This window comes from Collinsella sp. AF11-11, assembly GCF_003465485.1.
Taxonomy (GTDB): Bacteria; Actinomycetota; Coriobacteriia; order Coriobacteriales; family Coriobacteriaceae; genus Collinsella.
In genome coordinates this window covers 2,914-45,699 of the sequence record NZ_QSAS01000013.1, presented here as the reverse complement: position 1 = coordinate 45,699, position 42,786 = coordinate 2,914, and the positions used below count along the sequence as shown (strand labels likewise).

Here is a 42,786-nt window from a genome sequence, read left to right as displayed (position 1 = left end):
GCAGCAGGGGCTCTCAATGTTTTATGTCCTGCTCATATCGTCTCTGCTGGCAGCTTGGAACAGTCCTTAAAGCCCGCATCAATCAACTGCGGAAAGCGCATCCCAGAATGAGCGTCCAACATGGGACATAGTTTCCCTTGAGGGCCTCAACCGGAAAATGCATCCCGGAATGTTGCCGGAAAGTGGAACGTAGTTTCCCAAACGGGCCGCTAACGGAAAGTGCATCCCGCTATTGAGCTCCAAAATGGGATGCGCTTTCCGTGTCGGCAGTTCCTGGCAGCCTGGGGCTACTCATTTAAGTCTGTCCCCAATGAGTGCAATGAGTGCCCAATGACTAGTAGTAGGCCCACATGGCTTCGATTTCGTTGAGGACTTCTACGACACCCCAGCGACGGGCGCTGCGGCTGGCCGAGTTGGGGTCGTAGACTCCCACTTGATCGGCATCGTCGATGCCCCAGAGCACGATATAGTGTCCAACACTGGTAAAGGTGCCGGGACGAACCGATGCGATAATGGGCGCACCCGAGCGCAGCGCCTGGGTGATAGAGCTGCGATCGATATGGAGCTCCGTTGCGTTAAGTCCCAACTGCCACGCACCGCTCGTCATAAACGACCATTCGGTTGCACCGGTGGGGGCGTAATTGCCTGCCTCGGAAAGCGCGCACATATCGACGGGAGTCATATCGGTGCGTCCCGTCTTAAAGATATAGACCATGGTGAGGCACGTAGGCCCGCAAGCATTTTGGCGGATGGTACCGCCGGCGTAAGGCAGCTCCGACCATGCAGGGTCGATCTGATAGATATGGGGCATCGTGCCGGCTTGCCATTGCGAGCGCGGGGTCGAAAAGGCGAAAGAATAACCGGGCGCGACGGGGGCCTTGAGCAGCTTGTCCTCGGCGGTGGGCTCGAGACCGGCCGAGCCGTGGGACATACAGGAGCTCATAAGCACAAAGACCAGACAGATGAGGATAGAGCACAGTGCGAGGCAAAGCCGACGAGCCGGCAGGGCAGGGGCATTCACGTACGATGTCGAGCGGTAGGGCTTGCCGTCGCGTCCGCCTTGGGGATGCGAAAAGAAGCGGTTGATATGGCTACCGGGCTGACGTGCGCCGTTGCGGCGCAGTTGCGGAACCTCGGCTTGGCGCTGTCGAGTGCGCGCGCCCAAGCGGCTATCTTGCTGTGCGCTTGTGCCCGTGCTCGGACGGCCACTCTGCCGTGTTCTGTTTGTCTGCTGCCGAGACGAAGGCCTGGGTTGCTCTTGAGGGCGTTGCGGATTGCTGCTCGTGGCACTTCTGGGCGTCGGCGTGGTGCGGCCAGCAAGGCGAACGCTTTGTCGCCGTTGATCACCGTCGTTGTATCCGTATGCCATTCGTACCGCCTTGTCTCATGTATAACCTGTCTATCCTACAAAAAAGATGTGCAACAAATGGGTCCGCGCGTCAAAAGCTCGGTAAACGGTACGAAAGGCGCAAAACACACGGCCTCAAAAACATCTCTCTATGCGTCCGATGAGCGTACGCCCGTCGGACGGGCGACAACAATGAGCGGCAAACCGTGCCGTTCGTCCCAAAAACGGCGCCGCTCGTTTTGCAGTTCTGCCTTCGGTCGAGCCACAAGCGGCGCTGCTGTGCCAAGGCCGTATTGTAAAGCCACGAAATAAAAGCGCGCGGCAAAACAGACCGCGCAAGGGGTGACGCCAAAGAGGCGTCAATAAGGAAAGGAGGGGAACAATGGCGGACAAGAACGCAGAAGTTGCAGTCGAAGGTAACGGTGGCATGAAGAAAACGCTCTCGCTCTGGAACTTCTTCACCATCGGTTTCGGTGCCATCATCGGTACCGGTTGGGTTCTGCAGGTCGGCGACTGGATGGTCGTGGGCGGCGGTCCCGTTCCCGCTATGATCGCATTCCTCTTGGGTGCAATCTTTCTCGTGCCCGTCGGAGCTGTTTTCGGTGAGCTCACGGCTGCTATCCCCATCTCGGGCGGCATCGTCGAGTATGTCGATCGTAGCTTTGGCCGTACGATGAGCTACATCACCGGCTGGCTCCTGGCCCTGGGCAACGGCATCCTGTGCCCGTGGGAGGCCATCGCCATCTCGACCCTCGTGTCCGAGATGTTCGGCAGCCTGCCCGGCCTTGAGTGGCTGCGCGCCGTCAAGCTCTACACCATCCTGGGCGCCGACGTTTACCTGTTCCCGACGCTGATCGCGCTCGGCTTTGCAACCTACGTCATCTTCCTCAACTTCCGCGGTGCCAGCTCGGCCGCCAAGCTGCAGGCCTTCCTGACCAAGGCCCTGCTCTGCGGCATGCTGCTCGCCATGGGCGTCTCGCTGTTCACCGGCTCGCCTGACAACGCCATGCCCGTGTTCTCCCAGGTCACCGGTGCTGGCGGCGGCAAGCCTGCTACCGAGGGCACCAGCCTGTTCGCCGGTATCGTTTCGGTCCTGGTTCTGACCCCGTTCTTCTACGCCGGCTTCGACACCATTCCTCAGCAGGCTGAGGAAGCAGCCGAGGGCCTCAACTGGAACAAGTTCGGTAAGATCATCTCCCTGGCCCTGCTGGCCGCCGGCGGCTTCTACATGGTCTGCATCTACTCGTTCGGCACCATCCTCGACTGGCATGAGTTTGTTAAGAGCCCGGTTCCCGCGCTTGCCTGCCTCAAGGGCATCAACATGCTCCTGTACCTGGCCATGCTCGTCATCGCCACGCTTGGACCCATGGGCCCGATGAACTCCTTCTACGGTGCCACGAGCCGCATCATGCTCGCCATGGGCCGAAAGGGCCAGCTGCCCGAGAAGTTCGCCGAGGTCGATCCCAAGTCCGGCGCTCCCAAGCTCGCCTGCGTCGTTCTGGGCGTCATCACCGTCGTCGGTCCGTTCCTGGGCAAGAACATGCTCATCCCTCTGACCAACGTGTCGGCTCTCGCCTTCATCTTCTCCTGCGGCATGGTCGCCCTCGCTTGCCTGCGCATGCGCTTCACCGAGCCCGACCTGCCTCGTCCCTACGAGGTGCCCGGCGGCAAGTTTGGCATCAGCCTCGCTATCGTTGCCTGCGGCACCATCATTGGCCTGCTCGTGATCCCGTTCTCTCCCGCCTCCCTCAACATGGTGGAGTGGAGCATCGTGATCGGCTGGCTGGCTGTTGGTCTGGCCCTCATGGCCTTCACCAATTCCCGCAAAAAATAACGCCGAGCCGGGGCGGATCGGGTGCGCGGAGCCCTCTCTTCCGCGCACCGAACCCGGCGCCACTTGGGTAGTTTTGTGAGGCCTTAACCCAACGCGGCCTCGCCCACTATATGGATCCATAAGGAGGAACCATGTCCACTAAGTATGCAATCGTTGGCGGCAAGCTCATCGACGGTACCGGTGCCGAGCCGGTCGAGAACTCCCTCGTTCTCGTCGACGACAATGGCAAGATCGAGTACGCCGGCACTATGCAGGACCTTCCCGAGGGCGTTGAGGTTATCGACGCCGCCGGCAAGACCGTCCTTCCCGGCCTGATCGACACCCACCTGCATTTCTCGGGCAACCTGACCGACGATGACACCGACTGGGTCATGCAGCCGCTCCTCGAGAAGCAGGCCGTCGCCGTCAAGCAGGCCTACGACTGCCTCACCCACGGTCTCACCACCGTCTGCGAGATCGGCCGCTTTGGTATCCAGATCCGCGACTGCATCGACAAGGGCGTCTTCAAGGGCCCGCGCGTTCTGGCCACTGGCCTCGGCTTCTGCCGCGTTGCCGGCCACGGTGACTCCCACCACTGCAGCCAGCAGCTCAACAAGGAATCGCACCCCTGGGGCGACCAGGTCGACGGTCCTTGGGATCTGCGTAAGGCCGTCCGTCGTCGCCTGCGCGAGAACCCCGATGCCATCAAGATCTGGGCTACCGGTGGCGGCATCTGGCGCTGGGATTCCGGTCGCGACCAGCACTATTGCTCCGAGGAGATCCAGGCCGTGGTCGAAGAGGCAAAGATGGTCGGCATCCCCGTGTGGAGTCACTGCTACAACAACCACGCCGCCGCCTACGACTCCGTTCGCTTTGGCTGCGAGCAGCTGATTCACGGCTTCGATATCGATGAGCGCACCATGGACCTCATGGCCGAGCAGGGCACCTTCTTCACCCCGACGATCGCCTTCCTGCCCACCTGGTACGCCACCTATCCGCCCGTCTACGTCCCCGAGCTGCACGACAAGTACGAGGGCACCCTGGTCGAGAAGGAGCTGCAGCGCAACTACGACTGCCTGCGCGAGGCCAAGAAGCGCGGCGTCGTCATGACGATCGGCTCCGACTCCTTCTCCTTCGTCACCCCGTACGGCACCTGCTCCATCGAGGAGATGTACGAGTTCGTCGACAAGATCGGCTTCACTCCGGTCGAGACCATCACCTGCGCCACCCTCAACGGTGCCAAGATGTGCCACATCGAGGACGAGACCGGTTCCATCGAGGCCGGCAAGTGCGCCGACCTGCTGGTTGTCAACGGTGACGTCGCCGCCGACATCCACGTGCTCAACACCGACAACATGGACGTCATCATGAAGGACGGCTGGATTGTCGAGGCTGGCACCTTCGGCGAGGCAAACAAGTACGGCGCCTAAGCTACCGTTCATCGATGGCTTGATGTAAAACACAGTATTTGATTGCATAATGCAATAAAGAGGGTCGCTTGCGGCCCTCTTTATTGCTATGGGGTGCGTCAGTAAGAAGGAGATGACGGTGGATCTCAATAGGCTGATTCTGGGCAAGAGCTACAACTCTACCAAGGTCTTTCGTACCGCTCAGCATGTGGTTCAAGCCATCTTGCTCGGTATTGTCGTTCCGCTGCTTATCCTGCTGCTCATCTGGGATCTAACCGATAATCCCAATCCCGTTCCGGCCGTTGTCGTCATTGCCGGCTTGGTCATGCTGTGCTTCTTCTTCTCGTACGTCTTTGTCGTTCCCGACGACCTCACATCGAGCGCTACCGACCGTACGCTCGCCATCGCGTCGAAAATATTCGCCTACACGTCGCGCGGCCTTACGCCCGAAGCTGCCCTGGGCGCCTCTAAGATCATCCTGTCCGAAACCATCGCCTCTGCCATCTGCTTTACCGACGGCAAGCAGGTGTTGGCAAGCTGGGGCGAGGACTCGGCAAAATGCCCCGCGGGCACCCCGGTGGTGCTGCGGACCACGCTCAATGTGATCAACAGCGGTGAGCAAAGCGTGTTCTCGCGCGATGCCTCGACCGAGACGGGTGGCTACTTTCCGCGCCTGCGCGCCGGTATTGTCGCACCGCTTACCGTGCGCGGGCATTGCGTGGGCACGCTCGAGCTGTATTATCCCCGTCTGAGCAGCATCGATATGCGCCAGACGGCGCTTGCCTCGGGCTTTGCCGACCTCATTTCCACGCAGCTTGCGAGCTTTGAGCTCGAGCGTCAGGACGAGCTTACGGCCCGCGTGGAGCTGCGCGCCTTGCAATCGCAGGTCGATCCTCATTTTCTGTTTAACACCATCAGCACCATTGTGTCGCTCGTACGTACCGAGCCGGACAAGGCCAGGTCGCTGCTCATCGACTTTTCCAATTACTACCGTCAGACGCTTTCTGATTCCGATACCCTCACAACGCTCGAGCACGAGGTGGAACAGGGCACTCGCTATATCAATCTTATGCAGGCTCGTTATGGCGACGGCCGTCTGCGCGTCTCGGTCGATATCGACTTTGAGGTGCGCGACAGCCTGGTGCCGCCGTTTATCTTGCAGCCGCTGTTCGAAAACTGCATCAAGCATGCGCAGCGCGAGACCGAGCCGCTTTCTATTCATGTTAGGGCTTTCGAGACCGATGACGGTTTGGAGATCATCGTCGAGGACGACGGCATCGGTATGAGCGAAGAGGTCTGCGCGCATCTGTTTGAGCAACATCGCCGAGAGGAGCCCGAGAGCATTACCGCCGACGGCTCCGTCAAGCGAGGTTGCGGCCTGGCGCTCTTCAACGTGCTTCAGCGCATCCATTTCTTTTACGGAGAAGATTCCGGCATGCGCGTGAAGTCCCAGGAGGGCGTGGGAACGCAGGTCATCGTCGAGCTGAACGGCGAGCCGCATGAGCCCGCGCCGTTGACGGCGTAGCACGCGGTTGGATTGAGAGAAAAAGAGGGGAAGCACATATGTCCGAAGGCTGGAACATCTTGGTGGTTGATGACGAGCCCCCAATTAGGGCTGAGCTACGCTATCTATTGGAAAAGGATACGCGTGTGGGTCATATTGCCGAGGCGGGCAATGTCACCGAAGCCGTGGAGTCGATTCTGTCGAACAAGCCCGACGTGTTGTTTTTAGACATTACCATGCCCGGTCGCTCGGGAATTGAGCTTGCCGAGACGCTGCAGAACCTAAAGACGCCGCCGGTCGTGGTGTTTGTGACGGCATTTGCCGAGTATGCGGCCGATGCCTATAACCTCGATGCCGTCGATTATGTCGTCAAGCCGGTTGAGGACGCACGCCTGTCAAAGGCACTCGACAAGATCGAGGCGGCCTTGGGCGTCCGTCGTGTTATCCACGCTCCGCGCCAGCCTTTGCGTCTGACGGTGGACCGCGGGGGCAAAAAGGTGTTCATTCCCGCCGCAGACGTTTGCTACTTTGAGGCGCGCGCCGATTTTTGCAACGCCATCTGCGCCGAGGGAACGTACCTGATCAATGAGTCGATCTCTTCGCTCGAGCGTCGCTTGGACTCCGAGGGCTTTATTCGCGTTCATCGCAGCTACCTGGTCAATTTGGAAGACGTGCACAATGTTGAGATTGGCTCCACGGGGTTGATGGAGCTCAGGCTCGACCGCGTGAACTCGACGGTACCGGTGTCCCGTCGTCGTGCCGCCGAGGTCAAGTCGCACCTGGGGCTTGCGTAAGAGGCTTGCGTGCTGTCGTTTACCATCGCAGGTTTGGCATGGGCGCGCGGTGGGCATAATGGGTGGCATCGAATGAAATCGAAAGGATCATTATGCCCGCGCTTATCACCCATCATCTGTTTGGCGAGGAAAGCATCGACCGTCTTCCGCAGGGCGTCATAACGTCCGATGAAGAGCGCATTGCCTTTATCTTGGGCAACCAAGGCCCCGACCCGTTTTTCTTTCACATTCTGACACCGCGTGTTTCCGACTGCACGCTGCTGGCGCAGGTCGTGCATCGGTCGCGCATGTCTCGCCAGTTCGCGTGCCTGCGCGACGGCGTGTCGCATCTGCTGCCGCGCGACGCCAGCTTGGGTCGCGCCTTTGCGCTGGGCCTGCTGTCTCATTACGTGCTCGACCGCAACGCCCATCCCTTTGTCTATGAGCAACAGTTTGGCATCGTGGAGTCCGATTCAGAGCTTGAGGATTCGAGCAGTCAGGTCCATGCCGTGATCGAGAGCGACCTGGATGTACTGATGCTGCAGCTTAAACGCGATGGCGCTACGGTCGACGATTACCCGCCGGCGGGCGAGATCGTCACCACCGATCGCATCAATCGCGTGGCCGGCGTGCTGATGAGCTATGTTGCCGGACGCGTGTACGGCATTGACATTCCGGCGGGGGAGTACGGTGCCGCCGTTGCCAATATGCAGCGACTTTACCGCGCGATTGAGCCGGCTGGCTCCGTAAAGACGCGCGCGATCTCGTTGGTTGAGGGCTTGGTGCACGACTACTCGCTGCTCGACGGCCTTGCCCATCGCGTGACGACGGAGCTGCCCGAGCGCACCGGTAACCTGGGCCACTTGGCATGGAAGAACCCCTTTACCGATGAAGTCTCGACCGAGAGCTTCCCCGAGGTCTTTGACCGCGCGCTGCTCGATTACGAGTGCACGGTTGCCCGCTTTATCGAGACCGGCGATATGGAAGCCGTGACCAACCATGTCAATTACAGCGGTCGCGTGCTCAATGCCGATGAGGAGTTCGACCGCGAGGAATAGGGCTCATGCGTGCCCCTTTGCCGAATCCTTACCGGCGGTTCTGGACAATTGGGGTACGATGAACTAACTGCATATCGGGCGAATACGAAGGGTCCCTGTCCATGAAATACACCAAGCTCGAGCGTAACTGGGTTATGTATGATGTGGGCAATTCGGCCCTCGTGCTGCTCAATACCTCGGTGGTGCCCATTTACTTTAACGCCATCAATACCGGCGCTTCCTCGGCCGACCTGGTGGTCGCCTGGGGCAATGCGCAGACGATCGCCTCGCTGGTCATCGCCATGCTCATGCCCATTCTGGGCGCGCTTGCCGACTACGCCGGCAACAAGATCAAGTTCTTCTTGGGCTTCTTCCTCACGGGCCTGGTGCTTTGCCTGGCGCAGGCTATCCCAATGTCCGCCATGGCATTTTTGACCGTGTACGTGCTGTGCACCATCGGCCTTAACTCTTCTATGACGTTCTACGACGCCATGCTGCCCGACATTACCACCGACGAGCGCATGGACGCCGTGTCCAGCTCGGGCTATGCCTGGGGCTACATCGGTTCCACCGTGCCGTTCGTCATCTGCCTTGCGCTCATCATGGGTGGCCCCGCTCTTGGCGTCCCCACCATGCTGGCAACGCGTCTGTCGTTTATCATCACTGGTGCCTGGTGGCTCATCTTTACCCTGCCGCTCATTCGCACCTATAAGCAAAAGTACGGTCGCGAGCGCGGTCCCGAGGACACCATCGGCCACATCGTGGGCGGTGTGTTCTCCGAGGTCGGACACACCATGCGCGAGATCGCCCACAACAAGACCGTGCTGGTCTACATGATCGCGTTCTTCTTCTATATCGACGGTGTGCACACGGTCATTTCTATGGCCACCAGTTACGGATCGGCCTTGGGCATCGATTCGACGCAGCTGGTCCTGGCGCTGCTCGTCACGCAGTTTGTTGCTTTTCCGTCTGCCATCATTTACGGCAAGCTCGCCGGCCGCGTGGGCACGCTCAACATGATCTTGGTGGCAGTCGCCGCCTATATGGGCATCGTGCTCTTTGCCGCGTTCTTCCTCAAGACCGCCTTTGAATTCTGGGTGCTTGCCATTTTGGTCGGCCTGTTCCAGGGCGGCGTGCAGGCGCTCAGCCGTAGCTACTTTGGCCGCATTATTCCCAAGGAAAAGTCCAACGAGTACTACGGCTTCTTTGACATCTTTGGTCGTTATGCAAGCGTTATGGGCACCTTCCTGGTGTCGGTCGTCACCTCGCTGACCGGCAACCCGTCGCTGGGCGTCCTTTCCATTGGTGTGCTGCTGGTCGTTGGCTTTATGCTGCTGGTCCGCCTGTCCCGCATGACTCGGGCGGCAGAGCATGCCGCATAGGAGCGAGCGGCTATTGTGCCTGTCCACGGTACTCTTTTGGGGTTATCCGCAATAAACATTGCGACTTGCGAGCAATGATTTGCCCAAGTGGGTATGATGGAATCAGCTAGGTCGCGGGGCGTCGCCTGTGTTTGGCGGCGTCCCGTTTTTGTGTTGCAGGGAGGGTAAGGCATGAACGCCACGGTCGTGATTCCAACGTATTGGGCGGGCGATGACGCTTGCGCAAACGCCCCTGGCACCTATGACCATTCGACGCGACTCAACGCCGACAATCCCGAACTCGACCGCTGCCTGGCCTCGCTTGAGCAGGTACGTGACATCCCGCGCATCATCCTTTTGGTGGTCTGTCCCGTTTCTGCCACAGCCGATGTGTCGCTGCGCGTGCACGAGATTGTCGACGCGCATCCCACGCTCAAGGTCACCGTTGTCACCAACACCCAGGCCTCGCGCATCGCAGACCGGGTTGCTCAGATCGCGCCCAAGGGTTCGGGCGAGTGCGTGAGCCTGCGAGGCTACGGTGCCATCCGCAACATGGGGCTAGCTTGTGCCGCTGTGCTGGGGCATGACGCGGTTATCTTTTTGGATGACGATGAGACTGTCATCGATGCCGACTTTATGAAGCGCGCGACCTACGCGCTGGGTCAGCAGACGCGTCAGGGCCTGCCGATCTTGGTCAAGAGCGGCTATTTCTACGATCGCGACGGCTCGCCGCTGGCTCCCACGGACAAGGCGGGCATCTGCCATCGTTGGTGGACCAAGCGCATCGAGTTCAACCGTTGGATGAAAAAGGCGCTCTCGGGCACCCGCATCTCGCGCTCCAACTACGTGTGCGGCGGCCTGATGGCCCTGCACGCCCGCGCCTTTACGCGTGTGGCCTTTGACCCGTTTATCACCCGCGGCGAGGACTTGGATTACCTCTTTAACATGCGTATGTTTGGCTACGACGTGTGGTTTGATAACGAGTGGACCGTGCGCCATCTGCCTCCGGAGTCCGAAAAGCGCTCACCGCGCTTTATGCAGGATGTATACCGTTGGTACTACGAACGGGCCAAGTTGACGTTCGCCGCGCATCAAAAGGAGCTCATCCCCGTTACGGCGGCATCGCTCATGCCCTACCCGGGCCCGTGGATTTCGCGCGAGCTCGACGACCGCGTGCGCAAGACCGCTATGGTCCGCAGCGTGTTTACCCGCGAGCATGAGGGCTACCTGCGCATCTGGCGCCATGGTATCGACGAGGCAAAGGCCTATGCGCGCCAAAACGCTGCAAGCTATCTGCGTTTCCAGAGCTTTTGGCCCAAGATCATGGACGGGCTTTGGCGTGACGCACAACTGATCAGTATCCTGGAGGGGGCCGAATGATCGACCGCCGCGCCCAGCGCGATAGTTCAATATCAATCTTTCGCATCATTGCCGTTGCCTGCGCCATTTGCGTGCTGGTGTACTTTATTTTTGCCTTGGTGACCGGTATCGAGCCGATCGCCACGGTGATTGCCTGCGCGCTGCTGTGCATCTTTCTGTGCATCTTTATCTTTTTGACGCTCAATCCCGATTCGGTGCGCTCCCAGTACACCGAGGAGACGCTCTCGGTGGCCTCGGCCATGCTCGAGGACATTAAGGGCGGTCTGACGCAGGAGTCGGCGCGTTTGGTGTGCCGGCGCATTTTGCCCGAGACGCGCGCCATGACGGTGGCCATCACCGACGAGGACAACGTGCTTGCCTGCGCGGGCGAGTTTGAGGAAAAACTGCTGCCCGATACTCCCATCCACACGCTTGCCACGCGCTACGTTATCGAACATGGCATCGTGCAGTCGTTCAACCGTATGGTGGATGTCGTGGGTTCGGACGGCTCGCACAACCAAGTCCCCGCCGGCATTATCGCTCCCATCAAGGTGGGCGATCGTACCGTCGGCACGCTCAAGTTCTACTACAAGACCCCGCGCGCCGTCGACCGTACCCAGTACGCGCTTGCCTCGGGCTTTGCCGAGATCTTGTCCACGCAGCTCGCCATCCACGAGCTCGAGGTGCAAAAGGAACTCACGGCGCGCGCTGAGGTGCGTGCGCTGCAGGCGCAGATTAACCCGCACTTCCTGTTCAACACGCTGAACACCATTGCATCGTTTACGCGCACCGACCCGTTGCGGGCCCGCGAACTGCTTCGTGAGTTCTCATCGTTCTATCGTGCCACGCTCGACAACTCGGGATCGCTTATTCCGGTCTCGCGCGAGGTCGCACAGACCAAGCGCTACCTTACCTTTGAGAAGGCCCGCTTTGGCGAGGACCGCGTGCTTGCGACGTTCGATGTGTCCGAGGACGTGGAAGATACGCTGGTGCCGGCGTTCGTGATCCAGCCGATTGTCGAGAACGCCGTACGTCATGGTATGGGCGATGACGACGCCCTGAGGATCGACGTGACCGTTCACCAAGACGGCGAGGATGCAATCTTGATTGCCGTGGCCGATAATGGCGTGGGCATGGATGAGGGTACCGCCGCCAGACTGTTTGACGAGCGCTCTGCCCGTCCCGACGCCAGCTCTCCCCAGGGTGGCGGCGCCGGTGTGGCCATGCACAATATTTCGGAGCGCATCCATCGCTTTTATGGGCCGCACTCCTATACGCGTGTCGAATCGGCGCCGGGCAAGGGCACCAAAGTGCTCCTTCATCTTGATTTGTCAGAGAGCATCTTTGACATTCAAGAGTAAAATAAAAGGCTACGGGCTCAACGTCATGCGACGGATGCCCGGCGTAGTTAGTTGACGAAAGGTTTTATCCCTATGCTGCGTGCGATGATTGTGGATGATGAGGCGCCGGCTCGCTCGGAGCTTCGCTTCCTGCTCGAGCAAACGGGCAAGATCGGCACGATCACGGAGGCGTCGAGCGTCCGCTCCGCCATCGAGATGCTTATGGAAAGTCGCGTGGATGTCGTGTTTCTCGATATCTCGATGCCCGGTGCCTCGGGCCTGCAACTTGCCGAGGCGCTGCATAAGCTCAAAAATCCGCCGGCGATCGTGTTTGTGACTGCGTATAGCGACCATGCGGTCGAGGCATTCGACGTGGATGCCGTCGATTATCTGATGAAGCCGGTCGAGGAAGCTCGCTTGGATCGCGCGATCGAGAAGGTCATGCAACGCGCCAAGCCGGTTACGGACAGCAAGGTGACCATCGAGCGTATCCCGGTGGAAAAGGGCGGCCGCAAGGTGCTCATTCCCGTGGACGACATTCGCTTTATCATGGCCAAGGACGATTACTCCTGCATCTATACCGTCGATGATCGCTTTTTGTCGACGACCTCGCTGGCGCAGTTTGAGGCCAAGCTCTGCGATTTTGGCTTCTTCCGTGTTCACCGCCGCTATATCGTCAACTTGGCGTGCGTTACGGACGTCGAGACGGTGCCCTCGGGCGCCATCCAGCTGGGCATTACGGGCGTCGACGAACGCGTGCCGGTTTCGCGCCGCCGCGTCGTGCCGCTCAAGAAGGCCCTGAGTCTCTAGCACACTGGCCCCGCAGCCCTGTAGACCCATCGTCTGCGGAGCCGTGGGGCCTTTTTTGTATGTATCTGCCGAATCGTTTTTTGCGGAAGGGATCCCATGAACAGTGCAAGCGCCAAGCGCATCGACATCATCTCGGACACCCACGGCTATCTTTCGCCCGCGCTTCTGGACGAGCTCAAGGGCGCAGATCTGATCATCCACGCCGGAGACCTCACCTCAGAGATGGATTACGAGCATCTATGCACCATCGCCCCCGTGCGAGCGGTCCTAGGAAACAACGACTACTACCGCGACTACGGCCCGGATGTAGACCGTCTGGCCCTCTTCACCTACGAAGGCCTCAAATTCGCCGTAGCCCACTACCGTGAAGACCTGCCTGTGGGATCCGTAGACGTAGCCATCAACGGTCACACCCACGTAACCAAAGAAGCCCAAGTAGGCCGCTGCTTGGTACTCAACCCAGGCAGCGCCAGCTACCCCAGAGGCAGCCGAGGCCCCACCATGGCCAGAATGCTCGTAAAAGACGGCAAGATCCTGGGCACCAAATTTATTGACTTGGAGTAACCGCAACAAAAACGGGGGATGCAGATTGCGTCTCCCGTTTTTCTTTGAGCCAAAGGCCGAAGTTCAACAAGATCCATCAGACCAACCCCGCCGCGGAGCACGCGGGCTAGCCGCACAGCGGCGCACGCCCGCAAAACTGGTTGAACAATGTGACGGCAGGGAGGGTCTCCGGGGCCGGCTGGCGCGGGTTAAGTTTGTCGTGAGTTCCGCACGCAAAGGAAAGCACTTAATGTGCTTTCCGTCTTGCGCAGGACTGTAGAGCAGCAAACTTAGCCCGCGCCAGCCGGCCCCGGAGACCCTCCCGGAGGGCCCAAAAAATATTTTCAAAAAAGTTGTTGCGCACCGGACAGACTTCTGTGTATACTAATCCCCGCAGCGCACGCGAGCGGAAACAAACGCGAACGACTGCCTGGGGAGTTAGCTCAGTTTGGTTAGAGCGCCGGCCTGTCACGTCGGAGGTCGCGGGTTCGAGCCCCGTACTTCCCGCCAACGCAATTAAAGCCACGTCTTCGGACGTGGCTTTTTGCGTTTGATGCACTTTGTTTCGATAGAACGATCGCCCTGGCGCATCTTCGCCCAGAATCCCCGCGCCTTCGGGAACGCAAGTAAAATCTAATAAGTATATTTGTCTGAACAACAGCTTTGTTGCGCAACACCTGTTCAACGAGACAGGGGGTTAGGCTATACTAAATTGCACTGTAGGCCGCATCTGATGCATTTCGCTCCGAGCGCGGCGTTCAGTGGATATCCGATTTACCATTTGGATGTCCTGCGGTCATTTAGCGTCTCGACACAAGCTCGGCCCCGGAGCTCGTTCGAGCTGTTCGTATTCCTTGAAAGGGGAAAAATGGACATATCGAGGAAGACTGATTACGCCCTTCGTATGTTGGCGATGCTTGCCGAGGATCCGGAGCGTTTGCTTTCTGTTCGCACCGCTGCCGAAGAGGTCAATGTCCCGTATTCGTTTGCCCGCTCGATTCAGCACGGTTTGGTCCAGGCCGGTATTGTGGAGAGCCTGCGTGGCGTCCACGGTGGCATGCGTCTCAAGGTCAGTCCGGACGACGTTACCATTCGTCAGGTCGTCGAGGCCGTTCAGGGCCCTATGGTTATGAATGATTGCACCGCACCCGATGGCGACTGTGCGCGCATGGGCACGTGCTGCTATCATTCCCTGTGGGCCGGAGCTCAAGCATTGATGCGCGACTACCTCGATTCCGTTTCGCTCGGCGACATCGTCGCTCACCGCCAGTTCCCGGCCGTCGATCCCAAGTTCGCCGACCGCGAAGCGTTTCCCGAGTATGCCACCTGTGCGTATACATGCCGGGAGGAATAGCGCCGCATAAGGAGCATAGATATGATTCAGGACCCCTTTCGTTCGATGATTCGTTCGGAAGGGGTCCTGCGTTATCGCGACCTTCCGTGGCGCCGCACGCGCGATCCGTACATCATTTGGCTTTCCGAGGTCATGTTGCAGCAAACACAGGTGCCACGCGTGGAGACGCGTATGCCGGCGTGGCTCGATCGCTTTCCGACCGTGCAGGCGCTTGCCCAAGCCGCGCCTTCCGATGTTTTGGACGCTTGGCAGGGCATGGGCTACAACCGACGCGCTCTGGCGCTCCACAAGGCCGCTCAGCGCGTTGTGGAGGACTGGGACGGTGAGTTTCCGCGTGAGACGCGTGACTTGGTCGCTCTGCCTGGTATTGGCCCGGCAACGGCGCAAGGTATCCGGTCGTTCGCGTTTGACCTTCCAGGCGTGTATCTGGAGACCAACGTGCGCACGGTCTTTCTGCATCACTTCTTTCCCGATGTACCGGCTGTTCCCGACCGCGAGCTGGTGCCGCTGATTCAGGCGGCCTGTCCGGCGGTCCCCGGTGCGGCGACCGACGAGATCGCTCCCTTTGCCGTGCCGCTCGATGATGCCGACACGCCGCGCGCGTGGTATTACGCGTTGCTGGACTACGGCGCATATCTAAAAAAGACGTTGCCCAATCCGTCCAGGCGCTCGGCGGGCTATAGCCGTCAATCAAAGTTTGAGGGCTCACGTCGCCAAAAGCGCGCGCATATCGTGCGCATGTTGCTGGCAGCGCGCGATGGCCAACCGGCGGGGATTACGCTTGCTGATGCCGTGGTGGGCGTTAACGATATGGAAGCGGCGGCTGGGCGCGGGCCGGTCGAGCGCGAGCTTGTCGCGGGCATTCTGGCCGACCTGGAGCGTGAGGGCTTTTGCCGAGCCGAGGGCGATCGCTGGCTGAGCATTTAGCCCGTGGAAATCTGAAGAACAGGATTGTAAGGTTTAGATTTCCGACATGAGGGCATCCTAAAGACGAGGCCGCTCGAAGCCTACGGGCGGCATGCGTTGAAGGGAAGTACACCTATGGATTTTGAGAATTCCCAAACCAAGAAGAACCTCGAGACCGCTTTTGCCGGTGAGTCCCAGGCACACACCAAGTATCGCTACTATGCCTCCAAGGCAAAGAAGGACGGCTACGTTCAGATCTCGAACATCTTTGCCGAGACGGCTGGCAACGAGTCCGAGCACGCCAAACTGTGGTTTAAGTATCTGCACGATGGCGCCGTCCCCGATACCCTGGACAATCTGCGCGATGCCGCCGCGGGTGAGAACTACGAGTGGACCACGATGTACGACGAGTTTGCCAAGACCGCCGAGGAAGAGGGCTTTGCCGAGATTGCCGCAAAGTTCCGTGGTGTCGCCGCCGTCGAGAAGGCCCACGAGGAGCGCTACAACAAGCTCGTCGAGCGCATTGAGTCGGGCGAGGTGTTTGAGCGCGAGGGCGTAAAGGTGTGGAAGTGCCTGAACTGCGGACATCTGCACGTTGGTGCCGAGGCACCTGAGGTGTGCCCGGTGTGTAACCACCCCAAGGCGTACTTTGAGGAGCAGGTGGTGAACTACTAGCGCTTGGCGCTGGCTGCTGCGGAGCGCAGGGCGGGGAAATACCTTTCCCTCTCGCTCACGGCTTCGCAGAGTCGCGCGAGGCAAAGGTATTTCCCCGCCTTGCGCTCCGGCGTTGGGTCGTCGCGTGCTCGATACAGAAAAGCTGATAAAAAAGGTTGTGTGCCGCCCCTTTTTGGGGCGGCACGTTTTTGTGGGGTCCCGGTCTCCACAATTTTCGTCAAGCTATTGGTTAGATTTTGGTCAGTTGGCGTGAGGGTGGAAGGCCAAAAGATTGTTGGCGAAAAAAGCTCAGAGAAAGTGCTGGTAGGGGAGTTGTTGAGCTTTTCGACAGCTTTTGAGCAAAAGAAACTTTGTGGCTATTGCCGGCGATTGCGTTGTCGCGGTCATGGCGGTGCGGGATGCTGGTCGTAAGCGTCGAATGCTCCGATTTTGGAGGCCAGCATGGATCTGTTTCTTGAGACTCCGCAGCAACAAGCTGAGCGCATGCTGCGTCAGCAGCAACGACTCATGGAGATGCAAATACAAGGGGTTGCCAACCAGGCGCCCGTGCAAAACGTCGTGCCCGCTGCTGTACCTGCAGCTGTGCCCGGGTGTGAATCGGCGCCAGAGGCCTATTCCGTACAGCAAGATTCATATGCGCAGGAGCTCGCGTTCGACAAGCATCGTGCGCGTCGCCGTCGCTGGGCCCAGCGCCTGCGTACGTTGGCGATGATCGTGCTCATCCCGTTGGGGCTTGCGGCCATCTTTCTGGCGTCGTATGCCCTCACGTGCATCCTCAACGGTGCATCGCCCAACGAGGTGCTCCAACATCTAGCGGCCCTGGGCCAGCGCCTAGATGACGTCATAACAACCATCCGCGCCGGCTGGGAGAGCTAGCGTTTTAGCGTCCGCGGCTCTAAGAGAAATTTGTCTGCAAGGCAGTGAGTGATCCGTGTGTGTGGCGGGGTAAGATTGATCGCGGTTTTGATTGATGATCGATTGGGTTTGTTGGGCGGAGTTTATGTCTGCAATTGATATTGCACTTATTGTGATTGCTTTGGTGGCGGTGGGGGTCGCTGCGGCCTGTGCCCTGCAGCTCAAGGGCCTTCGTGCCGAGTTGCGAGAGCGTGGCGGCAACGAAGCGGAAACGCTCGCGGCACTCGAGCAGGCCAACAGCGCGCTCGATGCCCTCAACGTCGCGCTGACAGAAACCCGCCGCACGGCAAACGCCATCGCGCAGCAGCAGACGACCGATGCGGCCGTGGAGCAGCAACGCTACCTGACCATCGCGCGAGAGTTCTCGCAGGCCGGCGACCGTATGGATGACCTGCGCCGCGAGACGGCCCAACAGCTCGGCGCCAACCGCGAGGGCATCGAGCATCGCCTGGACAAGGTGCGCGAGACGGTCGATGCCCAGCTGGGCGCCATCCGCAAAGACAACAACGTGCAGCTCGATCAGATGCGTGCGACGGTGGACGAGAAGCTCTCTCGCACGCTCAACGACCGACTGTCGGCATCGTTTAAGCAGGTGAGCGACCAGCTCGAGGCCGTGTACAAGGGTCTGGGCGATATGCAATCTATCGCCACCGGCGTGGGCGACCTTAAGCGCGTGCTGGGCAACGTCAAGGCGCGTGGCATTTTGGGCGAGGTGCAGCTGGGTGCAATCCTGGCGGACATCCTCACACCCGACCAGTATCTGGAAAACGTCGCCACCAAGCCCGGCGCCTCGGAGCGCGTTGAGTTTGCCGTCAAGCTGCCGGTGGACGAGGGCGATCCCGTGCTGCTGCCGATCGACTCCAAGTTTCCGGGCGACGCGTACGAGCACCTGCTCGACGCGCAGGAGTCGGGCGATGCGGAGGCCGTGGCGGCTGCGCGCAAGACGCTCGACACCATGGTCAAGCGCGAGGCTAAAGACATCTGCGAAAAGTACCTGAGTGTGCCGACAACGACCAACTTTGGCATCATGTTCGTGCCGTTTGAGGGACTGTACGCCGAGGTCGTCAGCCGCCCCGGGCTTATCGAGACCCTGGGCCGCGACTATCACGTCAACGTAGCCGGTCCCAGCACCATGGCCGCCATTCTCAACAGCCTGCAGATGAGCTACCAGACGTTTAGGCTGCAAAAACGTACCGACGACGTACTGCGCGTGCTCTCCGCCGTCAAGGCTGAGCTGCCGCGCTATCAGGCGGCGCTGCGCCGCGCCCAGCAGCAGATCGAGACCGCGGGCAAAACGGTCGAGGGCATCATCACCACGCGCACCAACGTCATGGAGCGCAAGCTCAAGGACATCGACGCGCTGGAAGACGCGCGGGAGGCCGACGAGATTTTGGGCTTGGAGTCCGCGGACCTTCCCACAGACCAAGAAGACGAGGACTAATTGCAACAAGACGGTGGGGCACCGGCGCAAACGCGGGCGCCCCACCGCTTTTCGTATCGCACTTGTCTGAAGCGTGCTCCAATGTGCAACAATGGCGTTTCGCCCTGTCAGACGCGAAAGGAAGCCCATGTCTCAGAGAAGCACCAGTCCGCTCAAGCGTTCCACCGTGCGCCGCACGCTGCAGCGTTTTTGGGATGTCACGCGCACGCAGCCGCTGATTGTCTTTCTCTCGGTGCTCTCGTCGGCGGGCTACATCTTTTTGCTCACGTTTGCCAACACCTACGTGATGGCCCTCATCGTCGACCGCGTCCAGGCCGGCCCCGTGGCGGGCGATCAAGTATTCGAGGTCTTCGGCCCCTGTATCCTGGCGCTTGTACTCGTTAACCTGGTGGGTCAGATCCTCTCCAAGCTACAGGACTACACCGTCTACAAGCTCGAGATTGCGGGCAACTATCACCTGGCGCGCCTGTGCTTTGACACGCTCTCCAATCAATCCATGACATTCCACACCAGCCGCTTTGGCGGATCGCTCGTGAGCCAGACGAGCCGTTTTATGAGCGGCTACACGGGTCTGGTGGACGTGACGGTGTATTCGCTCATCCCCACTATCACCTCGGTCATCTGCACCGTGGCGGCGCTCGCTCCGGTGGTGCCCACATTTACCGTGATCCTGGTGTGCATCATGGTCGTCTACATTGCGTTTGTCTGGCTTATGTACAAGCGCATCATGCCGCTTTCGGCCGCGACGTCCGCCGCGCAGAACAAGCTCTCGGGCGTGCTCTCCGACGCGGTCACGAACATCCTGGCCGTCAAGACCTGCGGGCGCGAGGACTTTGAGCACGATCTGTTCGATGCCGCCGACCGCGCCGCGCGCGATGCCGAGACGGTCTCGATGCACGCCATGATGCAGCGCAACTTTACGACCTCGGGCCTTATCGTCATCACCATGGCCGTGGTGAGTGTGTTCGTGGCGGGTGGCAATGCGTGGTTTGGCATCTCGGCCGGCTCGCTCGTCATGATCTTTACCTACACCTACAACCTCACCATGCGCCTGAACTACGTGAGTTCCATGATGCAGCGCATCAACCGCGCGCTCGGTGATGCGGCCGAGATGACGCGCGTGTTGGACGAGCCGCGTCTGGTGGCAGACGACGAGAACGCCCCCGAGCTCAAGGTGGGCGAGGGTGCGATTGATTTTGAGCACCTGAGCTTTGCATACCGTGATGCCGCGGCGGGCGAGAGCGTGTTCGACGATTTGACGCTCCATGTGGCGGCGGGTCAGCGCGTGGGCCTGGTGGGCAAATCGGGCTCGGGTAAGACGACGCTCACCAAGCTGCTGCTGCGCCTGGACGATGTTCAGGGCGGCCGCGTGCTCGTGGACGGTCAGGATGTCTCGCGCTGCACGCAGCAGAGCCTGCGCCGCCAGGTTGCCTACGTGCCGCAGGAGGCGCTGCTGTTCCACCGCTCCATTCGCGAGAATATCGCCTACGGCCGCCCTGACGCCACCGACGCGCAGATCCGCGAGGCCGCGCGCCTGGCCAATGCCCTGGAGTTTATCGACCGCTTGCCCCGTGGCTTTGACACCATGGTGGGCGAGCGCGGCGTCAAGCTCTCGGGCGGCCAGCGTCAGCGTGTGGCTATCGCCCGCGCGATTCTCACCGACGCGCCGATTCTGGTGCTCGACGAGGCGACCTCTGCCCTCGACAGCGAGTCCGAGGCGCTGGTGCAGGAGGCGCTCGAAAACCTGATGCGTGGACGTACCTCCATTGTGGTGGCGCACCGCCTGTCCACCGTGGCGGCGCTCGACCGCATTGTGGTGCTGGCCGATGGTGAGATCGTCGAGGACGGCACACATACGCAGCTTGTCGAGGCGGGTGGCGAGTACGCGAGCCTGTGGAGCCGTCAGACCGGCGCATTCTTGGAGGCGTAAGCGTCTCGGACGTGGGACAATTGTGCCCATAGGTTTGTTGTGCCGTTGAGCCAAGGAGTCGTTATGCCACGCGAGACCAATGCTGCCAAACGCGAGCGCGCCGTTGAGGTGTGCGAGCGCCTCAACCGTCGCTATGGCCCGGTCGAGTGTTTTTTGGACCACGAGAATCCCTTTAGGCTGCTCATCGCGGTGCTGCTCTCAGCGCAGACGACCGACGCGCAGGTCAACAAGGTGACGCCGAAGCTGTTTTCCCAGTGGCCCACGCCCGAGGCTATGGCGGGGGCAAGCGTGGCCGATGTGGCCGATACCATCAAGTCGCTTGGCTTTTATAAGAGTAAGGCCAAGCACGCCGTGGAGGCCGCGCAGATGATCGTTGCCGATTACGGCGGCGAGGTACCGGCCGACATGAAGGAGCTCGTCAAGCTGCCGGGCGTGGGGCGCAAGACGGCGAACATCGTACTCAACGTGGGGTACGGCATCGTGGAAGGCATCGCAGTGGATACGCACGTCAACCGCATTGCGCACCGCCTGATGCTGAGTCCCAAGACGCATGCCAAGGAACCGCTCAAGACCGAGCAGGATCTGCTCAAGATTTTGCCGCACGAGTATTGGGAGTCGGTCAACCATCAGTGGATCACCTTTGGCCGCGAGATCTGCGACGCCCGCAAACCCAAGTGTGACGAGTGTCCGCTGGCAGATTTGTGCCCCAGCGTGCGCGTAGCGGGGTAGGGCGGAACGCATCTCCGTCTGGCGTTTTTGTTGCGGGGCTGGGCGTACGCTTGAGCTGGAGTCCTCTCCATGCGCTACCATGACAGACAATGTATTTGACGTACGACCCGCCGAGCTTGCCCCGGCGGGCTTTTGGCGTTGCGATGCCGGAGGAACAGCATGCTCATTCACCGTATAGCCGCGCAGCTCTACACTGCCGAGGCCTTGCAGACCGTCGAGGCCGGACTCGATGCCGGCGAGGACGTGACGCTGGCCGTGTCGCAGTCGGGCCGTACGCTCATGGCGGCCGCCCAGTTTGCGCGCCGTCCGCGCCCCACGGTCTACATTGTGAGCGGCGAGGACGCGGCCGATCGCGCCGCGCGCAGCCTTGCCGCCTACGTGGGCTTGGCGCATGTGTGCCGTTTTCCCGAGCGCAAGGACTATCCGTGGCGCGAGCAGGCGCCCGACGACGCCGTGGTGGCGCAGCGCTGCGAGGCTCTGGGGCGCATCGTGCGCGGGGACAACTGCATCATGGTCGCTTCGGCCCGTGCACTGTTGCGCTGCGTACCGCCGGTCGAGAGTCGCTATTGGGAGTCCACCACTTTTGCGGTGGGCGAGGAGATTCCTTTTGACGAGGTGCCGCAGCGCCTGGTGGGCATGGGCTACACCAATGCCGGCGCCGCCGACGCGCCCGGTCTGTTCCGCGTGCACGGCGACACCGTCGAGGTGTTCCCCGCACAGGAAAAGGCGCCCGTGCGCATCGAGTTCTTTGGCGACGAGATTGACCGCATCCGCCGCATGGTGAGCTCCACGGGCCAAACCATCGGCAACGAGGACAGCATCGAGATCTTCCCCTGCCGTGAGCTGGCGCTTACCGACGATGCCGTCCACAACATGCACGTGGCGCTCTATCGCGCCAGTCAGGACGACAGCAAACTGGCGGCGCTGCTCGAGATGGTGGATGCGCGTATCGTCACGCCCGAGCTCGACCGCTTTTTGCCGGTGATGTACGGCCAGACCGTAAGCCCGTTGGCGCACGTGAGCGGCAAGGCACTCGTGGTTCTGTCCGAGCCGCGCTCGCTGTTCGACGACTGTCTGCGCGCCTACGAGGATATCGAGGCGCGTGCCGGCGAGGCAGGGATTGACCGCCTGGATGGTCTGTACGTGCGCGCCCAACAGCTCGATTTTGGTGCCCAGCAGCGCCTGAACTATGTGAGCCTCATCCGTGCCGGCGGTGCGGTGACGGCCGAGCTCAAGATTGAGCAGCCGGCCATCGCAGGCTCGGACAACCGTTTTATGACGCGCATCCAGGAGGTCGTGGGCAAGCGCTATGCCTGCGTGTTTGCCATCCCCGACCGCGGTGCGCGCGAGTCGATGGAGCTCACCTTTGGCGACGAGGGCATTACCTTTGAGGAATCGCTGACGGCCGCCCCCGAAAACGCCGGCGTCATTGGCGAGCGCGTGCGCGTGGCGGCGGCGGATTCTGCCGACCGTGCTGTTCGCCAGGAGGCCCATGCTTCCATTCGCGAGCGCAAGGCCGACGCGCTCAACGCCCGCTCGCTCGAGGCGGGTGCCGCCCAGGCTGCCGCCGGTGCCGCCGTGCCCACCATCTCGCACGGGCGCGTGACCTTTGTCGATGCCGCTCTGCCGCAGGGCGTGGTGGTGCCCGACGCCAATTTGGCAGTGTTCTCGATCGCCGACCTCAACGCCCGCATGGATGCCAATCGCGCGCGCAGCCGCCGCAAGGTTGACATTACGCAGATCACCTTCCCGTTTAAGCCGGGCGACTATGTGGTGCACGCAACGCATGGCATCGCGCTCTTTAGCGAGATCGCGCGTCAGGAAGTGGGCGGCAAGGAACGCGACTACTTTTTGCTGGAATATGCCGACGGCGACAAGCTCTACGTGCCGCTCGAGCAGGTCGACCGCATCACGCGCTATGTTGGCCCCGACGGCGACAAGCCGCGCCTGACCAGGCTCAACACCGCCGACTGGACACGTGCCACCAACAAGGCGCGCAAGAACGCCAAAAAGCTGGCGTTTGACCTGGTCGATTTGTATACGCGTCGCTCGTCGATTACCGGTATCGCCTGCCCGCCCGATACGCCCGAGCAGATCGAGATGGAGGAGAGCTTCCCCTACGACGAGACGCGCGACCAGCTGGAGGCTATCGCCGACATCAAGGCTGACATGGAGGCGCCCAAGCCCATGGACCGCCTGCTGTGCGGAGACGTGGGCTTTGGCAAGACCGAGGTCGCCCTGCGTGCGGCGTTTAAGTGTGTGGACTCCGGTCGCCAGGTCATGGTGCTCTGCCCCACGACCATTCTGGCCCAGCAGCACTACGAGACGTTCTTTGAACGCTTTGCCCCGTTTGGCCTTGAGGTCGAGGTGCTCAGCCGCTTTCGCACGCCGGCGCAGCAAAAGCGCGCACTCAAGGCGTTTGCCGAGGGCACGATTGATGTGCTCATCGGCACGCATCGCCTGCTTTCGGCCGATGTGAACCCCAAGAACCTGGGCCTGGTGATCATTGACGAGGAGCAGCGCTTTGGCGTGCAGCACAAGGAGCAGCTCAAAAACCTGCGCGAGCAGATTGACGTGCTTACGCTTTCGGCAACGCCTATTCCGCGAACCATGCAGATGGCCACGAGCGGCGTGCGCGACATGAGCCTGATCACCACGCCGCCGACTGGGCGCCGCCCCGTGATCGTGCACGTGGGAGAGTACGACCCCGACGTGGTGAGCGCGGCGATTCGCCTGGAGGTGGGTCGCGGCGGACAGGTGTACTACGTGTCCAACCGCGTCAAGACCATCGATGACGCTGTGGCACGCGTGCACGAGGCCGCGCCCGAGGCGCGCGTGGGCGTGGCGCACGGCAAGATGAGCCCGCGCGAGGTCGAGGACGTGATGATCGAGTTCGCGACCAAAAAGATCGATGTGCTCATCGCCACGACCATCGTGGAGAGCGGCATCGACAACGCGACCGCCAACACGCTCATCATCGAGGACTCGCAGCGCCTGGGCCTGGCACAGCTCTACCAGCTCAAGGGCCGTGTGGGTCGCTCGGCCACGCAGGCCTACGCGTACTTTATGTTCCCGGGCGAGCTGCCGCTCACCGAGGAGGCCACGGCGCGCCTGACTGCACTTTCCGAGTTCCAGGACCTGGGCAGCGGCATGCGTATCGCCATGCGCGACCTGGAGATTCGCGGCGCCGGCTCGCTCATGGGCGCCGAGCAGCACGGTAACCTGTCGAGCGTGGGCTTTGACCTGTTTACGCAGATGTTGGGCCAGGCCGTGGCCGAGGCGCGCGGCGATGACGACGCCGGCGTGGAGGCGGCGAGCGTGGGCATTAACCTGCCGGCCGATTACTTCTTGTCCGAGGAGTACCTGCCGGCGGTGGACCAGCGCGTGCTCGTGTACCGCAAGCTCGCGGCGGCCGAGGACCTGGAGAGCATCGACGAGGTACAGGAAGAGACCGAGGCCGCGCACGGTGAGCTGCCGTTGGCGGGGCTCAACCTGTTCAACCGCGCGCGCATCCGCATTCGCGGCGAGCGCCTGGGGCTCGAGAGCGTCACGCTCAGCGGCGGACGCATCACTTTTTTGGGTGTCGACGTGCCCAAGAAGGTGGCCTTTGAGCTCAAGACCCGCTACGGTGCGGTGAACTTCCCCAAGAGCCGCAAGCTGTCGGTGCCCTACAAGGCGGGCGCCGGTGCGGGCAGCGGCCTGGGTCGCGGTCTCGACGCCAGCGACGGCACCGGCCCCGTGGCCGCGGCGCTCATGCTGCTGCAGCAGCTGGGCGTCAGCGATGATGAATAACAGGTAGGTGGCGTGGCGGGACAAGGATTCTTTGCCCCGCCACGTTGCAGGTTGAAAACTTCGCCCGACGGAAAGGAAAGCATGTTCGGGTACATCTATAAGAAAGACGCCGCCGCTATCGCGGTCGTTCTGTGTCTTTGTCTGGGCGTGGGCAGCTTTTTCGATTACCAGATCTCGAGCGCGCTGTTCAACATCGCCAGCATGTACGGTCGCTTTATCGAGGCCGCCGGCGAGCTGCCGTTCGAGCTGACGGCGAGCATCGCGGGCGTTATGCTCGTGCGCGCAGTGCGTCCCGACTCCAGGGGGAGTAAATGGCTCGCCGTGCTCGGCATCCTCGTCAACGTCGGCCTGGCCGGCTACGAGATCGTCTCGTCCCTGCGGGTTGGCGGCAAACTCGTCGCGGCTCAGCTGGTGCTGACGTTTGTGCTGGTCATCGCCGCCAATCTTATCGTCTATCGCCTCACGCGCGACACCGACTCCAAAGAGCTCACGCGCTGGGCGTTGATGGTGCTTGCCGTGTGGGTCGCCCAGGCCATTATCCTCAACGTGATCGTCAAGCCGCTGTGGTCGCGCCCGCGCATGCGCGTGATCGAGGTGACGCAGGGGCTCGATTTTCAGCCGTGGTGGGTGATCGGCAACCCCGACAAGTGGACCTATATCGCCGCCGGCGTGATCAAGGACGGCTTTAAGTCGTTTGCGAGCGGACACACGGCACACGCGGCGATCGGCCTTATGCTCGCCGGGCTTCCCGCGGCGGCCTTTAAGGAAAAGCCGTCGCGCCGCCGCGCGGTCTTTTGGGTCGCCGCTGTGGTTGCGGCGTTCGTCGCCTTTGGTCGTATCGTGATCGGTGCGCACTTTTTGAGTGACGTGAGCTGCGGCTTTGCCTTGGTGCTGGCGCTCGAGTGCCTTGCCGCGCGCATTGCCTATCCGGGCGGCGTACAATAGCCCCATCTGAATCATCGGGCTCGTGCCCGGCTAGAGAGGATTACCATGCTCGCGTTCAACAATGACTATTCTCACGGCGCACATCCGGCAGTGCTGCAGGCGCTCGTCGACACCAATATGGAGCCGCAGCCCGGCTACGGTACCGATGCACACACCGAGCGTGCCAAGCAGCTCATTCGTGAGGCCTGTCAGGTACCCGATGCCGACGTGTTTTTTCTGGTGGGTGGCACACAGGCCAACGCGACGGTGATTGACATGCTGCTTGCGCCCTACGAGGGCGTCGTTGCAGCCGAGACCGGCCACGTTGCCTGCCACGAGGCGGGTGCCATCGAGTTTGGCGGCCACAAGGTGCTTACCATTCCCGGCTACGAGGGCAAGATGCATGCCGAGGATCTCGACAGCTATATCCAGGTGTTTTACGAAAACGAGAGCTACGAGCACACGGTGTTCCCAGGTGCCGTGTACGTGAGCCTATCGACCGAGTACGGCACGCTGTACTCCGCCGCCGAGCTTGCGGCGATTCATGCGGTGTGCCAGAAGCGCCAGATTCCGCTGTTTGTGGATGGCGCCCGTCTGGCCTATGCGCTGGCGGCCGATGAGTGCGACATTACCCTGCCCGAGCTGGCGCAGCTGTGCGACGTGTTCTACATTGGCGGCACCAAGTGCGGCGCGCTTTGCGGCGAGGCCGTGGTGTTTTGCGGCATGCACGCTCCGGCACACCCCATTCCGCGCATTAAGCAGCACGGAGCGCTGCTGGCCAAGGGCCGTCTGACGGGCGTTCAGTTTGAGGCGCTCTTTACCGACGGCCTGTATTTTGAGATTGGCCGCCAGGCGATTGAGACGGCGCAGGCGCTTCGTCGCGTGCTGCATGAGCGCGGCTACCAGTTCTTCTTGGAGACGCCCACCAACCAGCAGTTTGTGATTTTGCCCAACGAGGACATGGCCCGCATTCGCGAGCATGCTTCGATCGAGTACTGGGAAAAGTACGACGAGACCCACACCGTGGTGCGCTTTTGCACCAGCTGGGCCACGACACAGGAGGACATCGACGCGCTGGCGGCTGTCCTGTAGGTTGATGTAATGACGAGGGGCCGCCCTGCGCCTGGGTTTGGCGCAAGGCGGCCTTTGCTTTTGAGAGGGAAGGGTTGGATGGCCGAGATGTCCGAGCCGACGATTCGCCTGGCGACGCCCGATGATGCGCCGGCATTGCTTGCCATCTATGAGCCGTATGTGCGCCAGACGGCGATTACCTGCGAATACGAGGTGCCGAGCGTTGAGGAGTTCGCCGGGCGCATCGAGCGTACACTGAAGCGCTACCCGTATCTGGTGATGGAGCTGGACGGGCGCCCGGTAGGCTATGCCTATGTGAGTCCGCTCAACAGCCGCGAGGCGTACGACTGGTCGGTCGAGACATCGATCTACCTGGCGCGCGACGTGCGCCACGGCGGACTGGGTCGCAGGTTGCACGACGCGCTCAAGCAGTGCCTGGTCGCGATGGGCATCACCAACATGTGCGCCCTCATCGCCGTGCCGCACGACAAGGACGACGAGTATCTAACGCACAACAGTCAGGATTTCCATGCCCATATGGGGTATCGCCTGGTGGGTGCCTTCGACCGCTGCGCTCAAAAGTTCGGTCGCTGGTACGACATGTGTTGGATGGAGTTGGTCCTGGCCGAGCGCACCCCCAACCAGCCCAAACCAACCTGGTTCCCCGACCTTCCTAAACCTACCATTTAGGGACAGGTTTATTTTGGCAGGTTTTTGGCTGTCTTGTGGTATCAAATCGCCGCAAGTAGCGTGGCGTTTGTACGCTATTTTGACCTGGATTGTCCCCTCGGGACGCCTTGCGGGCTAAGTGAGTAGGCTTTTTTGGCGCAGGCCGAGCACAAAGCGTATCTGCCTTAGTAAAACCGCAGGTCACGGAGGTGGCTGTTTTGAATGTGCTCGACAGGTCGCGAAAAGTCTACTCACTTAGATTTACGGTGCTGGATATTTTGGGCAGGAACAGTTGAGCTTGGGCGGCGAGTGTTGCCAGGCGATGTTGGCATTTGCGCCATGCCGGCTTGAGATTTAATAAAAACCGCAGGTAAAACGTTTATTTGGTACATTTTGCCTCGTTTGGTGCGCTAGCCGATGGGCTCGGTGTATTTGGCGCGGTCGGTGCGCTGGATACGCTTGGAGATATGGAGCGGGCGGCCGTCGGTGTCGTAGACGTAGTCGGTGATCAAGATCAGCGCCTGCCCACGCTCAACGTTGAGCAAAAACGCCTCGTTTTGCGAGGCATAGCACACCTCAAAGGTCTTATGTCCCTGTGCCGGCGCGCGATGGAATTCTTGGCGCAGCATGGCGTAGAGCGAACCGTTGATATCGCGATCGATGAGTGCCTCAAAGCTCGGTGGTAGATAGGTGGTTTCCAGGCACAGTGGCGCGTCGTCCAGGTAGCGCAGGCGGACAAGTTTGACGAGCTTGCTGCCCACGGCGGCATCGAAAAACTTGGCCACGCTACCCGTTGCCTTGGCAAAGCCCGAGTCCACCGTGCGCGTGGTGGGCTTCATGCCCTGGCCCTGGATCTGCGCTGTGTAGCTCGAAAACACCAGGTTGTTCTCGTGGAGCGCGGGCGTGTCGGCCACAAAGGCGCCGCGTCCGCGCTCGGTGCGAACCAGGCCCTCGTCAACAAGAACCTTAAGGGCATGGCGCACGGTGCTGCGCGACAGACCCGATTCGTCCATGAGTTCCATCTCGGACGGCAGCTTGTCTCCGCGTGCGTAGGTGCCGGCGGCGATGCGGTCACGCAGCGTACCCGCCAGACGCTCGTATTGGGCCAGTTTCTTTTTAGACGAAGCATTCATGCGACCAACCTGTATCTAACCTGTATGCTTACTGAACCAAGCATGTATCCAACATGACAACAAAACCGCTGATAATGGATTGCCGAAAACTTTACCAGCAAAATATCTAAGACAAATATAGCATACAACTAGTCGACATAGCCAAAACATGTATGTAACTTGTATGCCATCGAGAGCATCAAACGAGAAGAAAGGCTGATGCACGATGACTACTCAGGAACAGGTTAAGGATGTCGTCTCCCAGGTTTTGGCTGACAAGGCAGACAAGGGCGGCATCAAGCGCGTCGTGTGGATTGGCGCCGGCGGATCCAACGGCGGCAACTATCCTGCCCAGTACTTTATGGAGCACGAGGCCACGCAGGTCGTGAGCTCCAGCTACACCAGCAACGAGTTCGTGCACGCAACCCCCGCCTACGTTAACGAGAACACCCTGGCCGTCGTCGTGTCCATGCGCGGCACCAAGGAGACCATCGTCGCCGCCCAGGTCGCCAAGGACCACGGCGCCAGTACCATCGCCATCTATGTTGACGAGTCCGGCCTCACCGAGGTCTGCGACTACAAGATCCAGTATGACAGCCTGGCCGTCGACGAGTCCTGCATGGGCCGTACCAACTCCGCCGTCGTGACCATGATCGCCATGGAACTCACGCAGCAGACCGAGGGCTATGCCGAGTACGAGGCCGCTATGGCCGCCTTCGACTTGGTCGACCCCATCTATCGCAAGGCTGTCGAGTACACCCGTCCGCTCGCTGCCAAGTGGGCCGAGCAGAACGCCGACAAGCCCTGCATCAACGTCATGGCCCAGGGCCCGCTCTTTGGTGCCGCCTACGTCTTTAGCATCTGCAACGTGCAGGAGATGCTGCAGATCGACTCCTGCACCATCAACACCTGCGACTTCTTCCACGGCCCCTTCGAGATTCTGGACAAGCGCACCTCGCTGTTCCAGCTCATCAGCGTCGGCCGCAGCCGCTGCAATGACGAGCGCGGCATCCGCTTCGTCAACCAGTACGGTGGCGAGCGCGTCTACCAGCTCGACGCCAAGGAGCTCGGCCTCAACGACATCAAGGACAGCGTGAGCGAGTACTTCAACCACCTGATCTTTGCCCCGATCCTCAACAACGTCTACATGCGTGCGCTCTCCGCCGTCACCCACAAGGACTACATGACGCGCCGTTACATGTGGAAGCTGGATTACTAAGGGATAGAGCGGCCTAACAGCCCAATACCCCTCATGAGTTGCGGTGGAATAGTTCCTGTTTGGGAGTGTGAAGCCTCTGTTTGAGAACTATTTCACCGCAACTGCTAGAGCGGCACTTGGGGACGTTCCCTTTCTGCCGGCAGTTAGGGATGTTCCTTTTGTGCCGGCAGTTGGGGACACTCCTTGTGTCGAGAGATTTCCCGTTCGCCGATTTGTGCCTTGAAAAATGTATATAACGACTATAACGTAGTGTGAAACATATTGGAAACAATACCGAGGAGGCTGCGTTGAAGAAAAGCAATCTGGGCTATGTGCTGGTGCTGATCGCCGCGCTTATGTGGGGCAGCATCGGAATCTTTGTAAACGGCATCTCGGCCATGGGCGTTACGTCCCAGAGTATGGCTGCCTTTCGCTTGTTGGTCGGAGCGCTTATCTTGGCGCCGGTCCTGATGTTTATGGGCTGCCGTTCGGGTGAGGGGTCTACCGTGGCTCAGGGTCCGCTGGCCCTGTTCAAGGCAAGCCCTAAAGAGCTTGTTTCCTGCGCGCTTGTCGGTATCGTCGGTTTGGCCGCCGCCAACACTTGCTATTACGAGTGTATGGGCGAGGTGGGCATGTCCACGGCCTCGGTGCTGCTCTATACCTCGCCGGTGTTTGGCGTCGTGCTCGGCCGCGTGCTTTATCGCGAGGACGTGACCCCCAACAAGCTCGTTGCCATCGCTTTTAACATAGGGGGCTGTGTACTTGCAGTAACTAATGGCGACCTTTCCGGTTTCCATTTTTCGGTTTGGGGCGTCACGTCGGGCGTGATTGCAGGCTTTTGTGGGGCGTCGCTCGCGGTGTTTAGCCGGATAGCAACCAAGACGGTCCACCCGCTGGCTGTCACGTTTTGGGGCCTTGTTTTTGGCGGTGCGGTTATGGCGGCTATCGCGGCTCCGTGGCCGGATGTCGCCGCGGCAATGTCGCCACAGCTGCTGCTGCTGTTCCTTGGCTTTGGACTCATCCCCACAGCCGTGGCTTACATCTTATATATGCAGGGTCTGTCCATGGGGCTCGAGACATCGAAAGTTCCCGTCGTAATGTCTTTCGAGACGGTCGTCACCGTACTGGTGGGCATTGGTGTCTATGCCGAGTCCGCCGGCGCGATCAAGGTCCTGGGTATTGTGCTGGTGCTCATGTCCATCCTGATTATGAACACCGACTTCTCCAAGCTGCGCAACAGTGTATTTGTCGGTCATGTCGCTGAGAGCATGACCTTTAAGCCTAACGCGTGGTGGACGGAGAAAACGCAGGACATGGATCTGTTTAAGGAACGCACCGGCATCGCGCTGGAGCCCACCGTGCAGGAAAGCCCCTGGTACTTCGTGCGATAGGGGATTGCGCGCAGGGTCCGACTTGGGGTTGTCCCGCCAGTGCCGGCCTGCCCAGCCCCAACGTTTCAAGTACGTTAAACCCGTCAACGGTCGATTTTCACCCGCGAACGGTCTTTATACTAATTAGCAATATCCGCAACGTATAAGACGTTATAATGACCATAACGAAAAGGAGGAGGCAAGATGAATCAGATCATTCTCGCATCTCATGGCGGCCTGGCCGCAGGCGCCAAAGACACGCTCGAGATGGTTCTCGGCGACGTGTCGAACGTCCACGTCGTGTCGCTTGCTCGTGACGACAAGGAGCCCATCACCAACAAGGTGGACGCCATGATCGCCACGTTCAACGCGGACGACACCGTCTATGTGCTGACCGATATGCTCGGCAGCTCGGTCAACAACAGCATGGTCGAGCTTTCCCGCAACGGTGCGGCATTCACGGTGATCAGCGGTTTCAACATTCCGCTGGCACTGACGCTCGCTATGAGCCCCGCCCCCGTCAAGGGTGCCGAGCTCGCGGCCCTCATCAACGAGGCCCGCACCGGTCTGACCAACCCCAACGCACCGGTCGAGGCTGCCGCGGCTCCCGCCAAGAAGGCTAAGGCGCCCCGTCACAGCTCCGGTCCCGCCAAGATCGTCCTCGCACGTCTTGACTACCGTCTGCTGCACGGTCAGGTCGTCTTTACCTGGACCACCAAGGTTCAGGCCGAGCGCATCATCGTCGTCGACAACGCTGCCGCCAACGATGACATCAAGAAGGGCGCTCTCAAGCTTGCCAAGCCCCAGGGCGTGCGCCTGAACGTCTTTACCGTCGAGCGTGCCCTCGCCAAGATGGACAAGCTCAACACCCTCGGCGAGCGCGTCATGTTCGTCTTTGGCAACACGGCCGAGATGCTGCAGTTCTGCCAGGGCTACAAGCTCGAGGCCATCAACCTGGGCGCCACCGCCAACCACGACGGTGCCGATCAGATCGGCGGCAAGGACAGCTCCGTCTTCCTCGACGCCACCCAGAAGGCCGACGTCAACCAGCTGCTCGACATGGGCATCAAGCTCTACGTCCAGCAGACCCCTACGTATCAGAGCGTCGACATCGACGCCAAGCTGTAATCAACCAGGCTTTTGCCTGACTGAAAGGAGAAGGGTATGAATACGTTCATCAGTGCGGTGCTCGTCGGCCTCGTCGGCGTGTTCTGCATGTGGGACTCCCGCCTGCTCGGTCGTCTTAACTTCGAGCAGCCCCTCGTTGGCGCTACGCTCGTCGGTCTGCTGCTGGGCGATGTGCCCACCGGCCTTGCCGTCGGTGCCGCCGTCGAGCTCGTGTCCATGGGCCTGGTGCAGGTCGGCGCCGCCGTTCCGCCCGATATGGTCCTGGGCGGCATCGTGGCAGCTGCCTTCGCGTGCCTGACCGATGCTTCTGCTGAGACCGCCATGACGATCGCCATCCCGGTCGCCGTCCTGGGTCAGCTCCTCGGCATCGTGTTCCGTTCCATCATCGCCGCCCTCACCCATGTGGCCGATAGCGCGATCGATAACGGTAACTTCAAGACCGCCTACCGTATGCACATCTGCGCCGGCTCCGGTCTGTACGCCATCATGTACTTCCTGCCGATCTTCCTGGCCGTCTTTGTTGGCACCGACCTGGTTCAGGCCATCGTCAACATGGTTCCCGAGTGGCTGTCCACTGGTCTTAACGTTTCGACCAAGATCATGACCGCCTACGGCTTGGCCCTGCTGCTCACCATGATGATCAAGAAGGGTATGACTCCGTTCCTGTTCATCGGTTTCCTGCTCGCCGCTTACCTCAACCTGTCCGTCATCGCGGTCGCTCTGATCGGTGTGTGCCTGGCTGTCGTCTTCATGGGCTTCAAGTTCAACGGTTCCCATGCAGCCGCCGGTGTCGATTCCGACTACGATCCGCTCGAAGACGACGAAGACTAAGGAGGAACACACTATGGCAACCGCAACCAAGGACGTGTCCCTGAACAAGAAGGTCAGCCAGTTCTTCTGGCGCTCCTGGGCCATCCAGGCCTCTTGGAACTACGAGCGTCAGATGAACATGGGCTTCCTCTACGGCATGGTTCCCACGCTCGATCGCCTCTATCCGGATGAGTCCGACCCCAAGCAGCTCGCTGCTAAGAAAGAGGCTTACCACCGTCACATGGCGTTCTACAACTGCACCCCGCAGACGAGCGCTTTTGTCCTAGGCCTCGCCGCCTCCATGGAGGAGGAGTACGCCAAGGATCCCGAGAACTTCGATCCCGATTCGATTAACGCGGTCAAGACCTCCCTCATGGGCCCGCTTTCCGGCATCGGTGACTCCTTCTTCCAGGGCACCATCCGCGTTATCGCCTTTGGCCTGGGCGTTCAGCTGGCTCAGCAGGGCTCCATCATGGGTCCGATCCTGGCCATGCTCATCTCCATCGTGCCCTCCGTGCTGATCACGTGGTTCGCTGCCAAGATCGGCTACCAGGGCGGCCACGAGTACCTGAGCAAGCTCCAGGGTGGCGACCTCATGGAGAAGCTCATGTATGTCTGCGGCATCGTGGGTCTTATGTCCGTGGGCGGCATGATCGCTACGCTGATCGGCGCCACCACCCCGCTGCAGTTCGCTGAGGGTACCGTCGTTATCCAGGACATCCTGGACGGCATGATGCCCCAGATGATCTCCCTTGGCCTCACCGGCCTTATGTACTGGCTCATCAAGAAGAACGTCAACACCGGTTGGCTTCTCGTGATCGCCATCGTGGGCGGCATCGCCCTCTCCGCGGCCGGCATCCTGGCCTAGTCGCGACCCAGCGCTTCCCCCGGGGGCCTGCCTGGCATCCCATACCCCAGGCAGGCTTCCATCCCTAACATGTGACAAAGGGATAGTCCCTTTGTCACATCCTCAACGGGCCGGCGACTCGGTCCTAACTACGGTAACCCTGCGAGCGTCCGGCAATGTGACGCCGCAACAAATCGAAAGGAATGTGTCAGATGTACGAGATCGACCTTAACCTCCCTAAGCAGATCGTCGCTGACGTCCTGTCCAACCACGAGATCCACAGCGTCGCTTTCGTCGGCTGCGGTGCTTCCATGTCCGACCTTTACCCCGCCAAGTACTTCCTGGCCAACAACACGGACAAGCTGAACGTTCAGATCTTCACCGCTAACGAGTTCAACTACGACACGCCTTCCTGGGTCAACGAGCACACCTTCGTGATCACCTGCTCCCTGGGTGGCTCCACGCCCGAGACCGTCGAGGCCAACAAGACCGCCAAGAAGCACAACTGCCCGGTCGTCTCCCTCACCAACAAGGCTGGCTCCGCTCTGACCGTCGACGCCGACCACGTCATCGTTCACGGCTTCCACGCCAACTACGCTGCCAAGTGCGAGAAGCCCGGCTACGCCATCGCTCTTGCACTCGAGATCCTTCAGCAGACCGAAGGCTATGACCACTACGAGGACATGATCACCGGCCTCACCAACGTCTTCGAGCTCTGCGAGAACGCCGCTCAGTCCGCCAAGGGTCTTGCCAAGCAGTTCGCCCAGGACTTCAAGGACGACAAGATGATCTACTTCATGGCCTCCGGTGCCTCCGAGAAGATGGCTTATTCTCACGCCGCCTTCCTGTTCACCGAGATGCAGTGGATCGACGCCGCCGCCTACAACACCGGCGAGTACTTCCACGGCCCGTTCGAGGTTTCCACCGAGGGTAAGCCCTACGTCTTCTTCATGTCCGATGGTGCCACCCGTCCGATGGACGCCCGCGCCCTCACCTTCCTTAAGCGCATGGGCGCCAAGGTCGCTCTGATCGACTCCAAGGACTACGGCCTGGCCGACGCCGTGCCCGCGAGCGTCGTCACCTACTTCAACCCGCTGCTGCACCTCGCCGTTATGCGCGAGTACGGCAACCAGATCGCCGAGGCCCGTCAGCACCCGCTGACCATGCGTCGCTACATGTGGAAGCTTTCCTACTAATCACAAGTAAGTAGACCTTACGGGTTGATTGAGAGGGGATGGGGTTTTGCCCCGTCCCCTTTTTTGCTTTGGGGAGGGCGTGTCTGTCGCGTCGCAAAACACCAGATAAAACCTACCAAAATAAACCTGTCCCTTTTTGGCAGGTGGGAGGAGATGCGTATGATCAAGGCAGTGCTGTTTGATATGGACGGCGTGCTGGTCGATACCGAGTGGTTCTACAACCGTCGCCGCGTGGCGTTTATGGAAGAGAAGGGGTTCCACTTTGATGAGATTCCCGATCTTTCGGGGTCTAACGAGCCCGCCATTTGGGAGGCGCTGGTGCCCGACGATGTTGAGCTGCGCGAGCGTCTGCGCGTGGAGTACAAGCAGGTCTACAGTCCAGACCATCCCGTTCCGTATGCCGAGCTGCTCAACGAGCAGACGGAGCCGGTGATGCGCGAGCTGCACGAGCGCGGCGTCAAGTGTGCCATCGCGAGCTCGTCCTATCGCGAGCTCATTGACGAGCTGGTGGAGATTGCCGGTATCACCGACGTGCTGGACTACACCATCAGCGGTCACGAGTGCAGTGCATTTAAGCCCGACCCCGAGATCTACCTGCGTGCCATGGAGGCACTGGGGGTGGAGCCTACCGAGTGCCTGGTTATCGAGGACTCGCCTTTGGGCATCGAGGCCGGCAAGCGCTCCGGCGCGCGCGTCCTGGCACTGCGTCCGCACGAGGGCGTTAACCTGGACCAAACGGGAGCCGACGCCGTCATCGACAACCTCGCCGACATTCTGACCGCTTTGTAGCGTCAATTCGCCGCAAGAAGTGCGGATTCACACGTCTCTTGCGGTGGATTGGCTCATTTTGGCTTCGATTTAGATCCGTTTGGCTTCGACTCGGACTAAGTGAGTAGACTTTTTGGCACATGCCGAGCACAAAGCGTATCTGCCTTAGTAAAACCGCAGGTCGGAGAGGTGGCTGTTTTGAGTGCGCTTGGTAGATCGCGAAAAGTCTACTCACTTAGAATTTGGCTCTTTGGTTGGGGAGCTGCTGGCTCGTTTTGGTTGTCGAGAGAGGGTGAATTGAAGCGCCCTCTCGCGCTCCATGCTACAATCGCCGGCATGCCCCACAATTACATCTGCCTTCGAAAGGAGCCTACGTGGCGAACGCCATCGATCAGCTCACGGACCGCGTGCTCGTGCTCGGCCGTCTCACCATCGTCCGCCGCGCCATTACTGCCGTGGCGGTCACCATCTCCGCCGTTCTCCAGACATTTCTGATTCAGGCGTTCATTCGCCCCGCCGACCTGCTTCCGAGCGGCCTCACCGGCGTCGCGGTCCTGCTCGATCGCGTCACCTCGCTCGGCGGCGTTCATATCGACATCTCGCTCGGCATGCTCGCGCTCAACATCCCCGTGGCGCTCCTTTGCTGGAGCGGCATCAGCAAGCGCTTCGTCATCTTCTCGATGATGCAGGTCATGCTCTCGTCGCTGTTCCTCAACATCTTTCATTTTGCCCCGTTTTTGGGCGACAAGATCATGCTCATCATTTTTGGCGGCGTGGTCTCGGGTCTGGGCGCTGCCATCGCGCTTAAGTCCGGCGCATCTACCGGCGGCACCGACTTTATCGCGCTGTGGGTCTCCAACCACACGGGCAAGACCATCTGGGGCGTCATCTTTGGTTTTAACTGCTTTATCCTGGCGATCTTTGGGCTTATGTTTGGCTGGGACAATGCGGCGTACTCCATCGTGTTCCAATTTATTTCGACCAAGACCATCGACAGCTTCTATCATCGCTACGACCGCGTGACGCTGCAGATCACGACGCGCAAGGCAGACGAGGTCATGACCGCCTATGTTGACCATTTTCAGCACGGCATTAGTTGCGCCGAGGTCATCGGCGGATATAGCCGCGAAAAGATGTACCTGCTGCACGCCGTTGTCTCGACCTACGAGAGCCAGGACATTATCAAGCTGGTGTGCGACATTGATCCCGGTGCCGTGATCAACGTGTTCCACACGCTCAGCTTTGTGGGCGGCTGGTGGGGTGGTCATGTCGACGAGCCCATGCCCACGGCCGTTCCCGATCCCGACAAGCCCGCACGCATGGCCAGCAGGCAGGCGCGCCTCAGCGAGCAGGACAGTCTGCAACAGGACGACGGCAAGTAAGGATTTGCTGTATGTGGTGTATCGTTTTATCAAACTGAGATAACATATAAAAAGACGTTATATACGTATTAGTTATTTCGATATTTTGATAAGAGTGATCAGATATGCCTGCGCCCAAAAATGCACCGCTTTACCAGCAGATTTACGACGAAATAAAGGATGCGATTGAGAAAGGTGTTTATGCACCCAAGGAGCGTATTCCGTCCGAACTTGAGCTTGCCGAGCAGTACGAGGTGAGTCGCATCACCGTGCGCCGCGCCGTCGAGGAGCTCTGCTCCGATGGCTACCTGGTCAAGCAGCAGGGCCGCGGCACCTTTGTTTCCACGCCGCACATCAATCGCCAGTTTCACGCCTCGACGCTGCAGACGTTTACCGCGCTGTGTGCCGATAACGGCATGAAGGCCGGTGCGCATGTGGTCGATCGCCAGATCGTTCCGGCGCGCCAAAGCGAGATGGAGTTTTTTGGCCTGCAGAAGGATGCGCTGCTGCTGCATATCAAGCGCGTGCGTACGGCCGACGGCGAGCCCATCTTTGAGGAGAATATCTTTGTGCCGTTTGATACATACCGTGAGTTGTTGACGGCCGATCTTGAGGACAAGTCGATTTTTGCCGAGGTCGAGCGTGTTGGCGGAACGCCGATTGTCTCGGTTGGCTACCGCACGGTCGAGGCCGTTCGAGCTAACGCCGAGCAGGCGGCCGAGTTGGGCATTGCCCCGCACGATCCGCTGCTCAACCTGCGTGCCGGCTTTATCGGCCCCAATGGCGAGCCGGTTTTGATGGGTAAGCAGTACTACGTGGGATCGCGCTACGTTATGGTCATGTAGGGTTGGTTCCGCCGTTCTAACGAACGGCGGACCGGTCGACGCTGCAAGCCCGCCAGAGCGGCAATCTGCAGAATGAGCGTGGATAATCTCCCGTTTTTGGCTTGGTGACGGGCTCAAAGTGGGAGATTATCCACGCTCATCAGGAAAGTGTCCAAAAATCCACGCTCGTTCCCTCGGATCGCGTTGCTTGTGGCCGGCAGCCGTGCGGCGCTGGTCCGTGTGGCGGCGTATAATCGGCGGCAGATGACTTGGACGTTAGGAAACCATGACCGATAGCATGCAGCAGATGGCGCTCGACACGCTCGGCGCCTATTTTGGCTACACCTCGTTTCGCCCGGGACAGGACCGCATGGTCGATGCGATCCTTGCCGGTCGCGATGCGCTGGGTGTTATGCCCACGGGCGCCGGCAAGTCCATTTGCTACCAGGTGCCCGCGCTCATGCTGCCCGGTATCACCTTTGTGGTGAGCCCGCTGCTGTCGCTTATGGAGGACCAGACCCGTGCGTTGCTCGCGGCGGGTGCGCGGCCCAGCTATCTCAACTCCAGCCTTACTCCGGCCCAGCAAAACACCGTGCTCAAGCGGGCGCGCGAGGGCCGCTACCAACTTATGTACGTGGCGCCCGAGCGCCTGCTCGAGCCGCGCTTTTTGGCCTTTGCGCAGGAGGCCGCGGCGGACGGCGGCATTGGCGTGCCGCTCGTGGCCATTGACGAGGCCCATTGCGTGAGCCAATGGGGACAGGATTTCCGCCCCGCCTACCTGCAGATTCGCGAGTTTATCGATTCCCTGCCGCAGCGCCCCATCGTGGCGGCCTTTACCGCTACGGCAACCGAGCGCGTGCGTGCCGATATTCAGCAGATGCTCAGTCTGCAAAACCCCGCGACGGTAGTGACGGGCTTCGATCGCAAGAACCTCTACTTTGGTTGCGAGGAGATGGGCGACAAGGCCAAGGCCGCGTGGGTGCGCGACTATGTGATTGCGCATTCGGGCGAGAGCGGCATCGTGTATTGTTCGACTCGCAAGACGGTCGATGCGCTGGCAAGCGAGCTTGCCGAAGCGCTGGGCCCCAGCGGCATTCGCGTTGGTCGTTACCATGCCGGCATGGGTAACGACGCCCGCCGCCAAAGCCAGCGTGCCTTTATCGATGACGATATTCAGGTGATGGTTGCCACTAACGCCTTTGGCATGGGCATCGACAAGCCCAACGTGCGCTACGTGATTCACAACAACGTGCCCGAGAGCATCGAGGCCTACTACCAGGAGGCGGGCCGCGCCGGTCGCGATGGCGACCCGGCCAGCTGCCACCTGCTGTGGAACGGCAACGATTTTCGCATGCGTCGTTTTTTGATCGACCGCGGCGATGCGGCCGACGAGGCGCTCGACGACGAGCAGCGCGCGTGGGCGCTCCAGAATCGATATCGTCTGCTCAGCCAGATGGAGGGCTACTGCAATACCACCGGCTGCCTGCGCGAATACATGCTGCGCTACTTTGGCGACGAGGCCGCAGCCGAGCATGCGACCGCAGCTGGTGCGGGCAGCACCGCCACGGACGAGGCCGAGGGCTGCGGCAACTGCAGCAACTGCCTCACGCAGTTCGAGGTCGAGGACGTCACCGATATGGCCCGCGCCGCTGTGCGCTACGTTGCCACGCGTCCCATGCGCTTTGGCAAGTCGCTCATCGCCGATGTGCTCCACGGCGGCAACACCGAGCGCATTCGCCAGATGCATCTGGACGAGGACCGCGGCTATGGTGAGCTGTCGAGCGAATCGGTCGGGCGCATCAAGGACATCATCGGCCAGCTGTGCGGCCGCGGTTATCTGGCCACATCGCAGGGGCAATACCCGGTCGTGGGACTCGGTCCGCGCGCCGGCGAGGTCGAGGACGAGGCGTTTGCCTTTACCGTTAAGCGTCGCGCGTCCAAGCGCAAGGCCTCGGCACGCGCCCGCCGTGCGGTGGATCTGCTGCGCGAGGAGGCCGAGCTGGATCAGCTCCCGCGCGTTGGCAACGATGCCGAGCTGTTCGAGCGCCTGCGTGCCCTGCGCAAGGAGATCTCGACCGAGCTGGAGATGGCGCCGTACATGGTCTTCTCCGACAAGGCCCTGCGCGGCCTGTGCCGCTTGCGCCCTCGGACGCGCGACGAGCTTATCCAGGTCAACGGCATCGGCGAGAAAAAGGCCGACGCCTTTGGCGAGCAGTTTATGGCGGCGATTGAAGAGTTTGAGTCCGAGCATGCGCGGGATGGAGCGTAACGATGGCAACCGATAACAAGACCGAACGTTCTGAGTGCGCCGAGGTTTCCGCCGTGCCGCTGTACCAGCAGGTTATGGACGACCTGAAGGGCGAGATCGCGCGTGGCGTGTACGCATCCGGCTCGCGCATTCCTTCCGAGATGGAGCTCGCGAAGTACTACGGCGTGGGACGCATCACCGTGCGCCGCGCCGTCGAGGAGCTGTCGCGCGCGGGGTATCTCAACCGCCAGCAGGGGAGGGGCACGTTTGTGTGCGCGCCCAAGCTCAAGCGCAAGATTGTCCAGAAGGGTGACGTTCAGAGCTTTTCCGAGGGTTGCGCCGCCAACGACATGGTGGCCGGAGCGCGCCTGGTGTCGCGCACGGTGGTTGCGGCGACGCACGAGGACGCGGCATTTTTTGGCGTGGAACCCGGCTGCGAGCTCATTGTGGTCGAGCGCGTGCGCACGGCAGACGGCGTGCCCGTCATGCTCGAGAACAACGCTTTTGTGCTCGCCGACCATCCCTACCTGCAGACGCTTGCCGATAAGGACCTCGCCGACAACTCGATCTTCTCGCTCGTTGCCGAGCATTCGGGTCGCGCGCCGCTCAAGTCCGACCCCTGCACCGTGGAGATTGCGCTGGCGGATGCCCAGGCGGCCCCGCTGCTGGAGGTGCCGGTCGGCGAGCCGCTCTTCTATATGGAGGCGTATTTTACCGATGCAGACGAGCGCCCCCTGCTGCTCGGGCGCCAAAAGATCGTGGGCTCGCGCTACGTGTTCGACATTTAACATCCACAGATAGAACAACATAGAACAAGTTTGGCGAAATGGCTTCACGAGCGTCGTCGTGCGTGCTATAAATAGAACAACATAGAACGACCGCAGGTACGAGCTGCCGTCGTTCAAAGTCGCGACACAAGGAGGAGCGTCACCGTGAACGCACACGATCTGATTCAGGAAATTATCGAGCGCAAGGGTAAGATCGAGAACGTCTTTTGGATCGCCTGCGGCGGTTCGATGATCGACTTGATGCCGGCCAACGAGCTGCTCAAGCGCGAGGCCACCACGTTTGCCTCGACGGTCTACACCGCGCGCGAGTTTTGCCTGATGGCCCCCAAGAGCCTGGGGCCGAAGTCGCTCGTCGTTGCCTGCAGCCACAGCGGCAACACGCAGGAGGTCATCGACGGTTGCGAGATGGCGTTGACTGCCGGCGCCGAGGTCGTGGCCATGACCGACTACGCGGGTTCCAAGATCGACAACGGCAAGTGGACTACCTGGGTCTATCCGTGGGGCAAGGGCGAGTCGCAGGCCGAGGTCCCGCAGGGCATCGGCGTTCTGATGGCTGCCGAGCTGCTCGACCAGCAGGAGGGCTACGAGGCGCTCGCCGACATGTACGCCGGTCTCAAGCAGATGGACGCGCTGCTGCCCGCTGCTCGCGAAAAGGTCAACGCCGAGCTGGGCGATCGCTTTGCCGAGCTCTGCCAGCAGCACAAGTTCTTCTACATCCTGGGCTCCGGCCCCAACTTTAGCCAGACCTACGCCATGGCGATCTGCTCGCTCATGGAGATGCAGTGGCAGCACTGCTGCTACATCCACTCCGGCGAGTACTTCCACGGCCCCTTCGAGGCCACCGAGCCCGGCGTGTTCTACTTTGTGCAGCTCGGATCGGGCGAGTGCCGCCCCATGGAGGAGCGCGCACTTGCGTTCCTCAACACGCACACCGATACGGTCATGGTGCTCGACGCACTCGAGTACGGCGTGGGCGACGTGCCTGCCAGCGTGCGTTCGTACCTGGAGCCGATCTTCTTCTACAACATGAGCTGCGAGCTGCGCGCCGCCCGCGGCAAGGTGTTCGACCACAGCCCCGAGGTTCGTCGCTATATGGGTGTCGAGCAGTACTAGACACCGGGAATTATCTTTTTTGACGGGGTCTGCGCTGCGCGCGGGCCCCGTTTTGCGTTGTGGCGGCCGGATTCGTGTCTGCGCGAAAACGAAGTCGAATACTTTTCCGCGAAGTGAACGACCTATTTTGGACCCCCGAAGCATCGACATTTTTTGGCGCCAAAACCGCAGGAAAAACTCGGCGAAACCGCAGGAAACGGCGTCTGAAAAGTGTCGATGCTTCGGGGGCTCGTTTTTGCTCGTTCACTTCGCGGAAAAAGTATTCACCTTCGATTCGCAAGGGCACTGCGTGAGTCAAAAAAGCGGGCCGCGCCGGGGAT

Annotated in this window: 35 protein-coding genes and 1 tRNA gene; 34 read left to right on the top strand and 2 right to left on the bottom strand. The window is 60.6% G+C overall.

Features of this window, described 5'->3' with window-relative positions; all coding sequences use genetic code 11:
- Positions 1-334: 334 nt before the first annotated feature.
- Positions 335-1,165 carry a C39 family peptidase gene (locus tag DWV58_RS10020; protein ID WP_233540542.1) on the bottom strand — a complete coding sequence of 277 codons (831 nt, stop codon included), beginning with the start codon at positions 1,163-1,165 and terminating at the stop codon, positions 335-337.
- 565 nt (positions 1,166-1,730) lie between these two features.
- Between DWV58_RS10020 and DWV58_RS07975 the strand changes: the two genes are divergently transcribed.
- The 22 genes from DWV58_RS07975 (at position 1,731) to DWV58_RS07870 (ending at position 27,724) form a co-directional block, all read left to right on the top strand.
- Entirely contained in the window at positions 1,731-3,182 is a 1,452-nt protein-coding gene (locus DWV58_RS07975; protein ID WP_117564944.1) for an APC family permease, read from the top strand.
- Positions 3,183-3,313: 131 nt separating this feature from the next.
- Positions 3,314-4,591: an amidohydrolase family protein gene (locus tag DWV58_RS07970; protein WP_117776755.1), complete on the top strand. Its 1,278-nt coding sequence runs from the start codon at positions 3,314-3,316 to the stop codon at positions 4,589-4,591.
- A gap of 112 nt (positions 4,592-4,703) precedes the next feature.
- A complete protein-coding gene (locus DWV58_RS07965) occupies positions 4,704-6,095 on the top strand; it encodes a sensor histidine kinase (RefSeq protein WP_117776754.1) in 1,392 nt (463 codons plus the stop codon).
- Between the two features lie 38 nt (positions 6,096-6,133).
- On the top strand, positions 6,134-6,868 hold the full coding sequence (locus tag DWV58_RS07960; protein ID WP_117648125.1) for a LytTR family DNA-binding domain-containing protein: 735 nt from the start codon (positions 6,134-6,136) through the stop codon (positions 6,866-6,868).
- Between the two features lie 92 nt (positions 6,869-6,960).
- Positions 6,961-7,905 (top strand): zinc dependent phospholipase C family protein, encoded by a 945-nt coding sequence (locus DWV58_RS07955; RefSeq protein WP_117776753.1) that lies wholly within the window; start codon positions 6,961-6,963, stop codon positions 7,903-7,905.
- Positions 7,906-8,006: 101 nt separating this feature from the next.
- Positions 8,007-9,266, top strand: coding sequence for an MFS transporter (locus tag DWV58_RS07950; protein ID WP_117767335.1), 1,260 nt, complete (start codon positions 8,007-8,009; stop codon positions 9,264-9,266).
- Between the two features lie 171 nt (positions 9,267-9,437).
- The gene (locus DWV58_RS07945; RefSeq protein WP_055285281.1) at positions 9,438-10,625 is read left to right on the top strand and encodes a glycosyltransferase; all 1,188 of its coding nucleotides are present in this window, start codon (positions 9,438-9,440) and stop codon (positions 10,623-10,625) included.
- The gene (locus DWV58_RS07940; RefSeq protein ID WP_006235157.1) at positions 10,622-11,965 is read left to right on the top strand and encodes a histidine kinase; all 1,344 of its coding nucleotides are present in this window, start codon (positions 10,622-10,624) and stop codon (positions 11,963-11,965) included. Before DWV58_RS07945 ends, DWV58_RS07940 begins: the two co-directional genes overlap by 4 nt.
- Before the next feature lie 72 nt (positions 11,966-12,037).
- Positions 12,038-12,754, top strand: coding sequence for a LytTR family DNA-binding domain-containing protein (locus tag DWV58_RS07935; RefSeq protein WP_006235156.1), 717 nt, complete (start codon positions 12,038-12,040; stop codon positions 12,752-12,754).
- Positions 12,755-12,850: 96 nt separating this feature from the next.
- Positions 12,851-13,318 (top strand): YfcE family phosphodiesterase, encoded by a 468-nt coding sequence (locus tag DWV58_RS07930; protein ID WP_117776752.1) that lies wholly within the window; start codon positions 12,851-12,853, stop codon positions 13,316-13,318.
- Positions 13,319-13,729: 411 nt separating this feature from the next.
- A tRNA-Asp gene (locus DWV58_RS07925) sits at positions 13,730-13,807 on the top strand.
- Between the two features lie 358 nt (positions 13,808-14,165).
- A complete protein-coding gene (locus DWV58_RS07920; protein WP_117776751.1) occupies positions 14,166-14,651 on the top strand; it encodes an Rrf2 family transcriptional regulator in 486 nt (161 codons plus the stop codon).
- 21 nt (positions 14,652-14,672) lie between these two features.
- Entirely contained in the window at positions 14,673-15,578 is a 906-nt protein-coding gene (locus DWV58_RS07915) for an adenine glycosylase (protein ID WP_117564952.1), read from the top strand.
- 114 nt (positions 15,579-15,692) lie between these two features.
- Positions 15,693-16,232: a rubrerythrin gene (rbr, locus tag DWV58_RS07910; protein WP_055252097.1), complete on the top strand. Its 540-nt coding sequence runs from the start codon at positions 15,693-15,695 to the stop codon at positions 16,230-16,232.
- Positions 16,233-16,673: 441 nt separating this feature from the next.
- Positions 16,674-17,108, top strand: a complete 435-nt coding sequence (locus DWV58_RS07905; protein ID WP_117776750.1) for a hypothetical protein — start codon at positions 16,674-16,676, stop codon at positions 17,106-17,108.
- Positions 17,109-17,232: 124 nt separating this feature from the next.
- Complete coding sequence (gene rmuC, locus DWV58_RS07900) at positions 17,233-18,588, top strand: DNA recombination protein RmuC (protein ID WP_117776756.1); 1,356 nt, start codon at positions 17,233-17,235, stop codon at positions 18,586-18,588.
- Positions 18,589-18,715: 127 nt separating this feature from the next.
- Positions 18,716-20,518, top strand: a complete 1,803-nt coding sequence (locus DWV58_RS07895) for an ABC transporter ATP-binding protein (protein WP_117776749.1) — start codon at positions 18,716-18,718, stop codon at positions 20,516-20,518.
- A gap of 63 nt (positions 20,519-20,581) precedes the next feature.
- A complete protein-coding gene (gene nth, locus DWV58_RS07890; protein WP_117736876.1) occupies positions 20,582-21,247 on the top strand; it encodes an endonuclease III in 666 nt (221 codons plus the stop codon).
- 159 nt (positions 21,248-21,406) lie between these two features.
- Positions 21,407-25,039 (top strand): transcription-repair coupling factor, encoded by a 3,633-nt coding sequence (gene mfd, locus DWV58_RS07885; RefSeq protein WP_117776748.1) that lies wholly within the window; start codon positions 21,407-21,409, stop codon positions 25,037-25,039.
- An 81-nt stretch (positions 25,040-25,120) separates the two neighbouring features.
- On the top strand, positions 25,121-25,984 hold the full coding sequence (locus DWV58_RS07880; RefSeq protein WP_117776747.1) for a phosphatase PAP2 family protein: 864 nt from the start codon (positions 25,121-25,123) through the stop codon (positions 25,982-25,984).
- 45 nt (positions 25,985-26,029) lie between these two features.
- The gene (locus DWV58_RS07875; RefSeq protein WP_117758486.1) at positions 26,030-27,055 is read left to right on the top strand and encodes a low specificity L-threonine aldolase; all 1,026 of its coding nucleotides are present in this window, start codon (positions 26,030-26,032) and stop codon (positions 27,053-27,055) included.
- A 78-nt stretch (positions 27,056-27,133) separates the two neighbouring features.
- Positions 27,134-27,724: a GNAT family N-acetyltransferase gene (locus DWV58_RS07870; RefSeq protein WP_117776746.1), complete on the top strand. Its 591-nt coding sequence runs from the start codon at positions 27,134-27,136 to the stop codon at positions 27,722-27,724.
- A 389-nt stretch (positions 27,725-28,113) separates the two neighbouring features.
- Here DWV58_RS07870 and DWV58_RS07865 read toward each other — a convergent pair whose 3' ends face one another.
- Positions 28,114-28,836, bottom strand: coding sequence for a GntR family transcriptional regulator (locus DWV58_RS07865; protein ID WP_117776745.1), 723 nt, complete (start codon positions 28,834-28,836; stop codon positions 28,114-28,116).
- A 205-nt stretch (positions 28,837-29,041) separates the two neighbouring features.
- Here DWV58_RS07865 and DWV58_RS07860 point away from each other — a divergent pair, with 205 nt between their 5' ends.
- The 12 genes from DWV58_RS07860 to DWV58_RS07805 all read left to right on the top strand — a co-directional run bounded on the left by DWV58_RS07860 (position 29,042) and on the right by DWV58_RS07805 (position 42,466).
- Positions 29,042-30,034: an SIS domain-containing protein gene (locus DWV58_RS07860; protein ID WP_117776744.1), complete on the top strand. Its 993-nt coding sequence runs from the start codon at positions 29,042-29,044 to the stop codon at positions 30,032-30,034.
- Between the two features lie 287 nt (positions 30,035-30,321).
- Positions 30,322-31,404 (top strand): DMT family transporter, encoded by a 1,083-nt coding sequence (locus DWV58_RS07855; RefSeq protein ID WP_117629037.1) that lies wholly within the window; start codon positions 30,322-30,324, stop codon positions 31,402-31,404.
- A gap of 183 nt (positions 31,405-31,587) precedes the next feature.
- A complete protein-coding gene (locus DWV58_RS07850) occupies positions 31,588-32,511 on the top strand; it encodes a PTS mannose/fructose/sorbose transporter subunit IIAB (protein WP_117776743.1) in 924 nt (307 codons plus the stop codon).
- Positions 32,512-32,547: 36 nt separating this feature from the next.
- Positions 32,548-33,342, top strand: a complete 795-nt coding sequence (locus tag DWV58_RS07845) for a PTS sugar transporter subunit IIC (RefSeq protein WP_117776742.1) — start codon at positions 32,548-32,550, stop codon at positions 33,340-33,342.
- A gap of 13 nt (positions 33,343-33,355) precedes the next feature.
- Positions 33,356-34,189 carry a PTS system mannose/fructose/sorbose family transporter subunit IID gene (locus DWV58_RS07840; RefSeq protein WP_055252122.1) on the top strand — a complete coding sequence of 278 codons (834 nt, stop codon included), beginning with the start codon at positions 33,356-33,358 and terminating at the stop codon, positions 34,187-34,189.
- Between the two features lie 191 nt (positions 34,190-34,380).
- Entirely contained in the window at positions 34,381-35,364 is a 984-nt protein-coding gene (locus tag DWV58_RS07835; protein ID WP_233503150.1) for an SIS domain-containing protein, read from the top strand.
- A 159-nt stretch (positions 35,365-35,523) separates the two neighbouring features.
- On the top strand, positions 35,524-36,153 hold the full coding sequence (locus DWV58_RS07830; protein WP_158564546.1) for an HAD family phosphatase: 630 nt from the start codon (positions 35,524-35,526) through the stop codon (positions 36,151-36,153).
- 353 nt (positions 36,154-36,506) lie between these two features.
- Positions 36,507-37,514 carry a YitT family protein gene (locus DWV58_RS07825; RefSeq protein ID WP_117776741.1) on the top strand — a complete coding sequence of 336 codons (1,008 nt, stop codon included), beginning with the start codon at positions 36,507-36,509 and terminating at the stop codon, positions 37,512-37,514.
- Positions 37,515-37,618: 104 nt separating this feature from the next.
- Entirely contained in the window at positions 37,619-38,338 is a 720-nt protein-coding gene (locus DWV58_RS07820; protein WP_117776740.1) for a GntR family transcriptional regulator, read from the top strand.
- A gap of 265 nt (positions 38,339-38,603) precedes the next feature.
- Positions 38,604-40,586 (top strand): ATP-dependent DNA helicase RecQ, encoded by a 1,983-nt coding sequence (locus DWV58_RS07815; RefSeq protein ID WP_117776739.1) that lies wholly within the window; start codon positions 38,604-38,606, stop codon positions 40,584-40,586.
- Positions 40,587-40,588: 2 nt separating this feature from the next.
- On the top strand, positions 40,589-41,353 hold the full coding sequence (locus DWV58_RS07810; RefSeq protein ID WP_117776738.1) for a GntR family transcriptional regulator: 765 nt from the start codon (positions 40,589-40,591) through the stop codon (positions 41,351-41,353).
- 144 nt (positions 41,354-41,497) lie between these two features.
- Positions 41,498-42,466 (top strand): SIS domain-containing protein, encoded by a 969-nt coding sequence (locus tag DWV58_RS07805; RefSeq protein WP_117776737.1) that lies wholly within the window; start codon positions 41,498-41,500, stop codon positions 42,464-42,466.
- The last annotated feature ends 320 nt before the right edge of the window (positions 42,467-42,786 follow it).

Coding starts and splice junctions, on each gene's coding strand:
- DWV58_RS07975 (WP_117564944.1), top strand. CDS start 1,731: ATGGCGGACAAGAACGCAGAAGTTGCAGTCGAAGGTAACGGTGGCATG.
- DWV58_RS07970 (WP_117776755.1), top strand. CDS start 3,314: ATGTCCACTAAGTATGCAATCGTTGGCGGCAAGCTCATCGACGGTACC.
- DWV58_RS07965 (WP_117776754.1), top strand. CDS start 4,704: ATGACGGTGGATCTCAATAGGCTGATTCTGGGCAAGAGCTACAACTCT.
- DWV58_RS07960 (WP_117648125.1), top strand. CDS start 6,134: ATGTCCGAAGGCTGGAACATCTTGGTGGTTGATGACGAGCCCCCAATT.
- DWV58_RS07955 (WP_117776753.1), top strand. CDS start 6,961: ATGCCCGCGCTTATCACCCATCATCTGTTTGGCGAGGAAAGCATCGAC.
- DWV58_RS07950 (WP_117767335.1), top strand. CDS start 8,007: ATGAAATACACCAAGCTCGAGCGTAACTGGGTTATGTATGATGTGGGC.
- DWV58_RS07945 (WP_055285281.1), top strand. CDS start 9,438: ATGAACGCCACGGTCGTGATTCCAACGTATTGGGCGGGCGATGACGCT.
- DWV58_RS07940 (WP_006235157.1), top strand. CDS start 10,622: ATGATCGACCGCCGCGCCCAGCGCGATAGTTCAATATCAATCTTTCGC.
- DWV58_RS07935 (WP_006235156.1), top strand. CDS start 12,038: ATGCTGCGTGCGATGATTGTGGATGATGAGGCGCCGGCTCGCTCGGAG.
- DWV58_RS07930 (WP_117776752.1), top strand. CDS start 12,851: ATGAACAGTGCAAGCGCCAAGCGCATCGACATCATCTCGGACACCCAC.
- DWV58_RS07920 (WP_117776751.1), top strand. CDS start 14,166: ATGGACATATCGAGGAAGACTGATTACGCCCTTCGTATGTTGGCGATG.
- DWV58_RS07915 (WP_117564952.1), top strand. CDS start 14,673: ATGATTCAGGACCCCTTTCGTTCGATGATTCGTTCGGAAGGGGTCCTG.
- rbr (WP_055252097.1), top strand. CDS start 15,693: ATGGATTTTGAGAATTCCCAAACCAAGAAGAACCTCGAGACCGCTTTT.
- DWV58_RS07905 (WP_117776750.1), top strand. CDS start 16,674: ATGGATCTGTTTCTTGAGACTCCGCAGCAACAAGCTGAGCGCATGCTG.
- rmuC (WP_117776756.1), top strand. CDS start 17,233: ATGTCTGCAATTGATATTGCACTTATTGTGATTGCTTTGGTGGCGGTG.
- DWV58_RS07895 (WP_117776749.1), top strand. CDS start 18,716: ATGTCTCAGAGAAGCACCAGTCCGCTCAAGCGTTCCACCGTGCGCCGC.
- nth (WP_117736876.1), top strand. CDS start 20,582: ATGCCACGCGAGACCAATGCTGCCAAACGCGAGCGCGCCGTTGAGGTG.
- mfd (WP_117776748.1), top strand. CDS start 21,407: ATGCTCATTCACCGTATAGCCGCGCAGCTCTACACTGCCGAGGCCTTG.
- DWV58_RS07880 (WP_117776747.1), top strand. CDS start 25,121: ATGTTCGGGTACATCTATAAGAAAGACGCCGCCGCTATCGCGGTCGTT.
- DWV58_RS07875 (WP_117758486.1), top strand. CDS start 26,030: ATGCTCGCGTTCAACAATGACTATTCTCACGGCGCACATCCGGCAGTG.
- DWV58_RS07870 (WP_117776746.1), top strand. CDS start 27,134: ATGGCCGAGATGTCCGAGCCGACGATTCGCCTGGCGACGCCCGATGAT.
- DWV58_RS07865 (WP_117776745.1), bottom strand. CDS start 28,836: ATGAATGCTTCGTCTAAAAAGAAACTGGCCCAATACGAGCGTCTGGCG.
- DWV58_RS07860 (WP_117776744.1), top strand. CDS start 29,042: ATGACTACTCAGGAACAGGTTAAGGATGTCGTCTCCCAGGTTTTGGCT.
- DWV58_RS07850 (WP_117776743.1), top strand. CDS start 31,588: ATGAATCAGATCATTCTCGCATCTCATGGCGGCCTGGCCGCAGGCGCC.
- DWV58_RS07845 (WP_117776742.1), top strand. CDS start 32,548: ATGAATACGTTCATCAGTGCGGTGCTCGTCGGCCTCGTCGGCGTGTTC.
- DWV58_RS07840 (WP_055252122.1), top strand. CDS start 33,356: ATGGCAACCGCAACCAAGGACGTGTCCCTGAACAAGAAGGTCAGCCAG.
- DWV58_RS07835 (WP_233503150.1), top strand. CDS start 34,381: ATGTACGAGATCGACCTTAACCTCCCTAAGCAGATCGTCGCTGACGTC.
- DWV58_RS07830 (WP_158564546.1), top strand. CDS start 35,524: ATGATCAAGGCAGTGCTGTTTGATATGGACGGCGTGCTGGTCGATACC.
- DWV58_RS07820 (WP_117776740.1), top strand. CDS start 37,619: ATGCCTGCGCCCAAAAATGCACCGCTTTACCAGCAGATTTACGACGAA.
- DWV58_RS07815 (WP_117776739.1), top strand. CDS start 38,604: ATGACCGATAGCATGCAGCAGATGGCGCTCGACACGCTCGGCGCCTAT.
- DWV58_RS07810 (WP_117776738.1), top strand. CDS start 40,589: ATGGCAACCGATAACAAGACCGAACGTTCTGAGTGCGCCGAGGTTTCC.